54 protein-coding genes (2 of these 54 cut by a window edge) are annotated in these 57,076 nt (G+C 67.8%); 22 read left to right on the top strand and 32 right to left on the bottom strand.

Annotation, left to right across the window (positions count from 1 at the left end; genetic code table 11):
* A protein-coding gene (locus OG225_RS30160; protein WP_405178312.1) for a 2OG-Fe(II) oxygenase crosses the window boundary here: on the bottom strand, positions 1–606 show its start. 756 nt of this gene lie to the left of the window's left edge; the window shows 606 of its 1,362 coding nt (coding positions 1–606); it begins with the start codon at positions 604–606; its stop codon lies off the left edge, out of view.
* 337 nt (positions 607–943) lie between these two features.
* On the opposite strand from OG225_RS30160, the gene OG225_RS30155 reads away from it, so the two are divergent.
* Complete coding sequence (locus OG225_RS30155; RefSeq protein ID WP_405178311.1) at positions 944–1,513, top strand: Uma2 family endonuclease; 570 nt, start codon at positions 944–946, stop codon at positions 1,511–1,513.
* 21 nt (positions 1,514–1,534) lie between these two features.
* On the opposite strand, the gene OG225_RS30150 is transcribed toward OG225_RS30155, so the two are convergent.
* Positions 1,535–2,095 (bottom strand): peroxiredoxin-like family protein, encoded by a 561-nt coding sequence (locus OG225_RS30150; RefSeq protein ID WP_405178310.1) that lies wholly within the window; start codon positions 2,093–2,095, stop codon positions 1,535–1,537.
* Positions 2,096–2,165: 70 nt separating this feature from the next.
* Between OG225_RS30150 and OG225_RS30145 the strand changes: the two genes are divergently transcribed.
* On the top strand, positions 2,166–2,783 hold the full coding sequence (locus tag OG225_RS30145) for a TetR/AcrR family transcriptional regulator C-terminal domain-containing protein (RefSeq protein ID WP_405178309.1): 618 nt from the start codon (positions 2,166–2,168) through the stop codon (positions 2,781–2,783).
* A 56-nt stretch (positions 2,784–2,839) separates the two neighbouring features.
* On the opposite strand, the gene OG225_RS30140 is transcribed toward OG225_RS30145, so the two are convergent.
* Together OG225_RS30140 and OG225_RS30135 are read right to left on the bottom strand one after the other, a co-directional pair.
* On the bottom strand, positions 2,840–3,211 hold the full coding sequence (locus OG225_RS30140; RefSeq protein WP_405178308.1) for a hypothetical protein: 372 nt from the start codon (positions 3,209–3,211) through the stop codon (positions 2,840–2,842).
* A 227-nt stretch (positions 3,212–3,438) separates the two neighbouring features.
* The gene (locus OG225_RS30135; protein ID WP_405178307.1) at positions 3,439–4,371 is read right to left on the bottom strand and encodes a MerR family transcriptional regulator; all 933 of its coding nucleotides are present in this window, start codon (positions 4,369–4,371) and stop codon (positions 3,439–3,441) included.
* A gap of 69 nt (positions 4,372–4,440) precedes the next feature.
* Between OG225_RS30135 and OG225_RS30130 the strand changes: the two genes are divergently transcribed.
* Complete coding sequence (locus OG225_RS30130) at positions 4,441–5,103, top strand: maleylpyruvate isomerase family mycothiol-dependent enzyme (protein WP_405178306.1); 663 nt, start codon at positions 4,441–4,443, stop codon at positions 5,101–5,103.
* 51 nt (positions 5,104–5,154) lie between these two features.
* On the opposite strand, the gene OG225_RS30125 is transcribed toward OG225_RS30130, so the two are convergent.
* The 4 genes from OG225_RS30125 to OG225_RS30110 form a co-directional block, all read right to left on the bottom strand.
* On the bottom strand, positions 5,155–7,080 hold the full coding sequence (locus OG225_RS30125; protein ID WP_405183418.1) for a 5-oxoprolinase/urea amidolyase family protein: 1,926 nt from the start codon (positions 7,078–7,080) through the stop codon (positions 5,155–5,157).
* Positions 7,081–7,412: 332 nt separating this feature from the next.
* Entirely contained in the window at positions 7,413–8,030 is a 618-nt protein-coding gene (locus OG225_RS30120) for an urea amidolyase associated protein UAAP2 (RefSeq protein WP_405183417.1), read from the bottom strand.
* Positions 8,031–8,038: 8 nt separating this feature from the next.
* On the bottom strand, positions 8,039–8,797 hold the full coding sequence (locus tag OG225_RS30115) for a DUF1989 domain-containing protein (protein ID WP_405178305.1): 759 nt from the start codon (positions 8,795–8,797) through the stop codon (positions 8,039–8,041).
* Between the two features lie 132 nt (positions 8,798–8,929).
* On the bottom strand, positions 8,930–10,462 hold the full coding sequence (locus OG225_RS30110; RefSeq protein WP_405178304.1) for an amino acid permease: 1,533 nt from the start codon (positions 10,460–10,462) through the stop codon (positions 8,930–8,932).
* A 209-nt stretch (positions 10,463–10,671) separates the two neighbouring features.
* Between OG225_RS30110 and OG225_RS30105 the strand changes: the two genes are divergently transcribed.
* On the top strand, positions 10,672–11,352 hold the full coding sequence (locus OG225_RS30105) for a TetR/AcrR family transcriptional regulator (protein ID WP_405178303.1): 681 nt from the start codon (positions 10,672–10,674) through the stop codon (positions 11,350–11,352).
* 214 nt (positions 11,353–11,566) lie between these two features.
* Here OG225_RS30105 and OG225_RS30100 read toward each other — a convergent pair whose 3' ends face one another.
* From OG225_RS30100 to OG225_RS30070, 7 genes are all read right to left on the bottom strand, one after another.
* Positions 11,567–12,997 (bottom strand): TerD family protein, encoded by a 1,431-nt coding sequence (locus tag OG225_RS30100; RefSeq protein ID WP_405183416.1) that lies wholly within the window; start codon positions 12,995–12,997, stop codon positions 11,567–11,569.
* A gap of 105 nt (positions 12,998–13,102) precedes the next feature.
* Entirely contained in the window at positions 13,103–13,633 is a 531-nt protein-coding gene (locus OG225_RS30095) for a hypothetical protein (RefSeq protein ID WP_405178302.1), read from the bottom strand.
* A gap of 64 nt (positions 13,634–13,697) precedes the next feature.
* Positions 13,698–14,498: a family 1 encapsulin nanocompartment shell protein gene (locus OG225_RS30090; RefSeq protein WP_405178301.1), complete on the bottom strand. Its 801-nt coding sequence runs from the start codon at positions 14,496–14,498 to the stop codon at positions 13,698–13,700.
* Positions 14,495–15,514 carry a Dyp-type peroxidase gene (locus tag OG225_RS30085; protein ID WP_405178300.1) on the bottom strand — a complete coding sequence of 340 codons (1,020 nt, stop codon included), beginning with the start codon at positions 15,512–15,514 and terminating at the stop codon, positions 14,495–14,497. Before OG225_RS30085 ends, OG225_RS30090 begins: the two co-directional genes overlap by 4 nt.
* 62 nt (positions 15,515–15,576) lie before the next feature.
* The gene (locus OG225_RS30080; protein ID WP_109528737.1) at positions 15,577–15,903 is read right to left on the bottom strand and encodes a cupin domain-containing protein; all 327 of its coding nucleotides are present in this window, start codon (positions 15,901–15,903) and stop codon (positions 15,577–15,579) included.
* A 130-nt stretch (positions 15,904–16,033) separates the two neighbouring features.
* Positions 16,034–16,519, bottom strand: coding sequence for a dihydrofolate reductase (locus OG225_RS30075; RefSeq protein ID WP_405178299.1), 486 nt, complete (start codon positions 16,517–16,519; stop codon positions 16,034–16,036).
* The gene (locus tag OG225_RS30070) at positions 16,516–17,274 is read right to left on the bottom strand and encodes a thymidylate synthase (protein WP_405183415.1); all 759 of its coding nucleotides are present in this window, start codon (positions 17,272–17,274) and stop codon (positions 16,516–16,518) included. Before OG225_RS30070 ends, OG225_RS30075 begins: the two co-directional genes overlap by 4 nt.
* Positions 17,275–17,363: 89 nt before the next feature.
* Between OG225_RS30070 and cobF the strand changes: the two genes are divergently transcribed.
* The gene (gene cobF / locus OG225_RS30065) at positions 17,364–18,101 is read left to right on the top strand and encodes a precorrin-6A synthase (deacetylating) (protein ID WP_405183414.1); all 738 of its coding nucleotides are present in this window, start codon (positions 17,364–17,366) and stop codon (positions 18,099–18,101) included.
* 68 nt (positions 18,102–18,169) lie between these two features.
* Positions 18,170–19,039 carry an Fpg/Nei family DNA glycosylase gene (locus tag OG225_RS30060; protein WP_216916022.1) on the top strand — a complete coding sequence of 290 codons (870 nt, stop codon included), beginning with the start codon at positions 18,170–18,172 and terminating at the stop codon, positions 19,037–19,039.
* 9 nt (positions 19,040–19,048) lie between these two features.
* Here the strand turns inward: OG225_RS30060 and OG225_RS30055 are convergent, their stop codons facing one another.
* The 4 genes from OG225_RS30055 to OG225_RS30040 all read right to left on the bottom strand — a co-directional run bounded on the left by OG225_RS30055 (position 19,049) and on the right by OG225_RS30040 (position 23,900).
* Entirely contained in the window at positions 19,049–20,572 is a 1,524-nt protein-coding gene (locus OG225_RS30055; protein WP_405178298.1) for a carboxylesterase/lipase family protein, read from the bottom strand.
* Positions 20,573–20,585: 13 nt separating this feature from the next.
* Positions 20,586–22,028, bottom strand: coding sequence for a dihydrolipoyl dehydrogenase family protein (locus OG225_RS30050; RefSeq protein WP_405178297.1), 1,443 nt, complete (start codon positions 22,026–22,028; stop codon positions 20,586–20,588).
* On the bottom strand, positions 22,025–22,270 hold the full coding sequence (locus OG225_RS30045; protein WP_109529095.1) for a DUF2630 family protein: 246 nt from the start codon (positions 22,268–22,270) through the stop codon (positions 22,025–22,027). Before OG225_RS30045 ends, OG225_RS30050 begins: the two co-directional genes overlap by 4 nt.
* 220 nt (positions 22,271–22,490) lie before the next feature.
* Positions 22,491–23,900, bottom strand: a complete 1,410-nt coding sequence (locus OG225_RS30040; protein WP_405178296.1) for a PLP-dependent aminotransferase family protein — start codon at positions 23,898–23,900, stop codon at positions 22,491–22,493.
* 79 nt (positions 23,901–23,979) lie between these two features.
* On the opposite strand from OG225_RS30040, the gene OG225_RS30035 reads away from it, so the two are divergent.
* A complete protein-coding gene (locus OG225_RS30035; protein ID WP_405178295.1) occupies positions 23,980–24,663 on the top strand; it encodes a pyridoxamine 5'-phosphate oxidase family protein in 684 nt (227 codons plus the stop codon).
* Between the two features lie 27 nt (positions 24,664–24,690).
* Here the strand turns inward: OG225_RS30035 and OG225_RS30030 are convergent, their stop codons facing one another.
* Positions 24,691–26,328, bottom strand: a complete 1,638-nt coding sequence (locus OG225_RS30030) for a hypothetical protein (protein WP_405178294.1) — start codon at positions 26,326–26,328, stop codon at positions 24,691–24,693.
* Positions 26,329–26,333: 5 nt separating this feature from the next.
* A complete protein-coding gene (locus OG225_RS30025; protein ID WP_405178293.1) occupies positions 26,334–27,095 on the bottom strand; it encodes a crotonase/enoyl-CoA hydratase family protein in 762 nt (253 codons plus the stop codon).
* Positions 27,096–27,236: 141 nt separating this feature from the next.
* Here OG225_RS30025 and OG225_RS30020 point away from each other — a divergent pair, with 141 nt between their 5' ends.
* Positions 27,237–27,857, top strand: a complete 621-nt coding sequence (locus OG225_RS30020; protein ID WP_405178292.1) for a TetR/AcrR family transcriptional regulator — start codon at positions 27,237–27,239, stop codon at positions 27,855–27,857.
* Between the two features lie 3 nt (positions 27,858–27,860).
* The gene (locus OG225_RS30015) at positions 27,861–29,483 is read left to right on the top strand and encodes an acyl-CoA dehydrogenase family protein (protein WP_405178291.1); all 1,623 of its coding nucleotides are present in this window, start codon (positions 27,861–27,863) and stop codon (positions 29,481–29,483) included.
* A 186-nt stretch (positions 29,484–29,669) separates the two neighbouring features.
* On the opposite strand, the gene OG225_RS30010 is transcribed toward OG225_RS30015, so the two are convergent.
* Positions 29,670–30,041: a helix-turn-helix domain-containing protein gene (locus OG225_RS30010; RefSeq protein ID WP_405178290.1), complete on the bottom strand. Its 372-nt coding sequence runs from the start codon at positions 30,039–30,041 to the stop codon at positions 29,670–29,672.
* Between the two features lie 246 nt (positions 30,042–30,287).
* On the opposite strand from OG225_RS30010, the gene OG225_RS30005 reads away from it, so the two are divergent.
* On the top strand, positions 30,288–30,962 hold the full coding sequence (locus tag OG225_RS30005) for a nucleoside/nucleotide kinase family protein (RefSeq protein WP_405178289.1): 675 nt from the start codon (positions 30,288–30,290) through the stop codon (positions 30,960–30,962).
* Positions 30,963–31,043: 81 nt separating this feature from the next.
* Positions 31,044–31,631, top strand: a complete 588-nt coding sequence (locus OG225_RS30000) for a potassium channel family protein (RefSeq protein ID WP_405178288.1) — start codon at positions 31,044–31,046, stop codon at positions 31,629–31,631.
* On the opposite strand, the gene pgi is transcribed toward OG225_RS30000, so the two are convergent.
* Positions 31,603–33,240 carry a glucose-6-phosphate isomerase gene (pgi, locus tag OG225_RS29995; RefSeq protein WP_405178287.1) on the bottom strand — a complete coding sequence of 546 codons (1,638 nt, stop codon included), beginning with the start codon at positions 33,238–33,240 and terminating at the stop codon, positions 31,603–31,605. The two genes, OG225_RS30000 and pgi, sit on opposite strands and share 29 nt — an antisense overlap.
* 154 nt (positions 33,241–33,394) lie before the next feature.
* Between pgi and OG225_RS29990 the strand changes: the two genes are divergently transcribed.
* Positions 33,395–34,849, top strand: a complete 1,455-nt coding sequence (locus OG225_RS29990) for an NAD-dependent succinate-semialdehyde dehydrogenase (RefSeq protein WP_405178286.1) — start codon at positions 33,395–33,397, stop codon at positions 34,847–34,849.
* 159 nt (positions 34,850–35,008) lie between these two features.
* Here OG225_RS29990 and OG225_RS29985 read toward each other — a convergent pair whose 3' ends face one another.
* Positions 35,009–35,302, bottom strand: coding sequence for a chorismate mutase (locus tag OG225_RS29985; protein ID WP_040710071.1), 294 nt, complete (start codon positions 35,300–35,302; stop codon positions 35,009–35,011).
* Between the two features lie 380 nt (positions 35,303–35,682).
* On the opposite strand from OG225_RS29985, the gene pcrA reads away from it, so the two are divergent.
* A complete protein-coding gene (gene pcrA / locus OG225_RS29980; RefSeq protein ID WP_405178285.1) occupies positions 35,683–38,373 on the top strand; it encodes a DNA helicase PcrA in 2,691 nt (896 codons plus the stop codon).
* 81 nt (positions 38,374–38,454) lie between these two features.
* Positions 38,455–38,880 (top strand): hypothetical protein, encoded by a 426-nt coding sequence (locus tag OG225_RS29975; protein WP_405178284.1) that lies wholly within the window; start codon positions 38,455–38,457, stop codon positions 38,878–38,880.
* Between the two features lie 54 nt (positions 38,881–38,934).
* Here the strand turns inward: OG225_RS29975 and OG225_RS29970 are convergent, their stop codons facing one another.
* The 3 genes from OG225_RS29970 to OG225_RS29960 form a co-directional block, all read right to left on the bottom strand.
* A complete protein-coding gene (locus tag OG225_RS29970) occupies positions 38,935–40,314 on the bottom strand; it encodes a DUF1731 domain-containing protein (RefSeq protein ID WP_405178283.1) in 1,380 nt (459 codons plus the stop codon).
* Positions 40,315–40,424: 110 nt separating this feature from the next.
* Positions 40,425–41,282 carry a M23 family metallopeptidase gene (locus tag OG225_RS29965; RefSeq protein WP_405178282.1) on the bottom strand — a complete coding sequence of 286 codons (858 nt, stop codon included), beginning with the start codon at positions 41,280–41,282 and terminating at the stop codon, positions 40,425–40,427.
* Between the two features lie 368 nt (positions 41,283–41,650).
* On the bottom strand, positions 41,651–42,916 hold the full coding sequence (locus OG225_RS29960; RefSeq protein WP_405178281.1) for a M23 family metallopeptidase: 1,266 nt from the start codon (positions 42,914–42,916) through the stop codon (positions 41,651–41,653).
* A gap of 556 nt (positions 42,917–43,472) precedes the next feature.
* On the opposite strand from OG225_RS29960, the gene sucC reads away from it, so the two are divergent.
* The 7 genes from sucC to OG225_RS29925 all read left to right on the top strand — a co-directional run bounded on the left by sucC (position 43,473) and on the right by OG225_RS29925 (position 52,368).
* On the top strand, positions 43,473–44,636 hold the full coding sequence (gene sucC, locus OG225_RS29955; protein WP_216914726.1) for an ADP-forming succinate--CoA ligase subunit beta: 1,164 nt from the start codon (positions 43,473–43,475) through the stop codon (positions 44,634–44,636).
* 29 nt (positions 44,637–44,665) lie between these two features.
* Complete coding sequence (gene sucD / locus OG225_RS29950) at positions 44,666–45,580, top strand: succinate--CoA ligase subunit alpha (protein WP_109528718.1); 915 nt, start codon at positions 44,666–44,668, stop codon at positions 45,578–45,580.
* Positions 45,581–45,751: 171 nt separating this feature from the next.
* A complete protein-coding gene (locus tag OG225_RS29945) occupies positions 45,752–46,924 on the top strand; it encodes a DUF5336 domain-containing protein (protein WP_405178280.1) in 1,173 nt (390 codons plus the stop codon).
* Positions 46,925–47,089: 165 nt separating this feature from the next.
* Positions 47,090–48,688, top strand: coding sequence for a DUF6350 family protein (locus OG225_RS29940; RefSeq protein ID WP_405178279.1), 1,599 nt, complete (start codon positions 47,090–47,092; stop codon positions 48,686–48,688).
* Positions 48,689–48,793: 105 nt separating this feature from the next.
* Positions 48,794–49,462: a phosphoribosylglycinamide formyltransferase gene (gene purN, locus OG225_RS29935; RefSeq protein WP_405183413.1), complete on the top strand. Its 669-nt coding sequence runs from the start codon at positions 48,794–48,796 to the stop codon at positions 49,460–49,462.
* Positions 49,449–51,056, top strand: coding sequence for a bifunctional phosphoribosylaminoimidazolecarboxamide formyltransferase/IMP cyclohydrolase (gene purH / locus OG225_RS29930; RefSeq protein ID WP_405178278.1), 1,608 nt, complete (start codon positions 49,449–49,451; stop codon positions 51,054–51,056). The genes purN and purH overlap by 14 nt, the downstream gene beginning before the upstream one ends.
* Before the next feature lie 427 nt (positions 51,057–51,483).
* Positions 51,484–52,368, top strand: a complete 885-nt coding sequence (locus OG225_RS29925; RefSeq protein ID WP_405178277.1) for a TIGR01777 family oxidoreductase — start codon at positions 51,484–51,486, stop codon at positions 52,366–52,368.
* Positions 52,369–52,443: 75 nt separating this feature from the next.
* On the opposite strand, the gene OG225_RS29920 is transcribed toward OG225_RS29925, so the two are convergent.
* Genes OG225_RS29920 through OG225_RS29900 form a run of 5 tightly spaced genes read right to left on the bottom strand, consistent with a single transcriptional unit; the run spans position 52,444 to position 56,705 of the window.
* Positions 52,444–52,899: a hypothetical protein gene (locus OG225_RS29920; protein WP_405178276.1), complete on the bottom strand. Its 456-nt coding sequence runs from the start codon at positions 52,897–52,899 to the stop codon at positions 52,444–52,446.
* 48 nt (positions 52,900–52,947) lie between these two features.
* Positions 52,948–53,742, bottom strand: a complete 795-nt coding sequence (locus tag OG225_RS29915) for an AAA family ATPase (protein WP_232840139.1) — start codon at positions 53,740–53,742, stop codon at positions 52,948–52,950.
* A gap of 12 nt (positions 53,743–53,754) precedes the next feature.
* Positions 53,755–54,429, bottom strand: coding sequence for an HAD family hydrolase (locus tag OG225_RS29910; protein ID WP_405178275.1), 675 nt, complete (start codon positions 54,427–54,429; stop codon positions 53,755–53,757).
* Position 54,430: 1 nt separating this feature from the next.
* Positions 54,431–56,035, bottom strand: a complete 1,605-nt coding sequence (locus OG225_RS29905; RefSeq protein WP_405178274.1) for an MFS transporter — start codon at positions 56,033–56,035, stop codon at positions 54,431–54,433.
* 40 nt (positions 56,036–56,075) lie between these two features.
* On the bottom strand, positions 56,076–56,705 hold the full coding sequence (locus OG225_RS29900; protein WP_405178273.1) for a hypothetical protein: 630 nt from the start codon (positions 56,703–56,705) through the stop codon (positions 56,076–56,078).
* A gap of 150 nt (positions 56,706–56,855) precedes the next feature.
* Here OG225_RS29900 and OG225_RS29895 point away from each other — a divergent pair, with 150 nt between their 5' ends.
* Positions 56,856–57,076, top strand: the start of a protein-coding gene (locus tag OG225_RS29895) for a TetR/AcrR family transcriptional regulator (RefSeq protein WP_109529090.1). It continues 385 nt past the right edge of the window; 221 of the gene's 606 nt are visible here — the first part of the coding sequence; the start codon lies at positions 56,856–56,858; its stop codon lies off the right edge, out of view.

Here is a 57,076-nt window from a genome sequence, read left to right as displayed (position 1 = left end):
GAAGCCGTCGGTCACGGGCAGCACCTCGTGGTGACAGTCGGCGTAGAAGGCGAGAAACCCGAGCTCACCCGGCGACCCCCGGTCGCTCACCTTCTCCCCCCGATGCTCCACCACCAACTCCCCGCCCGTGAAATCCGAGGGCAGCGTCACCACCAGGGTGCCGATCATGCCGTCGGATTTCTCCGAATCCCGGTGCCGTCGAAAGAACTGTCCCGGCTCGTACACCAGCATCGAATGCAGTTCGGCCGACAGTTCGCAGTCGCCGGGCAGTCCGAGGCCGGTGCGCACCGCGTCGAGTACCGGCCCCAACGTCGAGTCCCAACGTCGCTGGTCGACGGTTATCCGGCCGCGCGGAACCTCCCACGTATCACGCACATTCGGATCGAGCAGGGTCTGTTCACCCAACCCGTATCTGGCCGGGCGCGCGATATCGCACAGCTGCCGCGCCTGTGTCGGTGTCACCGGCCACCCGAGCACCCCCACCCCCACCCCCTCCACCTCGATGACCAGACTCTCGGCCGGGGCGGTGCCGTGCGCGGCGAAGGAACCCGGCGGGCGCGTCGAATCCAGCAGTTCGCTGATCGCACCCGAGGTCTGGTCTGTCATCTACATCTCCGAAGCTGGTGAATCTCGGTACGGCCGGATATCGCCCGGCCGAGTATCCGATCGGTGGCTACGCCAGAAGTTAGTCGGGCCCTCCGACAAAACTCCGAGGGTCCGGCACCTCACAAATTCCGGGATGCCGTTCGCCTCACGAGCAGCGAACGAACCGACCGGACCAGCGGGATTCCGGGGCGAAGGTGAGCCGCCGTCAGGAATGACGCGCAGATCCACTCCCGTCGGCCCCGCCCAGCGGACCAACGGCCGCGCGGAGCCGCGTGGACTAGACTCGGACGGGTCGCTCCCGCTCAGCGAGGTTGGAGGTGTTCCGACGGTGATGCCCATGCCTACTCACAAGTCCGACCGTTGGACTGCCGCGGATCTCGATCGGATGCCCGAAGACGGACTCCGGTACGAGGTGCTGAATGGCCAGCTCGTCGTGAACGCTTCTCCGAAACCACGCCATCAGTGGTTGATCAAATGGCTGGAACGTTCGTTGGACCGCGCCCTACCGCCCGACTATGCCGTCCTCCAGGGCGTGGGTGTGTTGATCGGCGACGACCAGCCGATTCCCGATCTGATCGTATCGACCGGGCCGATATCGCTGGATGCGCGCGGAATTCCCGTCGAACAGATCGAACTCGCGGTCGAGGTCGTGTCGAACTCGACCACTTTGCAGGACCGGATGCTCAAGCCGGTCGTGTATGCCGAAGCGGGGATCCCGAACTACTGGCGGTTCGAGATCAATCCTTTCAAGGGACAGCTGCCGGGGGAGTCGTTGCCGGTTCTGTTCGCCTATGCCCTCGGCACCGACAAGACCTACGAGCCGACCCATCGTGTCGCCGCCGGTGAGACGGTGACGCTGCGCTCGCCTTTCGAGTTCTCCATCGATCCGGCGTCGCTGATGCCTTGACCGAAGTCGGCCGCCTTTCTTCTAACGGGGAAGTTCGTGGGCCGGGGCGAGGTTCAGGAGTTCGTCGACGGACCACTGGTCGTCGGCATGTCGGCCGTGTTTGGCAGCGAGTACCCGGCCGTCGGGGGCGATGAGGAAATCGGCGGGTAGGCCGAGGCGTCCACCTTCCGGGGTAGTGGGTGGGCGGACGTGGCCGGGGGTGCGGGCGGCGCGGAGTTCGGCGGCGATGGCGCGGACGATGGTCGGCCAAGCGCGGGGGTTCAGGAGGGCGCGGGGTGCGGATTCGACGCCGAACTCGCGGTAGAGGGTTCGGGTGGGGTCGGCAATCACCGCGAAGGGTAGGTCGGCGGTGTATTTGTGTAATTCCGCTGCGCTGGAATGGAATACGACAACCTCGCGAATGTCGGCGGCGTTGATCTCGTCGTGCCTGGCGACGATGGAGCGCAGGTGCAGATTGCAGACGGGGCATCCGGCGAATCTGCGGAATTGCAGGTGGATCAGGCAATCGGGATCGGGGACGGGTACCGGGGCGCCGGAGATGGCGGTGAGGGTGCGGGCCGGGATTCGGGCGGGCAGGGGCATCGGCTTCCTTTCGTAGGTGTACCAAGTACGCCTACGTCAAGTATGCGCGTACCTTGTACGCTGTCAACCCGTGCCACGTCCTCGTTCCCTGACCACCGCCGATCTCGCCACCGCCGCACTCGCCGTGATCGACCGAGACGGGCTCGCCGCGCTCACCATGCGGGCGGTCGCCCAGGAATTGCGGATGGCGACCATGGCGCTGTACCGCTACGTCGCCGACCGAGAGCAATTGGAAGTGCTCGTCGTCGACCTGGTGATGGACCCGCTCGACCTGTCACTGCCCGCCGGAACCGACTGGCGCGACCGCCTGTCGCTGCTGCTGCACCGCATGAGAGACGCGGTCGCCGCACACCCCGAAACCGTCCCCCTCGTCCTGCGGCACCGGCAGGCGTCGGTGGCGACCATGCGCTATATCGAGACCACGCTGTCGGTCCTCACCGACCGCGGATTCGACGGCGCGGACCGGGTGATCGCCCAGCGCGCGATTATCTCGTTCCTGCTCGGTTTCCTCCTGAACGAGCACTACGCCTCCCTGCGTGGTCCGGGAACGGCGGCGATGGCGACGATGTCGCCCGACGAGTTCCCCCTTCTGGTTCGCACGGCGGGACAGGCGCGTTCGATGTCGGTCGACGACGAATTCCGCGGCGGTGTCGAGATACTGCTGCGCGGACTCCGAGCGGGCGGCTGACCTCACGGGAACCGGCGCTCTCGGCAGAAGGGCGTCCGGACCTGGCAATCGAACACTCAGGACTCCCGCATCGCCGCGAGGGCCGCACGCGCGGCGGCGATGACCAGCGGCCACTGCGGATCGTCGAGATATTCGGAATCCCCGATATTTCCGAGACGCTCGACCATCGGACCCAGCACCCGATCCAGCTCGATCAGCCGGTCGATCCCGGGTCCGTCCACCAGGACCGGCCCGATCGTGGAGCGCGGGTCCGGGCAGACCACGCAGTCGTCGTCGAGGATATGTATGGACAGATCCAAATCGTCGTAGAAACCTTCGTGCGGAAGCTGCCGCTCGATCCACGCCCTGCGTTGATACACCGGATCCGCCAGCGATTCGAGCGCGTGTTCCACATACATACGCATCCGCGGAAATTGAATATCGCTCACGGTCGGAGTTCCTTCGTTTCTGATCGCACCTTCGACTATGCGAATGAATTGGCGAGCCGACGCAGGTAGATCGGGCCGATACGTCCGCGAACGCTGCTGAACGAGACGCCCACGGACTGATTCCACTGGCCGACGCACTCGCGCGAGAAAGACAAGAACATGGACGCCGAGGGTCGGATTCCAGCAGGCCGAGGCCCGCGTAGGCGAGACCTGGTCGGCCGCCTGTCTCACCCGTGAGACGTCGCCGTTTCGGCCGATCGTGCCAGCGCTCGGTACAGCCAATGCTGGGCGGCTCCCGCGGTCGTCGTTCCGGTGATGACGCTGGTCATTGCCCAATACCGCTGGATTCGCGGGTCGGAGTCATCGGCCGCTTCGAGCAGTCGACGCCGGAAGCGCGGTGTGTCGCGTTCGCCTTTCGCGGCGGTGTGCGCGGCGAGGAAACGATCGAGTTCGGGACCGGGGCGCGGCTCGACCCGGGCCAGGACCAACGGTCCGACGACCTCGCAGGCTTCGGCGACACCCTCGATCAGCTCCCGTCTGTCGCGGACTGTCCCATCGGTTCGCCAGAGCTGACGGGATATCGCGTGGGCGAACGCGGGATCGGTGACGGCGGTGGCGACTTCGGCGTAGGCGAGGATCTGGCGGACGGTGGGATCGGCGGGCGGGGCCGGGATATTCATCTCCACGAACCCGTCGAACATCGCGGGAGGCATAGGGGCGAGCAGCCGCCGCCAGAGCGTGACGAGACTGTCGTAGGCGCCGTGACGGTCCTGGACGACCGTGAGCAGGGCAAGGCGAGCGTTTCGCTCGTCCTCCTCCGCGTTCTCCAGGGCGAGTAGCGCTGCTCGCCTCCAGGTCAGTGCGCCTAATTCGACATCCAACGAAACCCGTTCAGCGGCAATGGCATCGGTGACCGATACGGTGCCCGCGAGGATTTCCGTGATCACGCTCAGGCCGAGTCCGAGCGCGCGCAGTCGGCGAATCGAGCGCACCCGATCGGGCGCGCTCACCGGGTCGAATTGTCGGTGACCGCCGGAACTGCGCCACGATTCGAGTATTCCTCCGTCGCAATAGAAGCGGAGGGTCCGCGCCGACACACCCGTCCTCCGCGACAGCTCCCCGATGCCGATGCCGCCGCGCCGGTATGTGTTCTCGGTCACGATCGCTGGAACCTCCACCCGACTGGAGTTCCTACGGTACTGGAACCCCTGTCGGACGAGGAGAACCGAATGAGCCCAGAGAGACCGAGCGCCGATCAGATCTGGAACGCTGTCGCGACCGAACGAGCGAGTCTCGTCGAATTGCTGGAGGCGCTACCGCCAGCCGCGTGGGACCACGCGTCACTGTGTGCCGGATGGCGCGTGCGTGACGTCGTCGCGCACGTGGTGCTGTCCGCCCATGCCGAGATCACGACGATTCTGATCGGCCTGATCAGAGCCAGGGGAAGCGTCGACGCGTTGATACGAGACTCCGCCGTGCGTCATGCCGATGAACGGACGAACGAACAGTTGGTGACGGAGTTGCGCGACACCATCGCAGCACGTTTCACGCCGATCGGCACCACCCCCGCCGACCGGCTGATGGATCTGCTCGTCCACGGCCAGGACATCGCCGTGCCATTGGGGCTCCGGCGTGAAATGCCTATCGCGGCAGCGCATCTGGCCGCGACCCGAGTCTGGGAGATGGGGACCTCTTTCCGTGCTCGCAAGAAGTTCGGCGGATACCGCTTGATCGCGACCGACACGGACTGGGCCGTCGGTGCGGGTCTTCGTATCGAAGGTCCTGTCGCAGACCTGCTCCTGCTCATCACGGGCCGCGATAACGCGTTGAATCAGCTCACGGGTGAGGGAGTGGCGCAGTTGATCTCGCGGCGTGATCGTTCGAGACGCTGAGGTGAGCCCGAGCGGTCCGATCCGTCCGTACCCACCGAGCGGCCCGCACGGTCAGTCCTTCAGCTCACCGGCCAGCCGCCACGATTCCCGTTCGGCGGTGAACGCGTCGGCCTGCACGGCGCGGAATTCCTCGATGGACGTCGCGTTGTCATCGAGGAATTTGCGATAGTCCGCCAAACGGAATTCGCCGTCCTCGGACTTGACGTCCACCTTGCCCGCCGCGAAATCGGCGCGCATATCCATGAGTTCGTCGGCTTCCACCGGATACCAGCTGATCCGATCGAAATAGCGCAGCAGCCAAGGGGATTCGGTGGCACGGTGGTTCCACACCTGGGTGGTGCGTCCGACGAACTGGTAGCCGCCGGGGCCTTCCATGCCGTAGATGCACAGGTAGGCGCCGCCGATTCCGACGGCGTTCTCGGGTGTCCACGTGCGGGCCGGGTTGTATTTCGTGGTGACAAGACGATGGCGCGGGTCGATCGGAGTCGCCACCGGCGCACCGAGATACACGTCGCCGAGGCCGAGAACCAGGTATTCGGCACCGAATACCGTGGCGTAGACGTCGTCGACGGTGCCGAGGCCGTTCATCCGGCGGATGAATTCGATATTCCACGGGCACCACGGCGCGTCGGAGCGGACACCGTGCATATAGCGGGTGATCGCCTCCCTGGTGGAGGGGTCGTCCCAGGACAGGGGGAGGTGGACGGTGCGGCTCGGCACCACGAGTTCGTCGGCGGCGGGCAGATGCTGTTCGGCTTCGGCCAGCAGTCGCAGCAGCGCGGGGATCGGCAGCACCCTCGGGTCCACCCGGATCTGGAGTGAACGCACGCCGGGGGTCAGTTCCGTCACCCCGCGCACGCCTGCGGCCAGCAGATATTCGTGCAGGGCGTGCACGCGGGCGCGCAGGCCGAGATCCAGTGTCATCGCGCCGTATTCGACGAGGACACCGTCATCGCCCGCCCTGCGGTAAGTGACGCCGATCTCGTCATCGACGTCGGCGCGGCGCAGTACGCCGTCGTCACCGTCGCCGCCGACCGAGAGCACCGAAGGCCAGGCCGCGCGCCTGCCCGCGCCCAGCGCTGCCAGTGGGGCGGCGTGTTCGCGGCGGATGGGGACGAATCGCACGGCGTCGCCCGGTGCGAGCTGACCGAGTTTCCAACGCTCGGCCGCGACCACGGTGACCGGGCAGACGAACCCGCCGAGGCTCGGTCCGTCCGGACCGAGCAGGATCGGGGTGTCGCCGGTGAAGTCCAGCGCGCCGACCGAATACGCGGTGTCGTGGATATTCGACGGGTGCAGACCGGCCTCGCCGCCGTCGGTCCTTGCCCACTCCGGTTTGGGGCCGATGAGTCGGACGCCGGTGCGGTCGGAATTGAAATGCACCTCGTAATCGGTGCCGATGATGGTGTCGAAATCGGCGCGGGTGAAGAATTCCGGTGCGCCGTGCGGTCCCTCGGTCACCGCCAGTTCCCAGCGACGGCTGAAGACCGGCTGATCGCCCATCGGCACCGCGGGCGCGATCCGCCGGGTTGGCGCGCCGAGCGGCAGCCGTTCCCCGGCGCGCAGCGCGCCACCGGCACTGCCACCGAATTTGCCGAGGGTGAATGTCGCGATACTGCCCAGGTATTCGGGCAGTTCGATACCGCCCTCGATGAGCACGTAGGTGCGCATACCCGGTCCGTGGACAGCGCCGATATCGAGAACGCCACCGGCGGGTACAAGCACGGTGCGCCACAGTTCGACGGGCACGCCGTCGAGGGTCACCGTTGCCGGTGCGCCGGTCACGCAGACCCACCTGGGTTCGGCGAATCGCAGCGCGGGACCGCCGAGGGTGCATTCGAGCCCGCCCGCGCCTTCGGCATTGCCGAGTACCCGGTTGCCGAGCCGGAACGACAGATCGTCCATAGGACCCGACGGCGGTACGCCGACATGCCAGTAACCGACGCGGCCGGGCCAGTCCTGCACGGTGGTGAGCATGCCGGGGCGCACGACCTCGACGCAGGTGGCCTCGGTGGCTTCGATGCCGATTTCGCCGGTCTCGACCCCGATGGGTTCCACTTCGACGGCCCCGATCACGGTGGTCTCGACAGTGGTGGCACCAACAGGGGTGGCACCGAGCGAAGTGGCCTCGACAGTGGCGGTCTCGATTGTTGTGGCACTGTCGGCGGCGGTCTCGACCCCGCTGGCCTCGGTGGCACCGGAATGCGCGGCACCGATGCGTGCACCGGGCGAACCGACATCGGTTCCTGACAGCCCCACATTCGAATCGGATTCGGTGAGCGCGTGCTCCGGGATCATCTGGACGACATTCATCGCGACACCACCATTCGCACCGGCGTCGGATCGAAACCGTTGCAGGGATTGTTGATCTGCGGGCAATTCGACACCAGCACCAGCGTGTCGATCTCGGCCCGCAACGTGACCTTCTTGCCGGGCGCGGACAATCCGTCCACGATGCCGAGGGTGCCGTCCGCTTCCACCGGCACATTCATGAACCAGTTGATATTCGACACCAGATCCCGTTTGCCCAGCCCCCATTTCATGGCCTCGACGAGGAAGTTCTCCACGCAGGCATGCTGGTGGCGGGTGTGATGGCCGTAGCGAAGGGTGTTGGATTCCTGCGAGCACGCGCCCGCGATGGTGTCGTGATTGCCGACCTCGTCGGCGACCACCGTCATCAGCGCGGTGCCGATATCGGTGCGAAGCACACTGCCGGTGGTGAGGAAGATATTGCGCTGCGCGGTGATCGTCGCCTGCGCGCTGTAGCGGTCGGTGTGATCGGCCGCGGAGTAGAGCAGGCAATCGACGGCCTGGTTGCCGTGCAGGTCGATGATCTCGAGTTCGTCGCCCGCGCGCACCACCGTCGACCAGGGGGCGCAGGCGGGGACGGTCTCGTCGAGCACGATGGTGCGGGTCGATGTCGCGATGGTGCCGGTCACGCCACTGCCTCCTGGTTCATCGCGGCGGTCCAGGCCGCTTCGGTGTTCTCCACTGCCCGTTGATATTCGGGGCCGGAATCGGGGATGTCGGCGAGATCCTCGGGTGCGGACCAGACGACGACGTCGAGTTCGGTGGTGGGGCGCGGGTCCAGCGGATGCGGTGCGTTGGCGACCAGCAGGATCACCGGCAGGTGCACCAGAAGTTCGACCGTCGCGCCGGGACCGCTGCTGCCCGTGGGGGTCAGCACCCCGTCGGATTCGACGCGGACGCCGCGGAAGAAGGTGACGCTTGGCGCGATATCACGCGGTGCGAGACCCTGTTTGACGCCCGCGAGCCGCAGCAGCGCGCGGGCCTCGCCGGAAGGGCCGCACAGGGTGTCGTGGTGACCGGAAGTGTCCTCGACCAGGGTGGCGAGCACCCGCCCCTGATCGGAGAGCAGCGGATGACCGGAGGACAGATACGCCTGCCACGGCACCTTCACCGTGTCGGCGACATTGAGCCGTTCCCACGGCGCGTCGGCCCGCAGCAGCAGCAGGTGCGCGCAGGCCGCGCCCGTCGGGTCGCCCAGCCGGATCCTGGTGCCGCGGCCGAGCACCACATTGGTGTAGCCGCCGGACGGAATGCGTCGGTCCCAGGTGATCTTCGACGGTGCGATGTGCTCGGGCAGGTCCGGACGCGCGATCGTCGCGGCGGCGGCCTGCGCTCTGGCGTGTGAGCGCGCGCCCTCGGTGGACGCGGTCCCCTTTTCGGTCATGATGTGCTCCCTTCGGAATGTCCGTCCGCGGTGCGGGGCGGAGGGACGGCGAGTTCGGTCCAGCGGCGCCGGTGGCCCCGGGAGGGAGCCGGGTGGCGGGCGGTCCCGTGCCCACCACCCGGCCGAGGAGGACTACGCGGGTTGCGCCACGGCCTCCGGCATATCGGCGCCGCGCGGTTTCGCGACGACCAGTCGGTGCACGACCAGGCCCACGGCGATCACCACGAGCACGAACAGCGGTGCGGCCCACTGCATCCACCAGCCGCCACCGCTGGGGATGTAGACCTCGGCACGCGGCCAGGCCAGGTTGATCGCCATTGCGATACCCCAGACCACGGCGAGCGCGTTGATCGGAATCCCGAAGCGGCCCAGCGAGAACAGCGACGGATCGGCCTCGTCGTCCCAGCCCTTGATCCGGCGGATCAGCAGCGGGACGGTGACGAGCAGGTAGGCCAGGTAGAGCGAGACGATGCAGACGCTGGCCAGCGTCGCGAAGATCGCGCCGTTACCCAGATTGAGCACCAGCAGCCCGATTCCGAGCACCCCGATGACGATCGCGGGCAGCACCGGTGTGCCGTAACGGGGATGCACGGCCGCGAGCTGCTTGGCGAAGGGCAGTTTGCCGTCGCGGGCCATCGAGAACATCAGGCGTGAACCCGCGGTCTGGATCGCCAGGGTGCAGACCATGATCGCCACGGCGACGCAGCCGAGCAGGATCTTGCCGGGCGCGCTGTCGAGTTTGGCGGTCAGCACGTAGGCCAGGCCCTCGGTGGCCAGTGAGCCGTCGGTCAGGCTCGGTGCGGCCATGAGCGCGCCGAGCAGCAGCAGTCCGCCGCCGAGCGCCGATACCGACAGCGCCGTGAGGATGGTGCGCGGTGCCACGGTGCGCGGATTCTTCGTCTCCTCGGACAGTTCGCCCGCCGAGTCGAATCCGACCATGACGTAGGCGGCCATCAGGCCCGAGATCAGGAAAGCGGACCAGTACGGACCCGGTGCGGCCTGATCGGTCTCGAAGACGACGCCGGGGCCGCGTTCGGTGTTGACGAAGAACAGCGCGATGATCGCGGCGACGCCGATGATCTCGACGGTGACGCCGATCGAGTTGATCTTCGCCATCAGATCGATGCCGATGACATTGATCGTGGTGGTGACGACCAGCAGGATGCTGCCGAGTAGGACCGCGTTACTCGCCCCGGAGGACGAGATGAGGGCGCTGTCCTCGCCGATGATCTGGAATCCGCTCCAGATCGACGGCAGCACCACCTGGAGCGCGATGGCCGCGGCGGCCGCGGTGACGACCTGGGCGATCACCATCATCCAGCCGGCGAACCAGCCGACGATCTCGCCGCCGAGCCTGCGCGACCACTGGTAGATACAGCCCGAAATCGGGTAGCGGGCGGCTAGCTCGGCGAAGTTCAGCGCGACGAGAAGTTGTCCGGCGAAAACGATGGGCCAGGTCCAGAAGAACGCGGCGCCGCCGAAGGAGTAACCCAGTCCGAAGAACTGGAAGATGGTGGTGAGGATGGAGACGAACGAGAATCCGGCCGCGAAGGACGCGTAGCGTCCGAGTTTGCGGTGCAGCACCGGCTGGTAGCCGAAGCTTTCGAGATCGGCGCTGTCCTTGGTGAGGTCGGTGGGAGCGGGCGGGGAAGCTGTCGTGGCCATGTGCGGTCCTTCGGCGAGCGGCCAATACCTGTCAGATGACAGTTTTGCGTTTTCGATCGCTCATTCGGTGACCTGCGTGTATCGCTTGCGGTAACCCTCGTAACTTCTGTGTTGCCAGAGTTTCTGTCAAATGACAGAAACCTCTCACCCGACGGTGCTCGGCCCACTGCGCCGACCGTGCCGCACGGTCACGGTGCCAGAATGGGCAGGTGGCAAACCCTGGCCCCGGCCGTCCCCGTCTGGAACAGCGAACGCGCCGCGGGAGGACACCGCGCGCGGAAATCCTCGACGCGGCCGGCGAACTGTTCACCACCAACGGCTACGCCACCACCTCGACCCGCGCGGTCGCCGACGCCGTCGGTATCAGGCAGGCATCGCTGTACCACCACTTCGCCGCCAAGGACGACATCCTCGACGCGCTGCTGGCCGAAACCATCGCCACGCCACTGGAACTGGCCGCGAGTATGCGCGACCTCGCCGAACCCGCCGCGACCTGCCTCTACGCCCTGGCCTGGTTCGATGTCAGGCAACTCTGCGCCGCGCAGTGGAATCTCGGCGCGCTGTACCTGCTGCCCGAAGTCCGCTCCGAACGTTTCGCCGTCTTCCGGCTGCGGCGCGACGAATTGCGCGGTCACTACGAGGCTTTCGCGGGCCAGGTGATCGCCGAGGCGGGGGTCGCGGGCATCCCCGGCGCCGAAGTGCTGCCCTTCCGTCTGGTCGAGACGGTCATCAGCATCCGCTCCGACGAAGGCGCCGCCCCCGAGTACGCCGAGCGCACCATCCCGGACGCGACTCTGCGGATGCTCGGCTGGACCGGGGACCTGAACGAGGTGCGCGAAGCGGCGGGCAGCCTGCTCGATCGGCTCGATGCCCGGTTGCCACTCGGCTGAACGGCGGAGTATCGCTCCAAGGGTTCGGCATACAGCCGGGTCATCTGGCTGACGCTTCGTTCAGTGCGGACGCCGGGGCTCGGCATACGGCTTACGCTGGGCCGGAGCATACGGCTGCCGTCGGGCTGAGATCGGCAGCGGCCTGCCGGCTACAAGCCCCACACGAACGAAGGCCCGGCGATCCGGAACCGCCGGGCCTTCGCCGCGTACCAGGTCAGCCCTTGCCGCGACCGGCCTTGAAACCGAAATCCCAGTTGTAGCGCTGGGCGATCTCCATGACACCGGCGCCGGGTCGTCCGGCGGGCGGCCGGATGAAGGTGCCTTCGCGTCGGACCACGAGTTCGCCGTTGAGGTTCTCGATATGGGCGAGTACCGCGTCACGGGAATCGTCCATGCACCCGTCGAGCGTCATCTCGATCGGCGCCGAGTTCACCGGGTACAGGGTCACCGTCGCGTGGACGCCACGGAAATCGTTGGCGCCCTCGTAGATCGAGGTGAAGACCAGGATACGGCGGAACTGGCGGGTGAAATCGAGGTTGATGTCGAGGTTCTCGCCGTTGGCGTTGGCGCCGGTCCTGTCGTCCTGATCGAGCCGGATATAGGGCGGCTGGTGCAGGTCGCCGAAGGAGCGGTCGAGGGCGCGCACCGAGCCGATCCGGCCGTCGGCGAGCTCGAAGAAGCAGCAGAGATCCAGATCGATGCCGCCGCCGCCGCGTTTGCGGCCGAACAGGCCGCCGCCACGATTGGACTGCGGTGAGGTCCAGTTCAGGTTGACCCGCATGGTGCCGCCGGTCGCGCCCTGCTTGGTCAGCGAGACCGAGGGCGCCTCCTTCGTCAGCGAGATCTTGCTCAGATTCACCGGCGCCCCACCGGCGGGCGGCGGCGCGAACTGCTGCGGCGGCGCCTGCTGGAACGGCTGCTGCGGCGGCGGGGCGTACTGCTGGTTCGGTGGCGGCGCGTATTGCTGCGGCGGGGGAGGCGGCGGGGCGTACTGCTGTTGCGGTGGCGGCGCGTACTGCTGCTGTGGCGGGGGTGCGAACTGCTGCTGCGGAGGTGGCGGCGGGGCGTACTGCTGTTGTGGCGGCGGTGGTGGTGCGTACTGCTGCGCGGGCGCCGCCTGCTGCGCGGGCTCGTCATCGACCGAGATGCCGAAGTCGGTGGCCAGTCCACCCAGACCCGACGCGTACCCCTGCCCGACCGCGCGGAACTTCCACGCGCCCTGCCTGCGGTACAGCTCACCGAGGACGAACGCGGTCTCGGTGGTGGCGCCGGTGCTGTCGAACCGCGCCACCTCGGCGCCGCTGCTCGCGTCGAGCACCCGCACGTACAGGCCGTGGAACTGGCCGAAGGTGCCGCCGTCGGTCGATGCCGCGATGACGATGGTCTCGATGGACGGTTCCACCTGCGCCAGATTCACCGACAGCGAGTCGATCACCGTCGGGCCCTGCTGTTTGCCCTCGTGGCGCACCGCTCCCGACGGGTGCTGCGCCTGGTTGTAGAAAACGAAGTCGTTGTCGGAGCGGACCTTCCCCCCTGCCAGCAACAACGCGGACGCGTCCGCGTCAGGAACACCTGAACCCGATTGCCATCCCAGCTCGACGCGTACCGCGGACATCGGCACTGGTACGTTGGCGCCCTTCATCATCGACACAGCTGCCAACGTATATGAATACCTCGTCGCTCGTCACCCACCCCTGGGGGTGGGTGACCCACCCCCCGCGTGTCGGCCGCGTCCGTGCGGCGCGACCGCTCAGCGTGTCGGCGGCGCGACCTGCCAGTGCGCGTCGAGCGCCTTCGCGATATCGGGCAGGACCATGACCGGAATCCGCTTGCGTCGCAGGATTTCCCGAATCTCGCCGACCTGCTCGCGTTTACGCAGATCGTAGGCGCCCGCCACCGGCCGGATGACCGGCGGGATGGACAGCAGCACCAGTTCGCCGTGCCGCTCGTCGCCACCGGCCAGGTCCAGCGCGAGCGACCAGCGTTCACGCTCGTCGAGGGTGAAACGTCCCGCGACAACCCGGTCCCAGTCGATGCTGGTCTCCGACCACGGCGTGCGTCGATGGATCGCGCTGTCGGTGAGCACGATCGCGTCCCGCCCGAACAGCCGGACCAGCACCGCGATACCGGCGACGGCCCCGGCCAGCAACCCGGTGAACAGCCGGTTCACACCGAAACCGAAGACGACGGCCACGCAGACGCCCGCCGTCACCGCGACGCCGAGCCCGGCGTACAGGGCAACCCGTCGATTCGGAACCACGCCCGCGCGCACCATCGCCATACCGCCTCCCACTTGGGTGCGGCCACCGTACCGCGCGCTCGACGGCGGGCGCGCGGGTACCGGATCAGGCTTGCAGGGCGACCGCCGCCTCGGCCGTGTAGACCAGGAATTGCAGGCTCTGCTGGAAGTACAGGTCGACGGTCTCGGCGTTGTGCGCCAGGTAGCCGATCGAGACGTCCTGGCCGATCCGCAGGTCGAAATCGCCGCCGCGGGTCGTGAGCACGAACGCGCCGTCGATGGCGGGGGCCCAGATGATCTCGCCCTCGGGGATCAGGCGTTCGATATGGGTGCGGATCGGGTGGCCGTGATCGGAGGTCTCGCTGACCGCCGTGTAGAGATCGGCGCTCAGCAGGACCGAATACGGCCCGTCGACACCGGCCAGGCGAAGCGCGCTCAACGCCTGCGTGACCGCTTCGGGCACCAGCTTCGGATCGTCGGGCACATTGATCGCCGGATTGGACGCGCTGGCCCTGATACCGGTGATCCCAGCGGCCGCGTACCCCTCCAAGATCGCGCGATCCTCGGCGAAGGCGATCTTGCGCGCCGCGTCCTTGACCGCGTCCAGATCGGCGTCGTTGGCGCCGCGTTCGACATTGTCGAGTTCCTCGCGCGAGAGCGAGAACGGCACCCGCAACTCCACCAGCGGCGCGACCACGCGCTGACGCGCCTGCACGCCCTGGTCGGGAGCCGCGATCGGGATGGTGCGCCCGAGTCCGACGGCGGAGTAGTCCGCGCCGTGCGGGCCCGACACGTCGACCACCCGGCGACCCGCGATATGCCGTTTGAACGTGCGGGTGGCCTCTTCCTCGATCGCCGACCAGGCTTCCTCGGTGATCGGCGCTAGTTCGCGATGGAGGTTGTTCATGTCCTACTCCTTTTCAGGGTGCCGATGCCGAGTGATCCGCTGTCATTACCTCGAACCATTTCGGGTGCGGAAGATTCCCGCGCCGCCGCCGGTGCCGCGGGCAGGTCTTCGAAGAAATCCGTGGGGGGAGTGAAGAACAGGGTGCCGGTGATCGCGAGCGAGAAATCCAGGATCCGGTCGTAGGCCGCGTCCTCGGTGCCGGCGAACATCCGCGACAGCATCTCCTCGGTGACGCTCGGCGTGGCCGCGTAAGCGATGTAGTACGTACCGAATTCGCCGTCGCGAACACTGCCGAAAGGCATGTTCGCCCGCACGATCTGGCGTTCGTTGCCGTCCTCGTCGACGAGGGTGTTCACCGCGACGTGCGAATTCGCGGGCTTGTCCTCGTCGGAGAGTTCGAAATCGTCCAATTTCGTGCGCCCGATCACGCGCTCCTGCTCCTCGATCGACAGCGCGCGCCATTCCGCCATGGTGTGCAGGTACTTCTGCACGACGACGTAACTGCCGCCGCGGAAATCGGGGTCCTCGTCACCGATCAGGGCCGCCGCGATCGCCGCGTTGCCCTCCGGATTCTCGGTGCCGTCCACGAAACCGAGCAGATCGCGCTGTTCGAAATACCGAAAACCCACGGTCTGGTCGACGATGGTGACCGCGCCCGCGAGCCGGTCGCCGATCGTCATCGCCAATTCGAAGCAGATGTCCTGGAATTCGGATTTGATGTGGAACAGCAGATCGCCGGGGGTGGACGGGGCGCGGTGGTGTTCGCCGACGAATTCGGGAAGCACATGCAGTTCGGCGGGTCGCGGGCCGCCGAAGAGGCGGTCCCACGCCTGGCTGCCGATCGAGGTGTTGCAGACCAGCCCGGCGCCGGGCATACGGAATCCGATCGAACGTCGCAGACCGGGCAGATCGGCGAGCAGGTCGCGCACCGTCTGCTCCCCGCCCTCGTCGATGGTGGCGACGAGGAAGATCGCGGCCGGTGTCAGCGGTTCGAGAATCGGCTGCGGCTCAACCATGATCAACAGCCTAGATGCAGCGCTGTGCCGCGCCGCACGCGCACGGGCGTGTCGGGGTGGGGCTACTTGGCGACCGTCAGGAGAAAGGCCACGTCGTCCACGGCTTTGACGCTGTGGCGCGCCTTCGGGACGACGAGCAGGTCACCCGCGGAACCCTTCCACTCGTTCGCGCCGCTGATCAGGGTGAGCGTGCCGCTGATCACCAGCAGCGTCGCGTCACCGGCATTGTCGTGTTCGGCGAGACTCTGGCCCGCGGACAGGCCGACGACCGTCTGGCGCAGGCTGTGCGCGTGGCCGCCGTAGAGAGTTTGCGAACTGCGCCCGCTCGTGGCGGTCGCGGCCAACTTCAATTGTTGGCGAGCGACCGCGGTCAGCGATTTCTTGTCCATGGATCGCCTTTCGCGTTGCATCGGCCGGTGCAGGGCTGTGTGACCGGCTGATAATCAGGAGTATGCCCGACCGGAGTTTTCCGTGCGACAGGTTTGGAGCCCTCGCCCCGTCGACGGCGTGTTCGGCGGATCAGCGAGTGTAGCGCCGGATGCGGAAGCGGGTGCCGGTGCGGGAAGTGTGCCACGGCGCGTCCAGCTCGGTCCGCCATTCGGGGCCGATGACGGGGGCGTACGCGTCGCCCTCGACGTCGGTATCGACCTCGGTCACCAGTAGCTCGGTCGCGAGATCCATTGCCGCACGGTATATTTCGCCGCCGCCCGCGATCCAGACGCGATCCTGACCGGTCAGTTCCAACGCCTCGGTCACCGACGCGGCGCGTTCGGCGCCCTCGGCCGACCATTCGGCGTCGCGGGACACCACGATATTGCGCCGCCCGTCGAGCGGACGAAATCGCGGCGGCAGCGAATCCCACGTCCGCCTGCCCATGACGACCGGATGGCCCATCGTCACCGATTTGAAATTGGCCATATCCTCGGGCACCCGCCACGGAATGGTGTTGCGATACCCGATGACCCCCGTCGGGGACTGCGCCCAGATGAGACCGACCGATTTCACACGGCCACCGGCGCCTTGATGGCCGGGTGGTATCGGTAACCCGCCACTTCCACATCCTCGTAGGCGTAATCGAACAGCGTGGGCGCCGGTCGCAGATTCAGCGTCGGGAACGGGTAGGCCTCGCGGCTCAGTTGCTCGGTGACCTGGTCGACGTGATTGTCGTAGATATGGCAGTCGCCGCCGGTCCAGATGAACTCACCCGGTTCCAGTTCGGTCTGCTGGGCCACCATCCTGGTGAGCAGGGCGTAGCTGGCGATATTGAACGGCACGCCGAGGAACAGGTCGGCGCTGCGCTGATACAGCTGGCACGACAGTCTGCCGTCGGCGACGTAGAACTGGAAGAAGGCGTGGCACGGCGCGAGCGCCATCTTGTCCAGGTCGGCCACATTCCACGCCGAGACCATGATGCGGCGCGAATCCGGGTCGGTGCGCAGGGTGTGCAGCACCTGCGAGATCTGGTCGATATGGGTGCCGTCGGGGGTGGGCCACGAACGCCACTGCACGCCGTAGACCGGGCCGAGTTCGCCGTTCGCGTCGGCCCATTCGTCCCAGATGCTGACGCCGTGCTCGCGCAACCAGCCGACATTGGAATCCCCACGCAGGAACCACAGCAGTTCGTAGACGATCGACTTGAGGTGCACCCGTTTGGTGGTGATCAGCGGGAAGGTCTCCGACAGGTCGTAGCGCAGCTGATGGCCGAAGACGCTGCGGGTGCCGGTGCCGGTGCGGTCCGCTTTCGCGGCGCCGGACGCCATGACCAGCCGGAGCAGGTCCTCGTACTGCGTATCGGTGGTCGTCACGCCTGATGAGCTTACTGATCGCCGCACCTGGCAAGCTCTCGAGTATGCGCAAGCTCTACGTGATCGGCATCGGGGCCGGTGATCCCGACCAGGTGACGATGCAGGCCGTCAAGGCCATGCGGCAGGTCGAGGTGTTCTTCGTGATCGGGAAAGGCGCCGAGAAGAGCGAACTCGTCGACGTGCGCACCGCGATCCTGACCGAGCACATGGACCGGCCGCACCGCGTCGTGGAGATCACCGATCCGCCGCGCGATCGCACACCCGCCGATTACCGGGGTGTCGTCGAGGATTGGCACGATCGCCGCTCGGCGCTGCTGGAAGCGGCCTTCGCGGAAGCGGAAGGGATCGGTGGCATTCTGGTCTGGGGTGATCCGTCGCTCTACGACAGCACGCTGCGCATGATCGAACGGGTGCTGGAGCGCGGAACCGAGAAATTCGATTACGAGGTGATTCCCGGGATCACCAGCGCACAGGCCCTCGCCGCCCGGCATCGGATGGTGTTGCACCGCATCGGCGAGCCCGTCCACATCACCACCGGCAGGCGGTTGCGCGAGGCGGGGCTGGAGGAATCCGCGCTGGTCATGCTGGACGGCGAATGCTCGTTCACCGAGGTACCCGGCGACGACGTCCACATCTGGTGGGGCGCCTATCTCGGCATGCCCGACGAAACGCTGATCGAGGGCCCGCTGCGCGCGGTGGAGGCGCGGATCGTCGAGGAGCGGGCGCGGTTGCGCGCGGCGAAGGGCTGGATCATGGACATCTATCTGCTGCGACGCGATTGACCGGGTAGCGGGTCCGCCGGGGTCGGTTCGCCCGGCTTCTGTCGGTGCTGGCCGGTAATCTGGCAGGCGTGCCCGAGCTACCCGAAGTGGAGGCGTTGGCGCAGTTCCTTCGGGAGCATGCGGTCGGCGCCGTGGTGGGTCGCGTCGACGTGGGGGCGCTCAGCGCGGTCAAGACCTTCGATCCGCCGGTGACGGCCCTGTCCGGCCGCGACGTCACCGGGGCGGGCCGGTGGGGGAAATTCCTCGGCATGGAATGCGGTGGGCTCTGGCTCATCACGCATCTGTCGCGGGGCGGCTGGCTGCGCTGGATCGACGAGCCGAGCCGGACGCCGCCGAAACCCGGCGGTAAGAGCCCACTGGCGCTGCGAGTGCATTTCTTCACCCCCGAGGGGGCGACGCCCGCCTTCGACCTGACCGAGGCCGGAACCAAGAAACGTCTCGCGGTCTACATCGTCGACGATCCTGCGCTCGTCCCCGGTATCGCGCGACTCGGACCGGACGCGCTCGAACTCACCGAGGAACAGTTCACCGAGATCCTGCGCGGCACCTCGCAGCGGATCAAGACGGCCATCGTCGAGCAGACGCTGATCGCCGGTATCGGCAACGCCTATTCCGACGAGATCCTGCACGCGGCGAAGATCTCGCCCTTCGCCAATACCGCGACCATGCCCGCCGAGAAAGTCTCCGAGCTGTATCACGCCATGCGCGCGATACTCACCGACGCCGTCGCGCGGTCGGTCGGCCAGGACGCGGCCCGCCTCAAGGGCGAGAAACGGTCGGGGATGCGGGTGCACGCGCGCACCGGCCTGCCCTGTCCTGTCTGCGGCGACACCGTCCGCGAGGTCTCCTATGTCGAGCGGTCCTTCCAGTACTGCCCGACATGTCAGACCGGTGGCAAGATTCTCGCCGACCGTCGGATGTCGCGGTTGCTCAAATAGCGCGGTTGCTCAAATGGCGCGTCGGCTCGGTGTCGCGATGTGGAGATCGCGCCACGCCAGGCGTTTGACCCGGTCGGGGTCATTCTCCAGGCGGGTGGGGTGGTCGATGAGCAGGGTGGTGCGCCTGGCCTCGGTGTAGACGGGCCAGGACGGCAACGGTGTGCCGGTGCGGGCGAATTCGAGCCAGTTGTCCTGGAATTGGCGGGTCACGGCCTGGAGACCGCGACGTCCGCCCGCCGCGGTGATCGCACGTCCGAACGGAGTTTCGCCCGCCCCGAAGACGGGAATCAGATCGGTGGCGTGGGTGGCGCCGACGCCCGCCAGGTGTAGCGCGCGCGGGGCGAAATCGTAGCGGTAGGCGTAGGTCGGCGCGTGTCGGCTGTGACCCTCCATCGCGGTGAGGGTGGGACGCCAGAAGACGTAGTCGCCGCCCGCGCCGATCGCGGCCTTCGCCTCGGGGAAGCCGGGATAGGCGTCGAAGATCCTCGACACGATCTCCTCGTCGGATCCGGCCAGAGCCGCGCGCAGGCGGTCGGGGCGGGTCGGGAGCCGGTCGGCGAATCTCGCGAACAGCGTGCCCTCGTCGCGGCAGGTGCCGATGATCAGCGGCACCCGGTGCGCCGACCCGTCGGCGAGCGCGGCGAGCGGATCCCGAGGCAGGTAGTCGCCGTCGATGACGGGACAGGCCGGAAACGAGCCGGGTTGTTCACGCATGACGGTGCCGATGGTGCGTTCGACGGCTTTGCGGATCTCGTTGGCCGAGGCGTCGGACAGTGCGTGCGCGGCCTCGGCGGTGGTGGCACCGAGAGCGTCGAGGCAGCGCCGGGCGAACGCGCGGGCGTCGTGGCTGCTCAGCGTCCAGTCCGCGGGCGGACTCTGCGCGATCGCGCGATGGAAAAGACCGGCCGCGTCGGGCGTCGCCAGTAGCGACAGCGCCGCGTGCGCGCCCGCCGATTCGCCGAATACGGTGACGTTGGCGGGGTCGCCGCCGAAGGCCGCGATATTGCGTCGCACCCACCGCAGCGCCGCGACCTGGTCGCGCAGGCCGAGATTGGATTCGAAGGGCCGGTCGGGTGTCGCGAATTCGCCGAAATCGACATATCCGAACGCGCCGAGCCGGTAATTCAACGTCACCACGACGACGTCACCGCGCACCACGAGCCGGGAACCGGAGTACAGGCGCAGCGCCGAGGTTCCCATGAGATAGCCGCCGCCGTGAATGAAAACCATCACCGGGCGCGGTGTCGAGGAGGCTTGCGCGGGTGCGGTGACATTCAGTGTCAGGCAGTCCTCGCTGGTGGGCTGAAACTGCCTGGGACCGATGCGCGCGCCATCGCGATGTTGCATCGAGGCGAACCGGAACGCGGTGGCGTCGCGGACCCCGGTCCACGGCCGCACCGGTCCCGGGGCTCGAAAACGCATATCGCCCACGGGCGGTGCCGCGTAAGGAAGGGATCGCCAGCGCAGAACGCGGCGGCCCCGGTGACCGCGGACAACTCCGTCGGCGGTCCTGATCTCGGTCGATGCCACCATCAACCGATGGTACTCAGCCCCGCCGCGCCTCCAAAAGGCGTAACCAGAACTCACTGACGGCCGGGAAGGCAGGCACCGCGTGCCACAGCGTTGCCAGGGGTACCGCGCCGACGATCGCGATGGTGGCCGCGTGTAGCTGCTCGCCCACCTCGGGGCCGACGAACGTCGCGCCGAGCAGCGTGTCGGTGGCCGTGTCGATGACGAGTTTCGCGTGACCCGCGTAGTCGTCACGGGACAGCGCCGAACCGGCGACGGCGATATCCAGTTCGACGGTGTCGACCGCGTATCCGGCCCGCCGCGCGGCCTCCTCGCCGAGCCCGACGGCGGCGACCTCCGGCGAGGTGAACACCACCTGCGGAACCTGGGCGTGGTCGGCGCTCGCGGCGAATCGGGGGCCGTCGATCGGCCGTCCCTCGGCGCGCGCGGCGATCACGTCGCCGCACACCCTGGCCTGGTACTTGCCCATATGCGTGAGCGCCACCCGGTGATTCACGTCGCCGACCGCGTACAGCCAGTCGCCGGGGACCCCGCGCGCGGCGAGCTGGTCATCGACCTCGATGTACCCGTCCGGCAGGCCGACCGCGGGGAGTCCGAGGTCCGCCGTGGCGGGAGTGCGTCCGGCCGCCACCACGATCTCGTCGACCTCGACAACGGAAGTACCGGTCTTGTCACGCAATTCGACGGTGACGGGTCCACCGCGGATACGGCCCTCGCCGCTATCGGCGACATCGGGGCGGCTGACCCGCACGGGTTCCACGCCGAAGCGCACATCGACACCCGCCGCTGTCAACCCTTCGGCGACCCGCTCGCGGGCGAAAGGCTCCACTGCGCCGAGCAAGGCGTCACCGCGCACCGACACGATCACCCGCGCGCCCAGCGCGGCCAGCCAGGTCGCGGCCTCGCTCGCGACGACGCCGCCACCGACGATCAGCACCCGGTCGGGCACTTCGTGCAGGTTGGTGGCGTCACGCGAGGTCCACGGCAGCGCGTCGCGCAGGCCCGGAGTGTCGGGGATATTCGCCCCGGTGCCGGTCGCGACGACCACCGCGTGCCGGGCCCGCAGCAGCCGGCCGTCCACCTCGACCAGGCGTTCGCCCGCGAGGCGGCCGGTACCCCGGACCACCTCGATGCGATTGTCGCGCGCCCAGGCGACCTGCGAGCTGTCGTCGTGGTCGTGCACGAATTCGTCGCGGCGGCGCAGTACCGCCTCGACGTCGAGACCTTCCGCGCTGATGCCGGGCATGTGCCGGGCGGCCGCGAGCAGATGACCGGGTCGAAGCAGGGCCTTGCTGGGGATGCACGCCCAGTACGAACATTCCCCGCCGACGAGTTCGCGTTCCACGATCGCCGCGGTGCGGTCACTGTTCGCGATGGCGTAGGCCGCCGCGTTCTCACCGGCAGGACCGCCGCCGATGACGATCACGTCGTATTCGGCGGCCGGTACCGGGGAGTTCACTGCAGATAGCCCTCGACCTGGCGGGGCGAATTGACCTGCGCGTCGTCCGGGGATGTGCCCGAATCGATGCGCGCCCGCCGCTGCCGGAGCAGATCCCAGCACTGATCCAGCATGACTTCCAGTTCGGCCAGCCGCTGCCGTTCCGTCACCGGATCCACCTCGCCCGAGGTCGCTTTGGACCGCAGGCTGTGCTCGTCGTCGACCAGTTGCTTGATGCGTGCCAGGATGTCCTGTTCGGTCATGCAGACCATGCTACGACCGTGTCGCGGATTCGCTGGGTGATGATCGAGTCGCGGGTTCGCTGGGCGATGACCGTGTCACGGATCGCCCGGTGACGATCGAGTCGCGGGTTCGCTCGGTGATGACCGTGTCACGGATTGGCTCGGTGGCGACCATGTCGCGTGATTGGCTCGGTGGTGAGTCACGGATCGCGTGGTGATGCCGTGTAGCGGATTCGCTCGGCTATCGGAGATCGAGTCCGGCCAGACATGCGGCGGCGCGCGGGGCCGCGATGGACAGGTCCGACCAGTCCAACGCGGTGTAGCCGAGCGCGATCCCGAAGGTGTGCGGTTCTGTCGGCGGCGCCGTGGGAGGTGCGGTGGGCTCCCGCAGGTGGTGGCGGGCCAATCCGTCCAGATCGAGGCCGACGGCGCGGCCCGCGGCGGCGGCGCGCGCCTCGGCCTCGGCCGAGGGCAGTGGCACCACCAGGTGCGATCCCGCGTCGTCGCCGACCACGTCGAGCCCGCGTCCGCGCAACGCCGACACCAGCAGTTCACGGCGCGGCGGCAGCAGGCGGCGCAGGCGACGCAGATGCCGGGCCAGGTCGCCGTGCCGGGCCAATTCGGCGAGTACCCGCTGTCCCGCCGGGCTGGGGCCGGTGCCGGTTCGATCCCGATGCGCGAGAACAGCTTCGGTGATCTGCGGCGCCGCGACCAGCCAGCCGACACCGAGCGCGGGGGACAGGATCTTGCTCGTGGTGCCCAGATGGACCACGACATCGGGAGCCATGGCGGCCAGCAGCGGCAGCGGTGCCGTGTCGTAACGCAGTTCGCCGTCGTAGTCGTCCTCGATGACGAAGATATCGGCAGCCCTGGCGAATTCGACGAGTTGCACGCGTCGCGCCGCGGGCATGCGCGCCCCGATCGGAAACTGGTGCGCCGGTGTGCAATACACCGCCGCGATGTGCCGCGGCAGCAGGTCGACCCGAAGCCCTCCCGAGTCGACCGGTACCGGAAGCGCCCGTATGCCCGCCGCGCGGAACGCGCCGACGGCCCGCTGATAGCCGGGATTCTCGATCGCGACCGTATCGCCTGGGCGCAGTAGCGCGGCGGCGAGTTCGCCTACGGCGGAACTGGTTCCGGCGGTGGCGATGACATCGGTGTCGCTGGCCGCGCCGAGTCCGCGGTGACGCAGGAGGTGTTCGGCGACCGCGGCGCGGAACTCCGGTTCGCCCGCGCGATCCTTGCGCACGGCGGGGTCGGCGTCCGCCGCGGTGCGCCAGGCCCGTCGCCACGCGGCCCGGTTGATGGCTTCGACACACGGTGCGCCGGGGAAGAGGTCGAGCAGGTCCGGATTCCGGTCGGTGGCGATGCCCGATACCGCGCGGGCGGGGGGCGTCGCCGGTGCCGTCGTCAGGTAGGTCCCCGAACCGGTCCTGCCCGTGATCCAGCCCTCGGCGTGCAACCGGTCGTAGGCCGCGGCGATCACCGTGCGACTGACTCCGAGGCGCTGGGCAAGCGCCCGCGAGGACGGCAACCGGTCCTGCGAGCGCAGTACCCCCGTGGTCGCCGCGCTCCGCAGACCATCCGCCACCTGCACCGACAGTGGTTCGTCCGCCGTGCGGTCGACAGTGAGTGGAAGGTCGTCGAGCATCGGGCCTCCGCAATTGGACTGTTGAGATTTACTCGGATTGGCTATTCGATAATGCCACTCGGCAACGCAAGCTGAGATCATGAGCACGACGAACCGCACCCCCCTGTCACCCACACCGAGGTCGACGCCGAAACGGGCGAAGGAACGCGTCCGCACCGATCGGGCCGATCTGGACGCCGTCCTCGACGCGGGCCTGGTCTGCCACCTCGGAGTCCTGCTCGGCGGATCCCCCGTGGTCATCCCCACCGCCTACGGTCGCGACGGCGACACGCTCTACCTGCACGGATCCACCGGCGCGGGCAACATGCGCGCCGCGCTCGCGGCCGATATCTCGGTCGCGGTCACCCTGGTCGACGGCATCGTCTACGCCCGCTCCGCCATGCACTTCTCGATGAACTACCGCTCGGCCGTGATGCACGGCCGCGCCGCCGAGGTCACCGATCCCGACCAGCGCCTGCACGCCCTGAAGGTGATGGTCGAACACTCCGCCCCGGGTGCGTGGGACCGGGTCCGATGGCCGAACAAGAAGGAATTGGCCGCCACCGTCGTCCTCGCCCTCGACCTCACCGAAGCCTCGGTGAAGATGCGCACCGGCGGTCCCAAGGACGACGAGGCCGACGTGGTGGCCGGCGGCGTGTGGGCGGGCGTCCTACCGACCCGCCGGGTCTGGGACGCGCCCATCTCATCGGATGATCTGGAGGTGGGCGTGGAGGTGCCCCCCGAGGTACTCGAGCGCGCCGCGCTGAGTTCGGCCGCGATCTAGACATCGCGCGGAGCGCGGTTCGGGACCTCACCATGTGGTGACCGACAGCAGCGGGCCACCCACCTTTTCCACCAGTTCGCGCAGGACCGCCGCCGAGGGGATGCGCACGGGGTCGAGGCCGACCAGGGACAGGACGACATCGCCGCCGATGGCGCACAGGTAGCCCGAGAGTTTGGTGCGCGGTAGGTGATTCGTGGTCAGTCCGGGGTGGATGGCCCGCGCCGCGACGCCGATGCAGCGGTGCGGGCCCAGTGTCAGCAGGGAATCGGGTAGCGGGCCGATATTGGAGCACAGGATGTCGCGTTCGCCCGCACCAGCGGCGAGCCTGTGGGCCAGTCGGTCCGGGATCACCTGGAGAATCTCCTCCGGCATGCCCGAGGGGGCGGTCATGCGGTATTCGTAGGCGGAACGGGACATTTCGCGGATACTCGCCGGATCGTCGTCGCGGGTGACGGCGATCTGGGTCATGGCGAGGTCGTTGTCGACGCGGGGTTCGTCTCTGGTGTCGACAGGGAGACCGGCCTCGATCGTGTCCTCGGGAAAACCGCTCGCCCACAGGATGTTCGCGACCAGCCAGATGAACAGGCTGTTCGCGGTGCCGCCACGGGATCGGGCGGCGGCATCCCATTCGGTTGCCGGGCATTGCACGACCGTGCCGCATGTGAAGGCGGCTCGCCCCGGATCATGTTCGGGGAGAAGTTCTACCGTCGTCTTCGCGGCGCGGAACCCGGACCGTTGCTGTGACTCGGTTGTGGTTGTGTTCGGTTGGATACCAGTGGTTTTCGGTATGGTCGGCGCTGCCGGTTCCAGGCGCGGAGTTGCCGCTGTCTGGGTAGGCGACACGGGCGGTTCGGAGGGGGGTGCGGCGGTTTCCGTCGTTGTCCACCTGGTCCGCATTCGGTGCGGCGCGGCAGTCGTCGACCGGGCGATGCCACCGCCCAGGGCGCGCGCTGTGCCGCCCAGCACGATCTGCCACTGCCGTATCGCGTCGGACCAGTCCGAATCCGGCCGTGACGAAATGCTCGATGAGGGCGCCGCGACCACGATGACGCAGGCCGAACAGCGACACGCTGCCCGGTCCGGATACGGCCGGCCCGCCCGGACCGGATCGGATTCTCGTTCCCCCAACGGATCCGTGTGCTTGTCCGGTTGTTCTCCCCGCTCGCCAACCATCGGCACCGCCCCGGCTCGCATGGCGCCGCCGATCGCCCGATCGGCGGCGATGACGAGGGCGCGCCCGTCGGCGAGGGCGTGCGAGCAGGTCAGGGAGACCAGCGAACCGCCGTCGTCGAGCCGGGTCGCCGCGAGCCGCCAGCCGGGGCCGAATTCCGGATCGAGGTCGTATCCCAGGTCATCGGCCCAGTCGAACAGCGCCGAGACCGGTATGGGGCGTTCGTCGTAGGCGAAGGCGTGGGCGCGGACGGTCGGCTGCCAACGCCTGCGCGCACCCGGCACCGCCGGTCGAATCACCCTGCGGCCCAGCGGACCCGACCGCAGTGCCGAATGCACCGCCGCCAGCAACGCGCGGTCGACGTGGTCGGCGGTGCGCCAGAGTCCCTGGAGGGCGATGGGGGTGCCGAGACCGCGATGGGTCCGCAGGAAGATCTCGTCGACCACCGTCAACCGGTCGGGGTGTTGTGCGGCGGATCTCCTGTCGCGGCTCATCGGGTTCAGTGCTGTGCGCCGTGACGGCCCGCGCCCGCCGCGAAACGCTGGGCTCCCTCCAGCGCACCGTCGGTCAGCGCGGTGATGCCGTGGCGCAGTTCGTTTCTCATGGCCGCCGATTCGCCCATACCGTCCTGTTCCAGCAGCGACATGCGGTCCGAACGCAGACAGGTCTGGGGCAGAGTGGCGAGCTGGGCGGCGAGTTCCTCGGCGGCGCGGCGTGAATCCCCGTTCGGCACCACGCGATTCACCAATCCCATCTGCAAAGCCTCCGGCGCGCCGACCGCCCGGCCGGTGAGGATCAGATCCATGGCGCGGCCGTGGCCGATGACGCGGGGCAACCGGACGGTGCCGCCGTCGATGAGCGGCACTCCCCAGCGGCGGCAGAAGACGCCGAAGGTGCTGTCCTGTTCGGTGACCCGCAGGTCACACCACAGCGCGAGTTCCAGTCCGCCCGCCACGGCGTATCCGGAGACGGCCGCGACGACCGGTTTCGACAGGGTCATCCGGGTGGGGCCCATCGGCCCGTCCCCGTCTTCGGTCACCTGGTTCGAGCGTTCGGTGCCGAGTGCTTTCAGGTCGGCTCCCGCGCAGAAGGTGCCGCCCTGGCCCCACAGCACCGCCACCGCCGCTTCGGGGTCGGCGTCGAACGCGCGGAACGCTTCGGCCAACGCGGCGGCCGTCGGCCCGTCGACGGCGTTGCGCGCCTCGGGGCGATACAGGATCACCGTGGTGACCGCGCCGGATCGTTCGACTCGCACGGACATGTCCGCTCCTCGCTGCCGCTGGGCCGATAGCTGTCGGCGGGTGCCGACCGGGATTCCGAAGGTGACCGCGCAGGCCACGGCCTCGACCTTACGACCTCCTGCCCCTTGTGTGAAGAAGTGAATTCATGATTCACTTCTTGCATGGTCTACCGGAGAACCCCCGCGGTGCAGGCCCGATTGGACGCTCAGGGCGCGCTGATCGTGCAGGCGGCGACCCGTGTGCTGTCGCGGTCGGGATTCGCCGGCCTGTCCATGGCCTCGGTCGCGGCCGAGGCCGGGGTGGCGACGGGCACCGTCTACAAGCACTACGACGGCAAAGCCGCACTCGTCACCGCCGTCTTCCGCACCGTGGTCGCGCGCGAGGTGGCCGCGGTCTCCGCCGCGGCGGCGTCGGGTAGTGCGGTCGAGCGGGTCACCGCGGCCGTGGAGACCTTCGCGGGCCGCGCGCTGAAGAATCCGAAACTCGCCTACGTGCTGCTCGCCGAACCGGTCGACCCGGCCGTCGACACCGAGCGGCTGCGTTTCCGTCACGCCTTCGCCGAGGCCTTCGAATCGGCCGTGGCCGAAGGGGTGGCGCGCGGTGAACTGTCCGCCCAGGATCCACGGACCAGCGCCGCGGCCCTGGTCGGGGCGATCGGCGAAGTGCTCGTCGGTCCGCTCGTCGCCGCACCGCACGGCGAAACCGTTGTCCCCGAACTCGTTTCCTTCGCGGTGCGAGCACTCGGTGTACGCGAGGACGCGGCACCGCAGAAACAGGAGTGACCGATGTCGACGCACGAAGTCTTCAACCAGGTTCCGGATATCGTCCCGTTCGACGTCTCGCGCAATCCTGCCCTGATCGAGGGTCTGCACCGCGAGGGCGCGGGCTGGGCCGAAGCCGAGGTGCGCGAACTCGGCGCTCTCGCAGGTGGTTTCGAGGCCCAGGAATGGGGTCGGCTGGCCAACGAGTACCCGCCGGTGCTGCATACCCACGACCGCTACGGCAACCGCGTCGACGAGGTCGAATTCCATCCGTACTGGCACGAGCTGATGAATGTCGCCGTCACTCACGGACTGCACGGCTCGCCATGGCTGGACGAGCGAGCGGGCGCCCACACCGCCCGCGCCGCGAAATTCTTCACCTGGGGCGTCGCGGACGCGGGCCACATGTGCCCGATCTCGATGACCTATGCCGTCGTGCCAGCACTGCGGCACAATCCGCAGCTCGCCGCCGCCTACGAGCCGCTGCTCGGCAGCCGCGTCTACGACTTCGGACTGCGCGAACCCTCCGGCAAGGCGGGCCTGATCGCGGGTATGTCGATGACCGAGAAACAGGGCGGCTCCGACGTGCGGGCCAACACCACCGTCGCCACCCCGCTGCCCGACGGGGCCTATCGCCTGGTCGGGCACAAGTGGTTCACCTCCGCGCCCATGTCGGATATGTTCCTCACCCTCGCGCAGGCTCCCGGCGGACTGTCGTGCTTCCTGTTGCCGAGGGTGCTGCCCGACTGCACCCGCAATCCCATCCGCATTCAGCGGCTCAAGGACAAACTCGGCAACAAGTCGAACGCGTCGTCGGAGATCGAATACGAGAACGCGACCGGCTGGCTGGTCGGCGCCGAGGGCGCGGGCGTGAAGACCATCATCGAGATGGTGAACATGACAAGGCTCGACTGTGTGATCGGGTCGGCGACCGGAATGCGCGCGGGCGCGGTGTTCGCCGTGCATCACGCCAGGCACCGGGAAGCGTTCGGCGCCAAGCTGATCGACCAGCCCGCCATGCGCAATGTGCTGGCCGACCTGGTGATCGAATCCGACGCCGCGACCACCGTCATGATGCGCCTGGCCGGTGCCACCGACCGCGCGGGCACCGACCCCGCCGAAGCGGCGCTGCGCCGGATCGCGTTGGCCGTCACCAAGTATTGGGTCTGCAAACGCGCGCCCTCGCACGCGGCGGAGGCGCTGGAATGCTTCGGCGGCAACGGTTATGCCGAGGAATCCGGTGTGCCACGGCTGTACCGGGAAGCGCCGCTCATGTCGATCTGGGAAGGATCGGGCAACGTCGCGGCCCTGGACGCGCTGCGCGCCATGGGACGTCAACCGGAGACGGTGCAAGCGTTCTTCGACGAGGTGACCCTCGCCAAGGGCGCCGACCCCCGCCTGGACGACGCCATCGCCGAGATCGGCAAGGAGCTGTCCGATTTCAGTGACATCGAATACCGCGCCCGCCGCATCGTCGAACTGATGGCACTGGTTCTCCAAGGCGCGCAACTGGTTCGCCACGGCCACCCCGCCGTCGCCGACGCCTTCTGCGCGACCCGCCTCGGCGACGACTGGGGCATCGCCTTCGGCACCCTGCCCACCGGCGTCGACACCGCCGCCATCATCGAACGCGCCTTCGTCGCCTGATCCGACCATCGGCGTCGCATTCATTCAGTTCCACCGAGAGGCCCATACCGCGCCGGGTGGGTCGGCGGCCGAATGATTACGTTGTCTACGACGGCACAGAGTGTTTCGCCACCGCCGAGCTGTCAGGTGCCTCGGACATGGGAGATTTCCGAGGCACCCGCGTGAAGGTTGCGTTCCGAAGCCGGGCTAGCGACGCACGCACGATGCTGCGCCATCCGCATCTGCGGACGATGCCGGCGTCGGATCATCGGCGAGTTCTGTTTTCACGACTTTGACCTGCACTGTCAGGCCGACTTGTGTTGCGAGGTTGACGAGTACGTCGATGGAGAAGCGGCTGAGTTTGCCGTTCTTCAGATCGCTGATCCGGGGTTGCGTGACACCGAGATTGCCTGCGGCGACGCGCTGGGACCAACCGAATTCATCGATGCGCTCACTGATGGCGACCATGAGCCGCGACCTGACTTTCAGGTTCTCGGCTTCGGCCGGTGTGTCTGCGATCGCGTCGAAGACGGAGGCGAATTCTGTCGTTCGGAGTTCTGGTGTGCGCTCTGTGCCCATTGGGTTTACCCCCGCTGGGTAGGCGCGTGGCATGGAATGCGGTCACGCGGTACCAGCTGTCGTTTTCGGCGATGCGAATTTCCCAGACGCCCCGGCCGATATCGGACATCGATTCGGCCCCGGGTGGGGTCCGTCGAAGTGTCCTCGCTGAACGACTCGGCCGTTCTCGTTCGAGGGTGCCCGTCCAGGACGAAGTACCGGTTCGCCGCTCGACTATCGGGCGCTCCCCGCCGGTAGGGTCGACAGGTGAGCGGAGACGAACGCGTGGTGCCGCTGGATCGGGTGGTGCGGCGGGTGCTCGAGGGGGCATCCGGTCGCGACAACCGGTATGTCATCGGGATCGCGGGGCCGCCGGGGGCCGGGAAATCGACGTTGGCGGACGCTCTGCGTGAGGCGTTCGGGTCGGCGCACGGTGGGCGGATCGCGGAGATCGCGCCGATGAACGGGTATCACCTGTCCAACACGGAACTGTGTACGCGGGGGGATCTGGCGCGCAAGGGCGAACCCGACACTTTCGACGTCGCGGGATATGTCGAGAATCTGGGGAGATTGCGCCACACGCGAATCGGGGAACCGGTGCCGTGGCCGACGTTCGACCGGCGGATCGAGGAACCGACTCCGGCGGGTGTCGTGTTCACCCGGCAGCGCGTCGTCATCACCGAGGGTAATTATCTGCTGTGCGACGGCGCGTGGTCGGGGGTGCGCGATCTACTCGACGAGCGGTGGTACTTGGACGCGGACCGCGAGGTGCTGGAACGTCGGCTGTTGCGCAGGCATCTGCGGGGCGGGCGGACCGGCGACGCCGCGCGCGCCAAGGTCCGCGACAGCGATCTGCGCAACGCCGATCTGATCGCGCGCACGAGATCGCGGGCCGACCTCGTGCTGCGCGAAAGGCGGGGCGGGTACTGCTCGGTGCGCTGAGGCGGACCGGAATCGGTGTTGCCCGATATTCACCGGCGCGTGCGGTCCGGTCTCGTGGGCCGGTCGACAGATCATGGATGGATGAAGGTGCCCCGTCCGACCCGAGGTCGCGGAAGCCCGCTGCGCAAAGTTCTCAGCGCGGTGTTCGCCGTGCTGATCTTCTACAGCGTTCCTCTGGAATGGGATGTGGGGGAGAACTGGCCGAGCAAGGTGATCGGTCTCGCCGCTTTCGTCGCGGGCGTCGGCGGACTGATCTGGGTGACCTGGCGGCATGTGCGCCGATACCTGGAGGAACCCGCGGCGACCGGGGGCCGGGTCGACGGGATCCTGCTGTTGCTCTGCGTCGTCGCGATGTTCTTCGCGCTGTACTACTACCGGCTGGCCGTGCAGTATCCGGGACAGTTCGACGGCATCGTCACGCGCACCGACGCCCTCTACTACACCATCGTCACGCTGGGGACCGTCGGCTTCGGCGATATCCACGCCACCGGTCAGGCCGCGCGCATCGCCACCATGATCCAGATCGTCTTCGATCTGGTCGTGATCGGCACCCTGCTCGCCATCACCAGCAGCGGCCTCAGTCGCCGCTTGGAGCGGGCCGCGGCGCAGGTGGCTCCCACCGGTGAGCCGCCGGGGAAGATCAGCGGTTCCCGCGATACCAGCGAATGAGTTCGTCGGTGGAGGAATCGCCCTGCGGGGCCGGATCTTCGGCGGAGGTGAGCAGCGGCGCCAATTCCAGGGCCTGCTGTTTGCCGAGTTCGACGCCCCACTGGTCGAAACTGTCGACGCCCCAGATGGTGCCCTCGACGAAGACCTGGTGTTCGTAGAGCGCGATGAGCTGGCCGACCACCGACGGGGTGAGCCGCGGGGCGAGGATCGTGGTCGACGGACGGTTGCCCGGCATCACCTTGTGCGGCACGACCTCGGGATCGGTTCCCTCGGCGGCGATCTCGTCCGCGGTCTTGCCGAAGGCGAGCACCTTGGTCTGAGCGAACAGATTGCTCATCAGGATGTCGTGCATGCTGCCGGTGCCGTCGATCGTGGGCAGATCGTCGGTGGGCTGGGCGAATCCGAGGAAATCGGCCGGAATCAGTCGGGTGCCCTGGTGCAGCAGCTGGTAGAAGGCGTGCTGGCCGTTGGTTCCCGGTTCGCCCCAGAAGATCTCACCGGTCGAGGTGCTGACCGGGGTGCCGTCGGCGCGCACCGATTTGCCGTTGGATTCCATGGTGAGCTGCTGGAGATAGGCGGGGAAGCGCGCCAGATCGTTCGAATAGGGCAGTACCGCCCTGGATTCCGCGCCGAAGAAGTTCGAGTACCAGACCCCGAGCATGCCGAGCAGGACCGGCGCGTTCGATTCCAGCGGTTCGTTCACGAAGTGGGTGTCCACGGCGTGCATTCCGGCGAGGAACTCACCGAAACGTTCCTTGCCGATGGTGGCCATCACCGACAGTCCGATGGCCGAATCCACCGAGTAGCGCCCGCCGACCCAGTCCCAGAAACCGAACATATTGGCGGTGTCGATGCCGAATTCGGCGACGCGTCCGGCATGGGTGGAGACCGCGACGAAATGTTTCGCGACGGCGTCCTCGCCGAGCGCGGCGACCAGCCAGCGGCGCGCGGCGGTCGCGTTGGTCAGGGTCTCCAGCGTCGAGAAGGTCTTGGAGGCGACGATGAACAGCGTGGTCGCCGGGTCGAGTCCGTCGAGTTTCGCGACCAGATCGGTCGGGTCGACGTTGGACACGAAACGCGCGCCGATACCGGCGTCGGCGTAGTGCCGCAACGCCTGATGCACCATGACCGGTCCGAGATCGGACCCGCCGATACCGATATTGACAACGGTGGCGATACGTTCCCCGGTGGCTCCGCGCCACCGGCCCGAGCGCAGCCGGTCGGTGAATTCGCCCATCCGCGCCAGCACCTCGTGCACCTGGGCGCCCGCGTCCGCGCCGTCGATCTCCATCGACTCGCCTTCGGGCAGTCGCAGCGCGACGTGTCCGACCGCGCGATCCTCCGAGGTGTTGATGTGCGCGCCGGCGAACATCGCGTCACGGTGGTCGGGAACCCCGGCCTCGCGCGCCAAATCGACCAGCAGGTGCAGGGTTTCCCGCGTGACGCGGTGCTTGCTGATGTCGATGTACAGATCACCGACCCGGACCGTCAGCTCGCGTCCCCGTGCCGGATCCACGTCGAAGATATCCCGCAGATGTAGTTCGGAGATACCGCCGAAATGGTCGCGCAGCTTCCGCCATGCTGCCGACGCGGTAATGTCACTGCTCACCTCACCGAGGCTACAAGCAGCGTCGCCGCGCCGCGCTACCGACACCACCGAATCCGGGCGCGGGCACCGGGCCGACGAAGCGGACTCGTCGGTCTCCCGGCACGAGCGGGGAGGAAACGAACTCGGCACGGGCGTACCCAACTAGGCTGACGGCATGGTGTCCGAAAGTGAACTTCTCCAATCCGTGCCGACCTCCCTGTGGATCGGTGGTCCCGTCGAGGCAACCGGCGGCGGCACCTTTCCCGTGCACAATCCGGCCACCGGTGAGGTGCTGACACGGGTCGCCGACGCCACGCCCGAGGACGCGGTGCGCGCACTCGACGCGGCCGCCGCCGTGCAGGCCGGCTGGGCCGCGACCCCGTCGCGCGAGCGCGGCGAGATCCTGCGCACCGTTTTCGATCGCATCACCGCGCGCGCCGAGGAATTCGCGCTGCTGATGACCCTCGAAATGGGCAAGGCGCTGCCGGAGAGCCGCAACGAGGTCCGCTACGGCGCCGAATTCTTCCGCTGGTTCGCCGAAGAGGCGGTCCGGGTGCACGGTCGCTACCTGCACGCGCCGTCGGGTACCGGGCGCATCGTCGTGCACAAGCAGCCGGTCGGGCCGTGTCTGGCGATCACCCCGTGGAACTTCCCGCTGGCCATGGGCACCCGCAAGATCGGTCCCGCGCTGGCCGCGGGCTGCACGATGATCGTCAAACCCGCTTCGGAGACCCCGTTGACCATGCTGCTGCTCGCGCAGCTGTGCAGTGAGGCGGGCCTGCCCGACGGTGTGCTCTCGGTGATCACGACCTCGCGTTCGGGGGCCGTCACCGGTCCGCTGCTCACCGATCCGCGCCTGCGCAAACTGACCTTCACCGGGTCGACGGAAGTCGGTAGGAAGCTCATCGAGGCCTCCGCGCACGGCCTGCTGCGCACCTCCATGGAACTCGGCGGCAACGCGCCCTTCGTCGTCTTCGACGACGCCGATGTCGACGCCGCGGTCCAGGGCGCGATGCTGGCGAAACTGCGCAACGGCGGCGAGGCATGCACCGCGGCGAACCGCTTCCACGTGCAGAACGGCGTGCTGGAGGAGTTCACGACCAAATTCGCCGAGGCCGTGGCGAGTTCGGTCTCGATCGGACCGGGCGCCGAAGCGGGCACCACACTCGGTCCGCTCATCAACGAGGACCAGCTCAATACTGTCGCCGAATTGGTCGACGACGCGGTCGCGGCGGGCGCCCAGGTACGTCTGGGCGGCAAGGCGCCCGGCGGACCCGGCTGGTTCTACCCGGCCACGATCCTCACCGACGTGCCGCCGCACGCGCGGATCCTGACCGAGGAAGTGTTCGGTCCGGTGGCTCCCATCGTCGGCTTCGAGACCGAGGAGCAGGGGCTCGCCGCCGCGAACGACACCGAATTCGGCCTCGTCAGCTACGTCTACACGCGTGATCTGGACCGTGCGCTGCGGATCGCGGAGGGCCTGGAATCCGGCATGGTCGGGGTGAACCGCGGTGTGATCTCCGATCCGGCGGCCCCGTTCGGCGGGGTCAAGGCGTCCGGTTTCGGCCGCGAGGGCGGGATCGAGGGCATCGAGGAATACCTCTCGACCAAATACATCGCCCTGAGCTGACCGTGACGGGGATTTCTCGGTCCGGTCGGGTGTCGGGCCGGGGAGATCCCGACCGGGGAAAGCGCGACCGCCCCGGGGATGAACACCCGGGACGGCCTCGGGGAGGCGGGATCTCTCGATCACCGCGTGGTTCTCGCGCCGCGCTCGGCGACGGGACGGTCAGTGACCGAGACGGCCGCGCCCGAGGCGCAGCAGCAGCATCGCGAGGGTGTGGCCTTCCTGGCCGAGCTCGCTGAAACGTTCCAGCACCTTCATCTCGCGACTGTGCACCAGCCGCGGTCCGCCGGACGCCATCCGGGTACGCCCGATGATCCGTGAGACCTCCGTGCGCCGCTTGACGGCCGCGAGGATCTCGGCGTCGAGCTGATCGATCTCCTTGCGAAGTTTGTCGATCTCCGCTTCGGTCTGCGGCAGCGCCGCATCGGACCCGGTCGTCGGGGCAGGGGTGCTCATCATTCATCTCCTCGTGTCAGAACATGGATCGAACGGCGAGGGCTGCTCGTTACCGTCCGGTTCTTTCACCGTGAAACAGACCTGGCGGGGGATTCCATCCTCCCCCAGGGAAGTGCGCTCAGCTACTCGGCCGCGATCGGTGATATCCGGCCGATAACCGAATCCGACCCATCGCGACAGCGCTCATCATCAGGCCAGTGTGCCACGGGTGTGAACTAATGCAAAACGCTCGATTTTGTGAAAAACCTGAGAGAAACCGGCTCATTTGCCGCGTGGTCGTCACCGGTCGTTCACTGAATGTTAGCCACCTCGGCCGTTCGCTCACGAAGCCGGTCGGTGACTTCATCTCTGTCGGTGACCGCCGGTAGCGTGGATGGGCAATGGACATCACGGTGGCTCCTCACACGCAGGCCGGGCACGACCGGCACCTCGACGCGACCCCGGAATCGCAGGTCGACGACGGTCGCGACGAGTCGACCGGGCAGTCGGGTGCTGCCACGGGTGGGGGGGCAGTGGGCTCGCCGGGGTCGCGTCTTTCGCTCGCCGAACAGGCCCAGCGCCGCGCCGACGAGCAGCAGCGCCACCGAACCGAACAGGATCGCGGGCGCACCGAGGAGGCCGAACGGCTGCTGGAGGGGCTCAATCCCCAGCAGCGCGCCGCCGTCGTGCACACGGGTGCGCCGCTGCTGATCGTCGCGGGCGCGGGCTCGGGCAAGACCGCCGTGCTGACCCGCCGGATCGCCTATCTGCTGGCGGCACGGGGCGCGACACCGGGGCAGATCCTCGCCATCACCTTCACCAACAAGGCCGCCGCCGAAATGCGTGAACGGGTCATCGGCTTGGTCGGCCCGCGCGCGAACAACATGTGGGTGTCGACCTTCCACTCCAGTTGCGTGCGGATCCTGCGGATGCAGGCGGCACTTCTCCCCGGCCTGAATTCGAATTTCTCGATCTACGACGCCGACGATTCGCGCCGTTTGCTGACGATGATCAGCCGGGATTTCGATATCGATACCAAGAAATACTCGGCACGCCTGCTGGCAACCGCTGTCTCGAATCTGAAGAACGAACTGATCGGCCCCGAGCGGGCCACCGCCGACGCCACGGCCGAGGACACCGAACTGCCCGCGCTCGTCGCCCGCGTCTACACCGAGTACCAGCGCCGTCTGCGCGCGGCGAACGCGATGGATTTCGATGATCTGATCGGCGAGACGGTCGCGCTGCTGCAACGCCACCCGCAGGTCGCCGAGTACTACCGGCGTCGGTTCCGGCATGTGCTCGTGGACGAGTACCAGGACACCAATCACGCGCAGTATGTGCTGATCAGGGAATTGGTCGGGCATCACACAGAAGTCGAACTCGACGACGCCGACGCGGGCGCCGCCGCGGCGGATCCGGAATTCGCGCAGACCAGGCGCACCGACGCGGTCGAGCCGAGCGAACTCTGCGTCGTCGGTGACGCCGACCAGTCCATCTACGCCTTCCGCGGCGCGACGATCCGCAATATCGAGGAATTCGAACGCGACTTCCCCGACGCCGAGACCATTCTGCTCGAACAGAACTACCGGTCGACCCAGCACATTCTGTCGGCGGCCAACGCGGTCATCTCGCGTAACGAGGGCAGGCGCGACAAACGGCTGTGGACCGATTCCGGCGAGGGCGATCTGATCGTCGGCTATGTCGCCGACAACGAACACGACGAAGCCTCGTTCGTCGCACGCGAGATCGACCGGCTGGTGGATCAGGGCGAGGCCAATTACGGCGATGTCGCGGTGTTCTATCGCACCAACAACAATTCGCGCGCGCTGGAGGAGATCTTCATCAGGATGGGCCTGCCCTACAAGGTGGTGGGCGGCGTCCGCTTCTACGAACGCAAGGAAGTGCGCGATATCGTCGCCTACCTGCGGGTGCTGGCGAATCCGGAGGACGCGGTCAGCCTGCGCCGGATCCTGAACACCCCGCGTCGCGGTATCGGGGACCGGGCCGAGGCGTGCGTCGCCGTGCACGCCGAACAGCGCGATATCGGATTCGCCGACGCGCTGCGGGACGCGGCACAGGGCAAGGTCGCCCTGCTGAACACCAGGGCACAGCGCGCCATCGCCGGATTCCTGGAATTGCTCGAGACCATCCGCGCGGCCGGGGTCAGGGACAACTCCGAATTCCCCGACGTGGGGAATGTGGTCGAGGCGGTACTGGACCGCACCGGTTACCGCGCCGAACTGGAGGCCTCCGACGACCCCCAGGACGGCGCTCGCCTCGACAATCTGAACGAGCTGGTCAGCGTCGCACGGGAATTCAGTTCCGAGGCGCACAACAACGCGGAGGCCGCGCGGGCCGAAGGGCTGGTGCCGGAAGCGTCCGACGGCGAACCCGAGCCGGGCTCGCTCGCCGCCTTCCTCGAGCGGGTCTCCCTGGTCGCCGATACCGACCAGATCCCGGACGAGGGTTCGGGAGTGGTCACGATGATGACCCTGCACACCGCGAAAGGTCTCGAATTCCCGGTGGTTTTCGTGACCGGGTGGGAAGACGGCCAGTTCCCGCATATGCGGGCCCTCGGTGATCCCACCGAACTGGCCGAGGAGCGCCGCCTCGCCTACGTCGGCATCACGCGCGCCAGGCAGCGGCTCTACCTGAGCCGTGCCGTGGTCCGCTCGGGCTGGGGGCAGCCCGTCTCCAATCCGGAATCACGCTTCCTCCAGGAGATTCCGGGCCATCTCATGGACTGGCGTCGCCTCGAACCCGCGGGTTCGCCCGCGTCGCGCGGTATCCGCCGTCGCGGTGACGACGACGGCACGGAACGGGACTGGACCCGGGGCGACGGCTGGTCCCAGCAACAGCGTCCCGGTGTCCAGGGGCGCGGCCCCCGCCGTCCCGCACCGGGCGGCGTCACCCGCAACAACACCGATCTGGTGCTGGCCGTGGGTGATCGGGTCAGCGACGACAAATACGGACTCGGCAAGGTGATCGCCGCCGACGGTTTCGGTCCGCTGGCGACGGTCACCATCGATTTCGGCAGCGCGGGCAAGATCCGGCTGATCCCGCAGTACAGCAGGACTCTGGTCAAACTCTGACCTGACGTAGTCGGCCATCGGTGGCCACCGACGGTTCGGTGGCCATGGCCCGGTGCTCTCCCGCTCGGTATCGTCCGGACCATGGAGAGCGTCGCGCAGCACCTGGTCTGGTTTCTTCCGATGCTGTGGCTGGGCATGGTCCTGGCCATCTCGTTCCTGGAAGCGCCACTGAAATTCCGTGCGCCGGGAATCACGGTGCCGCTCGGACTCGGGATCGGGCGGCTGGTCTTCCGCGCGCTCAACATCGTCGAATCCGTGCTCGCGTCGCTTCTGGTCGTGGCCTTCCTTGTGCTCGGGCCCTCTGGTGCGAGCTGGGTATGGCTGGGGATCGCCGTCACGATCCCCGCCGTGCAGATCCTGGTGGTGCGCCCGCCATTGAGTCGGCGCTCGGACCGGGTGCTCGCCGGGGAGGACATGCCGCGTTCGCACGCCCATCTCTGGTACGTGGGGTTGGAGGTCGCGAAGGTTGTCGTCCTGCTGGGGTTGGCGATCGTGGTGTCCCCGTAGGTTCCTGGTTCCCGTACGACGGAATTCGGCGCTCTCGGGATGTCCACCCGGAACCTAGCGGGGGAGCAGGTCGGTGAGGGCGTCGTCGAGGGTGGGGAAACGGAAGGTGAAACCGGCGTCGCGCAGTACCTGGGAGGTGGCGTGTCTTCCGGTCAGGCCGAGGGCGGGGTCGGTGCGTAGGAAGACCGCGCCGACCGACAGGAGTGCGGCGGGGGTCGGCGGGGCCGGTGGGCGATGGAGGTGGCGGCGCAGTGCGGCCATGAGGTCGCGGTTGCGGACGGGGAAATCGGTGGCGGCCACCAGGATTCCGTTCGGCAGCGTCAGCGCCGGGTCGAGGCCGACGGCCGCGCGGACGATGGCGAGCCAGTCCTCGATGTGGATCCAGCTGAACCACTGGGTGCCGCCGCCGACCCGTCCGCCCAGACCTGCTCGCACCAGCTGGGTCAGCCGTTTCAGCGCAGGAGCCTGCGGGTCGAGCACGATGGACGTGCGGAGAACGGTCGAATGGGTGGCGGCCGCGCCGTCGAAGGCGCGCTCCCACGGTTCGGCCACGCCGGTCATCTGCGGTAGGCCTTCGGACAGCGGAGTTGTTTCCGTGCAACGCTTCTCGCCCGCGTCCGACCAGATGGCGGTCGTACTCGCCTGCACCCAGTAGTCGACGGGTGCGGGCAGGTTCGCCACGGCGTCGACCAGTGCGCGGGTGGAATCGACTCGGCTGCGGCGCAATTCGTCGACATTGCGTTCGGTCGGGCGGCAGTCCACGATCTTGCCCGCCAGGTTCACGATGGCGGTGCGGCCCGGATTACGGAGTGCCCCTGCCCATTCGCCCACCGTCCGGCCGTCCCATTCGACCTGGTCGAAGGGGGATTCTGGATCGCGTCGGCGGGTGAGGACGGTGACCCGGTGACCTCGGCAGAGCAGGTCGGCGGCGATCTGCCTGCCGAGCGCGCCGCTGCCTCCGGCTATCACGACATTCAGCGCGGATTCGGCGGCGGTGATTCCCGCCGACCGCGCGAGCCGCGCGAAACCCAGCCGGCCGTCGCGTTCCAGCAGGCCGCCGACCACCGCGCGTGCGACCGACGCCGACGGCCCGCCGAACGTGAGTCGTTGCGTCACAAGGGTTCCGCCGTCACGCGCCGACAATTCCCAGCTCAGTCGCATCACCCCGGCGGGCTCGGGCTGCTCGAGCGCGAGTTCGCGTCCCGGCACCACCGATGTCAGGACGAACGGGGCGGCGGCGCGTGTGTGCAGCGCTTCGAACAGTCGTCCGCGCGGCACATAGTCCCCGGTCGTCCCGGTCGCGACCGGTCCGTGCAACACCACCGACGTCACGCCGGGATTCCATTGCGGCCACCGCACCGGATCTCCCACGACCTCCCACACCCGATCGGGAGGTAGCGCGATGAACTGGGTGTACGTCGATGTACGAGCCATGAGCCACACGCTAATCCGCGCGATCACCGCACCGGTAGGTGTGCTTGCTCACCGGCCGGTCGCCCGACTGGATGACACCGGCGGCTTCGACCGCCCCACCGGCCGTGCCGTCAGTCGCGCTCCGGCCCCAGACTGATCCCGCGAGTCGCGAGCCAGGGGATCGGGTCGATGCGGTCGGTGCCGTTGAGCCAGACCTCGAAATGGCAGTGGGGACCGGTGGATTCGCCACGATTGCCGACCGTGGCGATCTCGTCGCCCGCGGTGACGTACTGGCCGACGGTGACCAGCGCGGTGTTGATATGCCCGTAGACGGTGATGGTCCCGTCGTCGCCCCGCACGCGGACCCACATGCCGAAGCCGCTGGCCGGGCCCGCGTCGATGACGGTGCCGTCCTCCACCGCGTAGATCGGCGTGCCGATCGGTGCGGCGACGTCGACGCCGGGATGCAGCGTGCCCCAACGGGCGCCGTAGCCGGAGGTGAAGGTACCCGAGGTGAATTTCGTGAACAGGGGGCGCAGTTTTGCGGCTTCCTCGGCGACGAGTTCCTGCGCGTACCGTGCGCCGCTGTCGAGGAGTTCGGAGAACTGCGTGGGATCGCTCGGCCGCACCGTGTCGAGCAGTTCCGGGGTGTCGGGTGTGGCAGATGTGTCGGTGACCGCCGGTGCGCCCGCGGGGAGCTGATCCGCCGCGGACGCCTGCCCCATCGCCTCGTATTCGACGGTCGGTACGGATTGACCTCTTTCCTGGAGCAGGGTGTGTCCGGCGGACACGAACGCTCCGGCAGCCACGGCGAAGGCGACGACCCGGCCGCGCAGCGAATGCGGGGGCGGCGGTGGGCGATGTGCGCCGCGACGGCGGCGCGAGGTCCCCGTGTCGGGATAGTAACTGAAAGATTGCGTGCCGCTGGATTCTTCGTGCCACGACGATTGTCCCCAGCTGTCGACTTCGTGGTCGCGCCCTTGTCTCACGGTGCGATCCGACGTTCGCGCGAAAAATGACCGAATTGCCGGAGAATCGAAGATTGTCCGTTAATTCCAGGTCTCCCAGCGGATCTCGCGATGTGTGCGACGGTCTTCACGCGCATCGAGTTCTTCATCCTCCGAATACCCGCATCGTTAGGTCAGCGAACTATCGACGGTAACGAATCAATTGCTGTAAAGCAACACTGGAATGCTGTGAATTTTCGTGTCGCGCTGCGGGATTGATATTCCGGAGATTCGGATCCGGTAGGGCGAACGACGGTTCGACGGCCGGGTGCATCGAACAACGCGGAACGACCCCGGGCGCGTATGCACGCGTCCCGGGGCCGTTCCGGAATTCGATGGAGGGAGGGTGACTAGTCCCCGCGCGGGCCGAGGCTGATGCCGCGAGTGGCCAGCCAGGGCAGCGGGTCGACCTTGTCGGTCCCGTTGAGCCAGACCTCGAAATGGCAGTGCGGGCCGGTGGAGAAGCCGCGGTTTCCGATGGTGGCGATCTGGTCGCCCGCCATCACGCGCTCGCCCTGCTCGACGGTCGAGGTGTCGATGTGGCCGTAGATCGTGACGGTGCCGTCGTCGTGCAGCAGTCGCACCCACATGCCGAAACCAGCGGCGGGGCCGGATTCGATGACGGTGCCGTCGGCGACCGCGTAGATCGGGGTGCCGATCGGACCGGCGATATCGATGCCGAGATGCTGAACACCCCAGCGTGCGCCGTATCCGGATGTGTAAGTGCCCGCGGCGAATTTGGTGAAGAGCGGACGAAGTTTAGCGGCCTCCTGGGCTGCCAGATCGTCGGCGAACCTCTGGCCCTTCTGGAGCATGTCGTTGAACTGGCCCAGATTGGCCGGTGCCGAAACATTCAGAACCTGGGGCGAATCGGGGTCGAGACTCGGATCGGCGAGGCTCACAGACTGCGCGGCGATCTCGTGGATCTGACCGGACGCCTCGTAGTCGATCGTGGATGACGGCTGGTCGGGCGAGGCGAACGCGGCCTGGCCCGCGGCGACGACCGCGCCCGCTGCCACGGCGACGACAGCGGCCCTGCCCTTGAAAGCGGCGGGCGGGGCGGGCATGCGGTGCGCGCCCCCGCGCCGGTTGGTTCCCTTGCCGGGGACGAAGGCCGGTGAAGCGATGGCGTCGGGATCCACCGGTTCCGGCGCCCACGAACCGTCGGCGTCCGGGGTCCAGCCCTGGTCGGTGGGGGACCACTGACCGTTGGCCTCGGGGGTCCACGCGCCGTCGGAATCCTGCGCCCAGGAGGCGTTGGAATCCGGTGTCCACGAATCGTCGGTCTGCGCGTTCCACGCGCTGTCCGCGTCGGGCGTCCAGGCGTCGCCGGAGGACCACGCGCCGCCATCGGTCCACGAATTCTGTTGGGACCAATCGGCATTCGCGGCCCACTGGCCCGTGTCGCAGGTCCCGGTGTAGGGGCCGCCGTCGTGCTGCGCGTCGTAGGCCGCACTCGCTCCCGCCGCCGCGCCGCCCGCCGCGGGGGCGTAGCGGTGGTTGGAGGGGAAGGCGCGTCCGCTCTGGTCGGCATGGGGGAAGGGCTCGTTGTCGTCGCGATAACGATGACCCGACCGCGCGCGATTACCGGGAGCGAGGGTGGAGCGATTAATCATCGGCTATGCCACATCGTGAAGCTGGAGTGGACGGACCGAAAGGTCACGCTGCCGGGAGTCCGGCGAAATGTCGATGTCGGGTCGATCAACGCTGAAACGGCTCTCTACCTGCGGAGCAATGTGCATCAAGGCTTGCCGTCCTCCTAGTCGTGACCTGGCTGTGACATCGACCGCATTGACGGTAACGAAACGATCGCGAAGTCCGCAAGCGCTGCGATCCATCTGTACTAACATGTGAGATTGATCACGGTGGTGGCGGGGAATTTCTCACTGTGCATCGGGCAGTCGGGTGAGGTCGGCCGACGACGATTCGTAGTAGGCGTGAGCGGGTCCCGGCTTACCGGCCCCTACCTGGCGCACGGTCAACAAGCTACTCGCCAGTAGCGTTGGCCAGCGGTTTTCCCGCCTCGAGTATCGGCCCGTGACCTGCGCCACTTAGGATGAACGTGGCCGATTGGCCCTCCATGTGACTGGTTAGAGTCCGACCCGACCCGCTTCCGACGTCGGGCCGCCAACAAAGACGTTGTCATGACAACGCAGACGAGACGGTGAGTACATGGATCTCTTCGAATATCAGGCGAAGGAGCTCTTCGTTAAGCACGGAGTGCCTTCGTCCGAGGGCCGCGTCACGGACACGGCCGAGGAAGCCCGCGTCATCGCGGAGGAAATCGGCAAGCCGGTGATGATCAAGTCCCAGGTGAAGGTCGGTGGACGCGGTAAGGCGGGTGGCGTCAAGTACGCGGCCACCCCCGACGACGCCCTGACGCACGCGCGGAACATCCTGGGCCTGGACATCAAGGGCCACGTCACCAAGAAGATCCTTGTCGCCGAAGCCAAGGACATCGCGGAGGAGTACTACATCTCCTTCCTGCTCGATCGTTCCAACCGGACCTACCTGGCCATGTGCTCGGTCGAAGGCGGCATGGAGATCGAAGAGGTCGCCGCCACCAAGCCGGAGCGCCTGGCCAAGGTCCCCGTCGACGCCGTCAAGGGCGTCGATCTCGCGTTCGCGCGTTCGATCGCCGAGCAGGGCCACCTGCCCGCCGACGTGCTGGACGCGGCGGCCGTGACCATCCAGAAGCTGTGGGAGGTGTTCGTCAACGAGGACGCCACCCTGGTCGAGGTCAACCCGCTGGTGCGCACTCCGCAGGACGAGATCCTCGCCCTCGACGGCAAGGTCACCCTGGACGAGAACGCCGAGTTCCGGCACGAGGATCACGCGGCCTTCGCCGACGTCGACGCGACCGATCCCCTGGAACTCAAGGCCAAGCAGAACGACCTCAACTACGTCAAGCTCGACGGTGAGGTCGGCATCATCGGCAACGGCGCGGGTCTGGTCATGTCCACCCTCGACGTCGTCGCCTACGCGGGCGAGGCCCACAACGGCGTCAAGCCTGCCAACTTCCTCGACATCGGCGGCGGCGCCTCGGCCGAGGTCATGGCGGCGGGCCTGGATGTCATTCTGGGCGACGCGCAGGTCAAGAGTGTCTTCGTGAACGTCTTCGGCGGCATCACCGCCTGTGACGCCGTCGCCAACGGCATCGTGAAGGCGCTGGAGATCCTCGGCGCCGAGGCGAACAAGCCGCTGGTCGTCCGTCTCGACGGCAACAAGGTCGAAGAGGGTCGCAAGATCCTCGTCGACGCCGCGCATCCGCTCATCACGCTTGCGCAGACAATGGACGAAGGCGCCGACAAGGCCGCCGAACTGGCTTCCCGGTAATCGCCGAGCCGAGTAAGGAAAAACCTGACATGTCTATCTTCGTGAACAAGGATTCCAAGGTCATCGTCCAGGGCATCACCGGCGGCGAGGGCACCAAGCACACCGCACTGATGCTCAAGGCCGGCACCCAGGTCGTCGGCGGCGTCAACGCGCGCAAGGCGGGCACCACCGTCGCGCACACCGACAAGGACGGCAACGCGGTCGAGCTGCCGGTGTTCGGCACCGTCGCCGAGGCCATCGCGGCGACCGGAGCCGACGTCTCCATCGCGTTCGTGCCGCCGAAGTTCTCCAAGGACGCCATCATCGAGGCCATCGACGCGGAGATCCCGCTGCTCGTGGTCATCACCGAGGGCATCCCGGTGCAGGACACCGCGTACGCGTGGGCCTACAACCTCGAGAAGGGCAACAAGACCCGGATCATCGGCCCGAACTGCCCCGGCATCATCACCCCCGGCGAGGCGCTGGTCGGCATCACCCCGGCCAACATCACCGGCAAGGGCCCGGTCGGCCTGGTGTCCAAGTCGGGCACCCTGACCTACCAGATGATGTACGAGCTGCGTGATTTCGGCTTCTCCACCGCCATCGGCATCGGCGGCGACCCGGTCATCGGCACCACCCACATCGACGCCATCGAGGCGTTCGAGAAGGATCCCGAGACCAAGCTGATCGTCATGATCGGCGAGATCGGCGGCGACGCCGAAGAGCGTGCGGCGGCCTACATCCAGGCCAACGTCACCAAGCCGGTCGTCGGCTACGTCGCGGGCTTCACCGCGCCGGAGGGCAAGACCATGGGCCACGCGGGCGCGATCGTCTCGGGCTCGGCGGGCACCGCCCAGGCGAAGAAGGACGCGCTGGAAGCGGCGGGCGTCAAGGTCGGCAAGACGCCGTCCGAGACCGCGGCGCTGGCTCGCGAAATCCTGGAGAAGGCAAGCATCACCGCCTGATCCCGCCGGGAAGCGGGAACTCCCGCATATCAGGACAAGGCCGCCGTCCGGTACGAACCGGTGGCGGCCTTCGTCGTATCGGTCGGGGGAGGTGACCCGGGCGGAGCCGTGCAGTAGCGTCAGAAGGGTCAAGCCGAACACGACGAACGACTCGATCGAGGAGACGACGACATGTCATACCCGACCGGAGGCTCCGGGTACAACACGCCCGTGACGCCCTCCGCACCCTCCGATACCGGCCAGTCGGCGGTTGGTGCAGCAGGGACAGGTTCGAGCGGTTCCGCTTCCGATGCCACGGCGCAGCGGGGTCTGCCGTTCTTCCTCGTGGTGGGTGTCGCCGCACTCGGTGTGATCAATTTCCTGCTCGGATTCCTGCCGTTCTTCGGCAGTGAGTTCGTCAATCCGGTCACCGGCGCGATCCTCGCCGAGGGCAGCGCGAACGCGTTCGAGGCGCGGGTGACCAGCCTGCTCGCCGTCCTGTTGTTCGCGGGTGTGCTGGCCGGACTCTCGTTGCTGCCCAAACAGAATTGGAAGGGCGTCGCGGCCGCGGCCTCGGTGGCCGGATTCCTCGGCCTGGTCTTCCAGGCACTGTTCCTCGGCGAGGGTTCCGCGCTGAAGATCGGCGCCTTCCTGCTGCTGTTCCTCTCGTTCGTGCAGGCCGCGATCGCTGTCGCCGCCGTGCTGTTCGAGGCGGGCATCCTGAAACCGCCCGCGCCCAAGCCGGTTACGCCGCCCGCGCAGCAGGGCGGATACGGACAGGGATACGGCCAGCAGGGTTACGGGCAGAGCCAGCCCGGCGGTGGCTACGGCCAGGCGCAGGGCGGCCAGTACGGTCAGCCCGGCTACGGTCCCCAGTCCGGCACCGGGGCGCAGTACCCGGCGCAGCAGCCCTACGGTCAGAGTCAGCCGAGCCAGCCCGCCTACGGGCAGAGCCAGCCGGGTCAGCCGACCTATCCCGGTGCGCCCGGTCAGTCCTACGGTCAGCCCTCCTACGGTCAGCAGCCCGGATACGGGGCCCAGCAACAGGGGTCGCCCTACGCGGGCGGCCAGCCGCGCCCCGACGAGAGCGCCACCCAGCACTTCGGCGGGAACCAGGGCCAGCCCCGGCCCGATGAGAGCGCCACGCAGCACTTCGGCGGAAATCTGGGCCAGCCGCGCCCCGACGAGAGCGCGACACAGCACTTCGGCGGGAACCAGGGCCAGCAGTACGGTGCGCCGAGCTACGGCCAGCCCCCGCAGGCTCAACCGCCCCAGCAGCCGCAGCAGCCGTTCGGCGGCGAGCAGAGCAAGGACCCGTCCTCCGACGCGACCCGGGCGTTCCGGCCCTCCGACGACAACAAGTAGCAGTCGACACCGACTCACCGCGAGCGCTCGACCCGACGGGTTGGGCGCTCGCGGTGCGCGCGGACTCTGTCGCACGCACCGATTTCCGCGTGTCGCGTCACCGCACCGGCCGGTCGCGGCGCGCCTGCACCGATCCCCTCGGCAGAACTGACACGCTGAATTGCCATGAGCTCCACGAGAAATTCCCTTGTCCGCCGGAGCCCGGGAGAGCGCGGTGGACCCGATGACGCGACCGGGCGCGGCGGCGATTCCCGATCGCGGCGCACCAGGCCGACGCCGGAGGAGCACGACGACGCCGGATTCCTCTCGCTGACTCCCGAACGGGCCAGGGTGCTGCTGTTCGTCGCCGCCCGCCCCGCGACGCTCGCCCTGACCGTCATCGCGGTGCTGATGCCCGCCGCGCTGCTGTTCGCCCACAGCGGACTCGACGGCACCTCCGGTGCGATCGCGTCGGGCTGGCTTGTGGCGCACCAGGTTCCGCTGGTGATCGGCAAGACACCGCTCGGCCTGCTTCCGTTGCTGCCCACCGCCCTGCTGGCCTGGCTGTCCGCGCGCGATTGCGCGCGCGCCGTCGAGCCGGACAGTTCGCGCGCCGATCTCGGCTGGATCGTCGGGGCCGCGCTGTCGGGTCCGCTGCTGGTCACCGCGGTCTGTCTCGCGGTCGCCGAGGACGCGTCGGGCGTGGTCGCGCTGCAACCGCCGAACACGTTGTCGGCGTTCGCGTGGGTCGGCGGTCTGTACCTGGTGGCCGCGACGGCGGGGATCGCGAATCGCGACCGCCGCCGGTTCTTCGCGCTGCTGCGCGCTCCCGATTGGGCCATCGCCGGGGTCTACGGCGCGGGCCGCACGGTGGTGCGTCTGCTCGGGTGCGCCGCCGTCGTCACGCTGGTGTCGTTGCTCGCGCACGGGTCGCGCTTCCTCGAGGGGTATCGGGCGTCGGGCAATTTCGCCGGTGTGCTCGGGCTGACGCTGCTCTCGCTGGCCTATCTGCCGAATGTGGTCATCGGAGCGACGGGGATACTCGTCGGCTCCGGGGTCGAATTCGGCGATGCGTCGGTCGGGCTCTTCTCGGTGGTCGGCGGACCGGTTCCCGCGGTGCCCGTGCTCGCCGCGCTGCCGTCGGGACCGGCGGCGGGCTGGTGGGTGGTGCTGCTGCTCATCCCGGCCGCGGTCGGGGTACTGGGCGGCATCGACGCCGGACGGACGTCGGCCGACCACGCCACCGCGCCCTGGGCGACGCTGAGTTCGGCCGGATTCGCGACGCTGGCGCTCGTGCTGCTCGGCGCCGTCGCGGGCGGCGAACTCGGCACCTTCGGCAGCGTGGGCATCGATCTGCCGGTCTTCGCCGTGGTCACCTTCGCGTGGCTCGCGCTCGCCGGATACGCGGGTCTGCTGTTCGCGCGGTGGTTCGTGGTCCCGGTCGGGGCGCCGATCGCGGGTCGCGACCTGCACGGGGCGTACGAGGAAACCGACTACGACGATCACGACGACGCCTACTACGACGACCGCCACGACGACGGTGACCACGACGGAGACTACGAAGCCGACGAGTACGACGAGCACTACCAGGACGACCACTACGACGAAGACGATTACTACGACTACGCCGACCATCCCGAGGACGACGCGCTGGAAGGCGAGCTGGTGGACGAACAACCCTCGCTGCCCGCACGGCCCGCTCGTCCCTCCGCGCCCCCCGACATCGTCGACGCCGAGGTGGTCGAAACCCCACACGACGACCTGCCTCCGCTACGCGAGCGCTGACGAGCCGAGGGCCCCCACCGGTCGAAAGTGAGCTGACCGACACCACTAGGCTCGAACCCGGCGGTGTATCTCCGCCGCCCCGACTCGAGACCCAGGAGTGGAGCGCTGACGTCCTCCGACGCCCCGTCCAAGCCCGCTGAGCCCTTCGGGGCCGCCGCCACCGTCGTCGTGCTCGCCTCGGGCACGGGATCGCTGCTGCGCGCGTTGCTCGAAGCGGCGTCCGCGGCGGACTACCCCGCGAAGATCGTCGCCGTCGGCGTCGACCGGGTATGTGACGCCACCGGCCACGCGGACGCGGCGGGTGTGCCGCACTTCCTGGTGGCGCTGAAGGATTTCCCCGACCGCGCGGCCTGGGATCTGGCGCTGACGGACGCGGTCGCCGCCTACGAGCCCGATCTGGTGGTCTCGGCCGGATTCATGAAGATCCTCGGCCCGGCCTTCCTCGAGCGCTTCGGCGGCACGATCGTCAACACCCATCCCGCGCTGCTGCCGTCCTTCCCCGGCGCGCACGGGGTACGTGACGCCCTCGCCTACGGGGTGAAGGTCACCGGCTCCACGGTTCATCTGGTCGACTCGGGCGTCGACACCGGTCCCATCCTCGCGCAGGAGGCCGTATCGGTGCTGCCCGACGACGACGAGAGCACCCTGCACGAGCGCATCAAGGTTGTCGAGCGACGGTTGTTGGCGGAGGTTGTCGCCGCTGTCGCGACGCGAGGCATTGTCTCCGACGGACGAAAGGCAGTTATTCCAGTGAGCGAGTATGCCGGTGACTGACAACAGCGAACGATCGATCACTCCTGGCGTGCGTCGGACGATCCGCCGCGCGCTGGTCAGCGTCTACGACAAGACGGGGCTCGTCGAACTCGCGACCGGCCTGCACGCCGCGGGTATCGAACTGGTCTCGACGGGTTCCACCGCGGGCCGGATCGCCGACGCGGGCATTCCGGTCACCAAGGTCGAGGATCTGACCGGTTTCCCCGAGACGCTGGACGGGCGGGTCAAGACCCTGCACCCGAGGGTGCACGCGGGGATTCTCGCCGACACCCGCAGGCCCGAACATCTCGAGCAGCTGACCGAACTCGGTGTCGAGGCGTTCGAGCTGGTCGTGGTGAATCTGTATCCGTTCACCCAGACGGTGGCAGGCGGTGCCAGCCAGGACGAATGCGTCGAGCAGATCGATATCGGCGGGCCGTCCATGGTGCGCGCCGCCGCCAAGAATCATCCGTCGGTCGCCGTCGTCGTCGACACCGGCGATTACGACGAGGTGCTCGACGCGGTGAAATCCGGCGGATTCACCCTGGCCGAGCGGACCGCGCTGGCGGCCAAGGCCTTCCAGCACACCGCCTCCTACGATGTCGCGGTGGCGAGCTGGATGACCGGCGTCCTCGCGCCCGCCGTCGCGCAGGAACCGCCGAGCGCGCCGTTCCCCGGCTGGATCGGTGGCAGTTGGGAGCGCGCCGCGGTGCTGCGCTACGGCGAGAATCCGCACCAGGAGGCGGCGCTCTACACCAACGGCGACGGCCGGGTCGGTCTGGCGCAGGCGCGGCAGTTGCACGGCAAGGAGATGTCCTACAACAACTACACCGACGCCGACGCTGCCTGGCGTGCCGCCTACGACCATTCCGCGCCCGCGGTGGCGATCATCAAACACGCCAACCCGTGCGGTATCGCGGTCGGCGCGGATATCGCGCAGGCACACCGCAAGGCGCACGCGTGCGACCCGGTCAGCGCCTTCGGCGGGGTGATCGCGGCGAATCGTGAGATCACCGTGGATATGGCTCAGCAGGTCGCGGAGATCTTCACCGAGGTCATCGTGGCGCCGTCGTACGCCGACGGCGCCGTCGAGGTGCTCCAGCGCAAGAAGAACGTGCGCATCCTGGTCGCCGAGCCGCCACGTCGACCGGGTATCGAATTGCGGCCGATCAGCGGTGGTGCGCTGGTGCAGCGTCGAGACATCCTCGACGCCGAGGGTGACGACCCGGCCAACTGGACCCTGGTCTCCGGTGAGGCCGCCGACGCCGACACCCTGACCGATCTCGAATTCGCCTGGCGCGCGTGCCGCGCGGTGAAATCGAACGCCATCCTGCTCGCGCACGACGGTGCGTCCGTCGGCGTCGGCATGGGGCAGGTCAACCGGGTCGACGCGGTGCAGCTCGCGGTGCAGCGGGCGGGCGATCGGGCCAAGGGTTCGGTGGCCGCCTCCGACGCGTTCTTCCCGTTCCCGGACGGACCGCAGCAGCTCATCCAGGCGGGTATCCGCGCCATCGTGCAGCCGGGCGGTTCGGTGCGCGATCAGGAGACCATCGACCTCGCCCGCGAGGCGGGGGTCACGGTGTACCTCACGGGTTCTCGGCACTTCGCGCACTGAACGCGCGGATCGGATGGTCCGAACGCCACGTCGGGATCGACGTGGCGTTTTCCATACCCGGACACGGTGTTCCGGAGTGTGCCGTATCGGTGTGAATTCGATGTCGGCGATGCGCTCGGGCGAATTCGTGGACAACTTGATGACGTCGCCGCGGCCGTGACTGTCGCGGTCGCGACATTTTCGGTGCGGGCGGGACGGACGACGACCGTCGCGATGCCTCGGTAATCACCGGCAAAGTCGACATATCACAAGCGGCTGCGTCCGTCGCGGCGACGAGACCAGCGCAGACCGCGTGTTTGCGGCGACGCTCGAGCGGGTATATTTGTGCGCCTTCACGATTCGAGCCGATTCAGCGCTTCGGCGGCGACCGTTGAGATTGCGTTACGTGCGGTGCGTGTCCGAATTGTCGTGGTGCACAATAGGCGGCATGCGCATAGTCATCGTGGGATCATCCGGCTTTCTGGGCAAGCATCTGGTGACCGCTCTCGGGGCCGACGGTCACGAGGTCGTTCGACTGGTGCGGCGTGAGCCCGACGCCGCCGACGAAATCCGTTGGGATCCCTACACCTCCGAACTCGATCCGGCGATCCTCGCCGGCGCGGACGCCGCGATCAATCTCTGCGGCGCGGCCATCGCGGGCGACCGCTGGACCCCCGAATACAAGAAGCTGCTGCGCGACAGCAGGATCATCACCACCGCGGTGCTGTCCGAAGCCGTCGCGCAGGCGCGGGTGCCCGTTCTGCTCAACGCCTCGGCGGCGGGTTACTACGGCGACACCGGTGACGCCGACGTCGACGAATCGGCCCCGGCCGCCACCGATTTCCTCGGCACCATGTGCCGGGAATGGGAAGACGCCACCGCCGTCGCCGCGGCGTCGGGCGCCAGGGTCGTCCTGCTGCGCACCTCCAACGTGCTAGCCTCCGATTCCGAGATCATCACCAAACTGCGCCCGATCTTCGCGCTCGGCCTCGGCGGACGCTTCGGCACGGGTCGGCAGTACATGCCGTGGATCTCGTTGCCCGACTGGGTGGCGGCGGTGCGCAGCCTGCTCACCGGTTCGGTATCGGGCCCGGTCAATCTGGTCGCGCCGGAAGCGGCGACCAACGCGCAGTTCGCCAAGGCCTACGCGAGCGCGCTGCGCCGCCCGTCGTTCATGGTGTTGCCGGGTGCGGTGCTGAAGATGATCGGTGGCGAGGCGGGCGCGGAACTGCTGCACGGCCACAAGATGCGCTCGAAGGTGCTGGAGGGCACCGGATTCCGGTTCGAGCACCCGACCCTGCGCGAAGCGCTCGCCTGGACCGTGGCCCGCTGACCCCTCGTTCGAACAGCGCCGTGGAGTCCGTGCGTACCGAAGGGGTTTTCGGTACCGGCTCCGGGGGACGGCGCGTCACGCCGCGCTGAGTACCAGGCGATCGCCGAGGGAAGTCTTCAGCGGCACTTCCAGCGTTCCGAAGACCGCCACCATCGTGCACATCTTGCCCACCGCGTCGGCCCTCTTACCCGAGCGCAATTCCACCACGACCGTCTTCGACGTCTCGGTCACCTCGGCGTCGACGCCGTAGCATTCGGGCGCGCCGGTCTGGAAATCGACCGCGATCCGGTCGTCGGAGATTCGCGTCCACGACGTGAACGGGATGGAATGCGCCCCGACGATCGTCGGATCGGCGGTGAACGGCCTGCCCTGGTTCTGGCCCGCGTTCTCGGTCGGAGTACTCGGCGTCGCGGTGCCCGAGGTCGGCGGCGCGGGACTGTCGTCGTCGGAAGCGCCGCAGCCCGCCACGGCGATCGCGGCGAACAACGCCACGACGGTTGCGGTGATCCATGCTCCCGGGTTCCGATCCATACGGCAAACCCTAGTGGAGCGGCTCCGCCGGGTCCCGGCTCGGTGGCATCAGTAACGCATGGCGTAGGAAAGCTTGCGCCACAACGATTTCTTGCGCTGGGCGGATTTGAAGCGGTCGTCCTCCTCGAGAATCTTGGTCGCAGCCCTGACGCGGCGCTGCGATTCCTCGATGGCCTCCTCCACCGGCATCACGGTGTCGAGATCGAACAGATCGATGATCCTGGCGACCCGTTCGGCCACCGTGCCGCCGACCACCTCGTAGGGCAGTCCGAGTTCGCGGACCACCGAGAGCAGGCTGTCGTCGGAGAGCGCGCGGAACGGCTCGGACACCGGTCGGTGGCCGTCGGCCTTCATCGGAAACTCCACGGGCAGATGGACATAGGCGTCGTAGAGATGCCTCGCCCGCTCCTTGACGACATCGCCGACGATATCGGTGTACTCGTGCAGCGGCTTCTTGCGGCCGATCCCGGCGACGGTCTTGATCGCGCGCAGCGCGAATCCGGCGCCCGGGTTGATGCCGACCGCCATCCTGGCCGTGCCGTACACCCATTCGTGCACCACCGAGCCGTCGGAGATGAAGGACCCTTCTATGGACTCGTTGTGCACGCGCTCCTCGAACCGGCGCAGACCGAGTTGGAGCAGTTCGATCGAATTGAGTTCCATCACGGTCTTGCCCGGCGCGAGGTCGACGAGCAGTTCGCGCGAGGTCAGCGCGTGCGTGCGCGGGATACCGGTCGCGATCGACAGGGCCTCGGTGGTGGTGCTCTTGCCCACACCGTAGGTGCCGGAAATCGCCAGTTTGATGTTGTCGCGATGTTGTCCGCCGACTATGTACACTGTCACGCCTCCGATCGATCAACGCTGGTCATCACGCAGAATCTCCCAGCCACGTTCCCGCGCCACCGATTCCAGTGCCGGGTCGACCGGGATCACGGCCGGATGACCGACACTCTCCAGGACGGCCACATCGCTGATGTGGTCGCCGAATCCGTAGTCCTGCGCGAGGTCGTGACCGGGATATCCGGCCGCGAACGCCTCGACCTCGGTGCGTTTGGCCGGTCCGATGAGCGAACGCAGGACCTTGCCGGTGAACACCCCGTCGGTCTGCTCCAGTTCGGTGCACAGCACGGCGGCGCAGCCGAGTTCCTCTTCGATCGGGCGCAGGCAGGCGCGGAAGGAGCCGGAGACGAGGACCGTCTCGACTCCCTCCGCGCGCAAGGCGCGCAGCCGGGTGAGCACCGAGGTGCGATACAACCCGGCCGCGCGCAGTTCGTCGTGCCAGACCGCCGCGGCGGCGTCGACCTCGCGCACCGGGATATCCGCCCAGAGCAGGTAGTAGCTCTCGTTCAGCGTCGCCCGGTCCGCTCCGGTCTCGGCCAACCGCCGCATCCGCGTCCGGTGGCCCGCCAGCACCTCGCCGCGCCGCGTCGTCTCGAAGAAGTATTCCCCGAAATGATGCAGCGTGCTCACACGCAGCAGGGTGTGGTCCACATCGGTGAACGCGAAGCGCGGTCTGGTCGCGAGCGTCAACTCAGGCCACCGGTGCCTTGTCGAGTGTCGGTGCCTCGGTGGGCACACCGGGGGTGGCCAGGGCCGCCTCGTCCAGATCGCCGCTGCGCAGCGTGAGGAACGCGATGACACCCGAGATCGCCGCCAGCACCGCGGCGAGCACCATGGCGTTGTGCAGGCCGCTGACGAACGCGGATTCCGCCGCCGAGCGCACCGCGTCGGCCGCGTTCCCGAGTTCGTGCGTGCTGAGCACCGACGGTCCGCCTGCGGCGATCGCGTCGCCCGCCTCGGCGGCCTTGTCGCCGAAAACGGCCTTGGCCGTCTCGGTGTCGGCGAAGGCGCCGCCGACCCGGTTCTGGAAGAACGCGCCGACCGCCGCGATGCCGATCGCCAGACCCGCCTGCTGGAAGGTCTCGTTGATGCCGGAGGCGGCGCCGGCCTTGTCGGGAGTGGTCACGGCGATGGAGAAGGCGGCACGCGGCGGGTTGAACAGGCCCATGCCGAGCCCGATGAGCACCATGCCGGGAATCAGGGCCGTCCACGAATCGCCGACATCGACCAGCAGGACCGCGAAAAGCCCTGCCGCGATGAGCAACTGCGACGCGCCGACGAGCAGGGCCGGGGCCAGTTTGGCGACCAGGCTGCCCGCGACCGCCGCCGCGACGAACAGCAGCAGGGTCAGCGGCAGGAAGCGGACGCCGCTGGCGAAGGCCGAGTAGCCGAGCAGATTCTGCACGTAGGAGATGAGCAGGAACAGCGCGGGCATCACCGACAGCGCGCACAGGGCGGTCACCACGGACAGGCCGTTGAACGTCTTGTTGCCGAACAGCGTGAGATCGAACATCGCGCGACCCGGTCGGGTGAGCTGCAAGTACACGAAGGCGACCAACAGCAGGATCGCCACGACGAAGCAGCCGATGATCCGCGCGCTGCCCCAGCCGTCCTGCTGGCCGCGCATGAAGGCGAGCACGAGGAAGAACAGACCCGCCGAGAAGGTGGCCATGCCCGGCCAGTCCAGGGGAGGCGGTGTCTCGCTGCGGGATTCGCGCATCTTCAGGAAGCCGACCGCGAGCGCGGCGATCGTCACCGGGACGTTGATCAGGAAGATCCAGCGCCAGCCGAGGGATTCGGTGAGGCCGCCGCCGATGAGGGGGCCGAACGCGATGGCGAGACCGGCCACGCCGCCGAAGACGCCGAAGGCCACGCCCCGGTCCTTACCGCGGAACTCGTGTCCGAGCAACGCCGGTCCGACCGCGAAAAGGATCGCGCCGCCGAGGCCCTGGACGAGCCTGGCCACGATCAGCGTCAGGTCGTTCGGTGCGAGACCGCACGCGAGCGAGGCGAGTACGAAGATGACAAGTCCCGCGTCGAACACCTTCTTGCGGCCGATGCGGTCGGCGAGTGATCCGGCGGCGAGCAGGACCGCGGCCAGCCCGAGCGCGTAGGCGTCCAGGATCCACTGCAACGACGAGAACGACGAATCGAAGGCGGCGCGGATATCGGGTAGGGCGACGTTGACGACCGTCAGGTCGAGCATGAGCATGAAGGTCGCCAACGCGACCACGACGAGCGTCCATATCGAGCTCTCGGAACGCTGTCCGGTTTGTTCGGCACCGGCTGTTGCCATCGGTTTACCCTTCTGATTTCCAGTACGGCGGTGTCGGGTGTCAAGCGGCTCGGAGCGCGGCGTTCACCGCGTCCGCGACGGGAATGACCTGTGGTAGCTCGAACATCCCCGCTACCCGGGTGACGATTTCCTTCAACGGACCCCCGGTCACGAGATAGGGGACCGATGTTTCGTGCAGGGTGTCGAGCAGCAGGCGATCTATGACAGTGCGAAATTCCGACTCGGGCTCGGCGGTGGCCGCCTCGCCGTCCAGCCGGAGATGGACGAAACCGTCGTAGGTCGTCCGTGCGCGGCGTACGACGATGCCCGCGTGCGCCATGAGGTAACGCTGTTCGAAAACGCGATAGGGCAGATCCTGCGGACGGCGCAGCCAGTGCCCGAGCCGCCTGGTGCTTCGCAGGGTCTCCGCGACAGCCCATTCGTGCAGAACCGAACCGTCGGAGACGAATCCGGTTCCCAGCCTCGCCTCCGAATCCACCCGTTGCTCGAAACCACGCATCGGCGCGTCCACCGTCGCGGCCAGTCGGCGATCGGCCACCGGCTTCGCGAGCTGCTCGGAAATGGTCGCGAACGACAGTCCGGTGGCCAGGGACAACGCGGTGCACACCGCGGTCTTCCCACTGCCCGGGGCACCGGTGACGGCTAGTCGTAACGCGGGTGAATCCTTCATCGGGTGTCCTCGTATCGCGGCGATCGTTCCGCGGAACTCTCACCGATCGTGCGAATGACACGACTCGTCCGGAGTTGCTTCACAATGTCAGCCGAAATCTAGTAATCAAACGATAACTTGTCAATATTTGGGCGTGGTAACTTGAAGAACATGATGGCCAGACTGAGCGCGGCCGAGCGCCGCGAAAGGATTCTGGAGGCTGCGGGGCGGGCATTCTCTCGTGGCGGCTACGCCGGGACCAGTACAGATTTGGTCGCGCTGGAGGCAGGTGTGTCCCAGCCGTATGTCGTGCGCATGTTCGGTAGCAAGGCTGACCTCTTCCAGGAGGTGTTCGATCGGGCGGTCGAGGAACTGATCTCGGCTTTCGCGGC

This window comes from Nocardia sp. NBC_01377 (assembly GCF_045040005.1).
In the GTDB taxonomy this organism is placed as follows: Bacteria; Actinomycetota; Actinomycetes; order Mycobacteriales; family Mycobacteriaceae; genus Nocardia; species Nocardia noduli.
Note: the sequence above shows the minus strand (reverse complement) of the source record. Positions and strands in the feature narration are given on the sequence as shown.

Coding starts and splice junctions, on each gene's coding strand:
- OG225_RS30155 (WP_405178311.1), top strand. CDS start 944: ATGCCTACTCACAAGTCCGACCGTTGGACTGCCGCGGATCTCGATCGG.
- OG225_RS30150 (WP_405178310.1), bottom strand. CDS start 2,095: ATGCCCCTGCCCGCCCGAATCCCGGCCCGCACCCTCACCGCCATCTCC.
- OG225_RS30130 (WP_405178306.1), top strand. CDS start 4,441: ATGAGCCCAGAGAGACCGAGCGCCGATCAGATCTGGAACGCTGTCGCG.
- OG225_RS30125 (WP_405183418.1), bottom strand. CDS start 7,080: ATGCTCACCACCGTGCAGGACTGGCCCGGCCGCGTCGGTTACTGGCAT.
- OG225_RS30115 (WP_405178305.1), bottom strand. CDS start 8,797: ATGACCGAAAAGGGGACCGCGTCCACCGAGGGCGCGCGCTCACACGCC.
- OG225_RS30110 (WP_405178304.1), bottom strand. CDS start 10,462: ATGGCCACGACAGCTTCCCCGCCCGCTCCCACCGACCTCACCAAGGAC.
- OG225_RS30100 (WP_405183416.1), bottom strand. CDS start 12,997: ATGATGAAGGGCGCCAACGTACCAGTGCCGATGTCCGCGGTACGCGTC.
- OG225_RS30095 (WP_405178302.1), bottom strand. CDS start 13,633: ATGGCGATGGTGCGCGCGGGCGTGGTTCCGAATCGACGGGTTGCCCTG.
- OG225_RS30090 (WP_405178301.1), bottom strand. CDS start 14,498: ATGAACAACCTCCATCGCGAACTAGCGCCGATCACCGAGGAAGCCTGG.
- OG225_RS30085 (WP_405178300.1), bottom strand. CDS start 15,514: ATGGTTGAGCCGCAGCCGATTCTCGAACCGCTGACACCGGCCGCGATC.
- OG225_RS30080 (WP_109528737.1), bottom strand. CDS start 15,903: ATGGACAAGAAATCGCTGACCGCGGTCGCTCGCCAACAATTGAAGTTG.
- OG225_RS30070 (WP_405183415.1), bottom strand. CDS start 17,274: ATGGCGTCCGGCGCCGCGAAAGCGGACCGCACCGGCACCGGCACCCGC.
- cobF (WP_405183414.1), top strand. CDS start 17,364: ATGCGCAAGCTCTACGTGATCGGCATCGGGGCCGGTGATCCCGACCAG.
- OG225_RS30055 (WP_405178298.1), bottom strand. CDS start 20,572: ATGGTGGCATCGACCGAGATCAGGACCGCCGACGGAGTTGTCCGCGGT.
- OG225_RS30045 (WP_109529095.1), bottom strand. CDS start 22,270: ATGACCGAACAGGACATCCTGGCACGCATCAAGCAACTGGTCGACGAC.
- OG225_RS30040 (WP_405178296.1), bottom strand. CDS start 23,900: ATGCTCGACGACCTTCCACTCACTGTCGACCGCACGGCGGACGAACCA.
- OG225_RS30035 (WP_405178295.1), top strand. CDS start 23,980: ATGAGCACGACGAACCGCACCCCCCTGTCACCCACACCGAGGTCGACG.
- OG225_RS30030 (WP_405178294.1), bottom strand. CDS start 26,328: ATGAGCCGCGACAGGAGATCCGCCGCACAACACCCCGACCGGTTGACG.
- OG225_RS30025 (WP_405178293.1), bottom strand. CDS start 27,095: ATGTCCGTGCGAGTCGAACGATCCGGCGCGGTCACCACGGTGATCCTG.
- OG225_RS30020 (WP_405178292.1), top strand. CDS start 27,237: ATGGTCTACCGGAGAACCCCCGCGGTGCAGGCCCGATTGGACGCTCAG.
- OG225_RS30015 (WP_405178291.1), top strand. CDS start 27,861: ATGTCGACGCACGAAGTCTTCAACCAGGTTCCGGATATCGTCCCGTTC.
- OG225_RS30010 (WP_405178290.1), bottom strand. CDS start 30,041: ATGGGCACAGAGCGCACACCAGAACTCCGAACGACAGAATTCGCCTCC.
- OG225_RS30000 (WP_405178288.1), top strand. CDS start 31,044: ATGAAGGTGCCCCGTCCGACCCGAGGTCGCGGAAGCCCGCTGCGCAAA.
- OG225_RS29990 (WP_405178286.1), top strand. CDS start 33,395: ATGGTGTCCGAAAGTGAACTTCTCCAATCCGTGCCGACCTCCCTGTGG.
- OG225_RS29985 (WP_040710071.1), bottom strand. CDS start 35,302: ATGAGCACCCCTGCCCCGACGACCGGGTCCGATGCGGCGCTGCCGCAG.
- pcrA (WP_405178285.1), top strand. CDS start 35,683: ATGGACATCACGGTGGCTCCTCACACGCAGGCCGGGCACGACCGGCAC.
- OG225_RS29975 (WP_405178284.1), top strand. CDS start 38,455: ATGGAGAGCGTCGCGCAGCACCTGGTCTGGTTTCTTCCGATGCTGTGG.
- OG225_RS29970 (WP_405178283.1), bottom strand. CDS start 40,314: ATGGCTCGTACATCGACGTACACCCAGTTCATCGCGCTACCTCCCGAT.
- OG225_RS29960 (WP_405178281.1), bottom strand. CDS start 42,916: ATGATTAATCGCTCCACCCTCGCTCCCGGTAATCGCGCGCGGTCGGGT.
- sucC (WP_216914726.1), top strand. CDS start 43,473: ATGGATCTCTTCGAATATCAGGCGAAGGAGCTCTTCGTTAAGCACGGA.
- sucD (WP_109528718.1), top strand. CDS start 44,666: ATGTCTATCTTCGTGAACAAGGATTCCAAGGTCATCGTCCAGGGCATC.
- OG225_RS29945 (WP_405178280.1), top strand. CDS start 45,752: ATGTCATACCCGACCGGAGGCTCCGGGTACAACACGCCCGTGACGCCC.
- OG225_RS29940 (WP_405178279.1), top strand. CDS start 47,090: ATGAGCTCCACGAGAAATTCCCTTGTCCGCCGGAGCCCGGGAGAGCGC.
- purH (WP_405178278.1), top strand. CDS start 49,449: ATGCCGGTGACTGACAACAGCGAACGATCGATCACTCCTGGCGTGCGT.
- OG225_RS29925 (WP_405178277.1), top strand. CDS start 51,484: ATGCGCATAGTCATCGTGGGATCATCCGGCTTTCTGGGCAAGCATCTG.
- OG225_RS29920 (WP_405178276.1), bottom strand. CDS start 52,899: ATGGATCGGAACCCGGGAGCATGGATCACCGCAACCGTCGTGGCGTTG.
- OG225_RS29905 (WP_405178274.1), bottom strand. CDS start 56,035: ATGGCAACAGCCGGTGCCGAACAAACCGGACAGCGTTCCGAGAGCTCG.
- OG225_RS29900 (WP_405178273.1), bottom strand. CDS start 56,705: ATGAAGGATTCACCCGCGTTACGACTAGCCGTCACCGGTGCCCCGGGC.